The following is a 54,368-nucleotide window of genomic DNA, read 5'->3' as shown; positions in this document are numbered from 1 at the left end:
CCGACAGCAAGCACCAGCAGTCCGGCCAACAGCAGCCATTTCGATTTCATCCAAGCCAACATAGACACCTCCGTTCGACCTATGATGCCCCTGCCGTTTGACAGGCGCAAGCATGCCCTGGCCAGAGCACTGCCGGCTGGCCGATAAAGATAAATTGCTGACCGGCAAAGCCAAACAAAAGAGCATGCCGTCCCCTGTTCTATACAAACCCCCTGCCTGCGGTTTATTGTAGGCACGGGGCAAAGGCCTCGCCCGTTCGGAAATCGAATGGCGCACCCAATAACAAACCATAATTCGCAACACGACCTTTTGGAGAGGAACATGAAAAAACTCGGCGCGGAATTTTTCGGCACCTTCTGGCTGGTGCTCGGTGGCTGCGGCAGTGCCGTACTGGCTGCGGCATTTCCGGATGTCGGCATCGGCTTGGCCGGCGTATCCTTGGCCTTCGGTCTGACCGTACTGACCATGGCCTATGCCATCGGCCACATTTCGGGCTGTCATCTCAACCCAGCGGTTTCCATCGGCCTGTGGGCCGGCGGTCGCTTCCCGGCCAAGGATCTCGGACCCTACATCGTCGCGCAGGTACTCGGCGCCATCGCCGCAGGCGGCGTGCTGTATCTGATTGCTTCAGGCAAGTCGGATTTCGCCGGTGCCGGCGGCTTTGCCTCGAACGGCTTCGGCGAACATTCGCCGGGCGGCTTCTCGATGCAGGCGGCAGTGATCACCGAAGTGGTGATGACGGCCTTCTTCCTGATCGTGATTCTCGGTGCCACTGACAAACGCGCTCCTGCCGGTTTCGCGCCGATTGCCATCGGCCTGTGTCTGACCTTGATCCATCTGATCTCTATTCCGGTCACCAACACCTCGGTCAACCCGGCGCGCAGCACCGGCGTGGCCCTGTTCGCGGATGCCTGGGCCATCCAGCAACTGTGGGTGTTCTGGGCTGCGCCGATTGTCGGTGCTCTGCTCGGTGCCACCATCTACAAGTTCATCGGCAAGGAAGACTGAGTCTTCGGACTTCCCGGAAAAAGGCGCTTAGGCGCCTTTTTTCTTGCCCGCATCCGGCATACCCCTTACAGTGGATTCTGATGATCAAGAGTCCAACCCGATGGCCGATCGGCAACGTCAATCCGCATTCGCTGATTTCGTGCTTGAACAGATGGCGGATGTGCCGGATGTCACGAAGCGCGCGATGTTCGGCGGCTTCGGCATTTACCAGGGCGGCCTGATGTTCGCCCTGATCGCCGACGAGCAGCTTTACTTCAAGGCCAGCGATTTCCTGGCCGAAGAGTTCATCGCCCTCGGCTTGCTGCCCTTCGTGTATTCCAGCAAAGGCCGCAGCACGTCCCTAAAGTATTACCAGGCCCCGGAATCGGTGTTCGAAGATTCCGAACAGATGGCACTGTGGGCGGAAAAAGCCCATCAATGCGCGTTAAGGGCGGCGCAAGCGAAAGTCGCACCAAAAATAAGGAGAAGCAGGCCATGAATTGGTTATGGGTGGCATTGGGCGGTAGCTTGGGTGCCATGGCGCGTTACGGCCTGTCAGGCTGGCTGCTGCATCACAGCGCACAGCAGAAATTTCCCTGGCCCACCTTCGTGGTGAATGTGTCGGGCTGTCTGATTGCCGGTCTGCTGTTTACACTGGCAGCCAAGCACGATATCCTCTCGCCGAATCTACGCCTGTTCCTGTTCACCGGCGTGCTCGGCGGTTTTACGACGTTTTCGGCCTTCGGCCTGGAAACCGCGCATCTACTCAAGCGTGGCGATGTCCTGACGGCCTGCATCTATGTGCTGGCCAGCGTGGTGTGCGGATTGGCGGCGATTCTATTGGCTTACCGTTTTACCGCCTGAAAGAACACCAGCTGCCACGGCAGCTCAATCCGGCCATCGCTGGTGGTGCGGAAATCCAGATAGTCGCGCAGACCGGCCAGAACTTCGGCATCGGTGGCTTGGTCGATGCCGAACATGTTGCGGCAGTAAAACACCATTGCGGCTTCGTCGGCAAAGTGCCAGGGATAATGACGCACGGTCATCCGCGCCGCATCGAAACCGGCCGACTGCAGGCGCGGCAGAAAGGTCTCATCAAAGAACACGCCGACATGGCCCTGGCTGTTGTGCCGGTGCACGAAATCGTTGAGGAAGGCCCCCACTTTCGAGCCGGCCAACACTTCACCGATCAACAACTGCCCGCCGGAGCGCAACAAGCGCCGGCATTCGGCGAAGAACGCGTTCTGCCGATCCAGCGATACATGATGCAGTCCGGTCAAGGACAGCACCGCATCGAAGGCGGCATCGGGGAACGGCAAAGCCTCCGGGCTTCCCAAGGGAATGCGGCTGCCGGCAAAGCCAATGCTGAAATCGCAGCTTTCCAATCGGCGATCGGCTTCCAGGTAGGCGTTCAAATAACCGCCGCCGGAGGGCACATCAAGCAGATCGACAGCTGTTGCCGACAGGTCTTCCAGCAAGGCCAGAAACTCCCCGTCGCGCGCCCGTGGATCACGCTGCATGGCGGCATGATACTGATGCGCCCGCTGGGCGAAGATTTCACTGTAGTCAGTCATGGTGCTGCCGGAACGGGATTTCCTTCATTCTAACCGCTCCGCAGCATGCGTACATAAAGTGGAATCAGCCGGGTGATGGGCATGCCATTTTGCTGGATCTATCGAACCGGTGCCTGACTCAACGGATCAGGCGGTGCGTGACCAGATGCGCGACCACGGCCGGATCGGCCAGGGTGGAGATGTCGCCCAGGGCCTCCGGTTGGTTTTCGGCGATCTTGCGCAGAATGCGCCGCATGATTTTTCCCGAACGCGTTTTCGGCAGGCCCGGCGCCCATTGCATCCAGTCCGGGCTGGCAATCGGACTCAGATGATGGCGCACGTGTTCAATCAGTTCCCGCCGTAGCGCGTCCGATTCGGTCTGGCCGGCTTTGAGCGTGACATACACATAAATGCCCTGACCTTTGATGTCGTGCGGCGCGCCAACTACCGCTGCTTCCGCTACCGCCGGATGTGAGACCAGCGCACTTTCGATTTCGGCCGTGCCCAGACGATGCCCGGACACATTCAGCACATCGTCGACGCGGCCGGTGATCCAGTAATAGCCGTCGGCATCGCGGCGTGCGCCGTCACCGGTGAAGTAGGTGCCGGGATAGGTGCTGAAATAGGTTTCGAAAAAGCGTGCATGATCGCCGTACACCGTGCGCATCTGGCCCGGCCAGGAATCCAGCAGCACCAGATTGCCTTCGCCGGCGCCCTCGATCGGCACGCCTTCAGCATTGACCAATTGCGGGCGCACGCCGAAAAACGGCAGCGTGGCCGAGCCCGGTTTCAGATCGGTCGCGGCCGGCAACGGCGCAATCAGAATGCCGCCGGTTTCGGTCTGCCACCAGGTGTCCACCACCGGACAGCGGCCGTCGCCGACCACGCGGTGATACCAGCGCCAGGCTTCCGGATTGATCGGCTCGCCGACCGTGCCGAGCAGGCGCAGCGAGGCGCGCGAGCTTTGCTTGACCGGTGCCTCGCCTTCACGCATCAGGGCCCGGATGGCGGTCGGTGCGGTATAGAAAATGCTGACCTGATGCTTGTCCACGACCTGCCAGAAGCGCGAGAAATCCGGCCAGTTCGGCACGCCTTCGAACATCACGGTGGTGGCGGCATTGGTCAGCGGGCCGTACACGCAATAACTGTGGCCGGTAATCCAACCGACATCGGCGGTGCACCAGTACACATCCTCGGGCTTCAGATCGAATACCGCTTCGTGGGTGAAACTGGCATGCAGCAGATAGCCGGCACTGGTGTGGAGCACGCCCTTGGGTTTACCGGTGGAGCCTGAGGTGTAAAGAATGAACAGCGGGTCTTCGGCATTCATGGCCACCGCGGTATGCGTGCGCGCTTGTGGATCAACCACTTCGTCGTACCAGCGGTCACGTGGCATCTGCATCGGCGGCGCGCCCGGGCCGTGACGGACCACCAGCACGGTTTCCACAGAGTAGGTGCCGCGTTGCTGCAGGGCTTCATCGACCTGCGCTTTCAGCGGCAGCCATTTTCCGCCGCGTTGGCTGGCGCCAGCCGTGATGATCAGTTTGCTGGCGCAGTCCTCGATGCGAGAGGCGATGGCATCTGGCGAAAATCCGCCGAACACCACCGAATGTACCGCGCCGATGCGGGCGCAGGCCAGCATGGCGATGGCCGCTTCCGGAATCATCGGCAAATAAATCGTGATGCGATCGCCTTTGACCACCCCGAGATTTTCCAAGGCGTTCGCCAGTTGGCAGACGCGGGCATGCAGCTCGCCGTAGCTGATGCGTTGCGAAGGTATGGCCGGATTGTCGGATTCCCAGATGATGGCGGTTTTTTCGGCATGCGCCGGCAAGTGGCGATCCAGACAATTGACCGCCACATTCAGTTCGCCGTCTTCGAACCAGCGGATGCGAAAGTCTTCTTTGTGGAAGCTGACGTTCTTGACCACGGTAAACGGTTTCGACCACAGCAGGCGGCCGGCCTGTTCGCGCCAGAACGCATCGGAATCCTTGGCAACGGCGTCGTGCAGCGCGTCAACGGCGACTTTGTCCAGAGCGGCCTTGGCGGCGAACGCATCGGATACGGGATACAGGTCTGTCATGGGTCTCCACCGCCTCACGCGGGCATTACCGGTTCTCGTGTATGGTATCCGAAATCGTCCGCCTGCCTGATTGCCATGCCTGAATTGCCCGAAGTCGAAACCACCCGCCGCGGCCTGGAGCCGCACATCCTCGGTAAGCGCATTACCGGCGTGGTGCTGCGCCGCGACAGTCTGCGCTGGCCGATTCCGTTCGAGATTGTCGATCGTCTGCCCGGTGAAAAGATTCTGGCCATCGAGCGCCGTGCCAAATACCTGCTGATGCACACCGCCGCCGGGAGCGCGCTCTGGCATCTGGGCATGTCAGGCAGCATGCGCGTACTGAAGGCCGGCACCCCGGCCGGCAAGCACGACCATGTCGACATCGAACTGACCGGCAAGCGCATTATCCGCTTCACCGATCCGCGCCGCTTCGGTTGTCTGCTCTGGCAGGCGCCGGGTGAAATCCATCCGCTGCTGCAGAAGCTGGGGCCCGAGCCGCTGTCGGAGGCGTTCAACGGCGATTACCTGTTCCGCAAGAGCCGCGGCAAGACCGCCGCGGTCAAATCCTTTCTGATGGATCAGGCAGTAGTCGTCGGGGTGGGTAACATCTACGCCGCCGAGAGCCTGTTCCGCGCCGGTATTTCACCGCTGCGCGAAGCGGGGAGCCTGACCAAGGCGCGCTATGAAAAACTGGCAGAGGCGGCCAAAGAAATCCTGGCCTATGCCATTGAACGCGGCGGCACCACCCTGCGCGATTTCATCAATCCCGACTCCGAGCCCGGTTACTTTGAACAGGAGCTGGATGTGTACGGCCGCGAAGGCGAGCCCTGCAAGAAATGCGGGCGGCCGCTGCGCGACTCGCGCCTGAACAACCGGGCGGGAGCGTGGTGCGGATCTTGCCAAACCTGAAAATATTCATGCAGGCGACTGAATACGCCCTTCACATTCGTACTAAATATGGGTATCATTTTTAATTACTCTCAATTAAGCAGGAGTTCAAGATGACGCTACCAACCATATTCACCCTCACCGCATTCATCGCTTGGGCCCTCTTACTTCTGGTTCTGATGGCAATCATGCGCTCACAGCTGGTACTACGCGGGAAAGTGCCAGCCAACGGCTTCACGCCCGATAACGCCGGCCTATCACCGTTCATGCAGCGTCTGGCGCGAGCACACGCTAACTGCGTGGAGAGTCTGCCCGTATTCGGCGGCCTGCTGCTGGTGGCCATCGTTAGCGACCGCACCGCGATCACCGATCCGCTGGCCTATATGTTTCTGGCGAGCCGCCTAATCCAGTCACTGGTGCATCTAGTCTCGACAAGTCCGACAGCGGTTATGGTCCGTTTCGCAGCCTTCGCCACGCAGATTGGCATCGGTCTGTATTGGGCTTTCCAGCTGTTATCTTCTATGCTTGCACACAGCGCGGCCTGAGCCAAAGGACGCGAGCACGCCGGATTGACAACGGCTTGACCCGACTTCCGCTAGGCTAGGACAATCTCAATGTTTTGGAGCCTGCCATGAAATTTTACCTGTTGGCTTTTCTGCTGACGACAAGCGTGCTTGCCAATGCCAACGAACGCATGGTCAGCATGGATCTGGTCGATGCCACCGGTAAAGCGGCCTGGGTCGGCGAGGTGCGCATCACTGAAACCCCCTACGGTCTGGTGTTCACCCCGCAGATGCGGGCTTTGCCGCCGGGACTGCATGGCTTCCACGTGCATGAAAACCCGAGCTGCGCGCCGAAAGACAAAGACGGCAAACCGGTTGCGGCTTTGGCCGAAGGTTCGGCCACGCAACCCGTGCTGGCGCCACGCCTGAAGCTGAGCGAGCTTCCGGGCCGTTCGCTGATGCTGCATGCCGGCGGCGATAACCACGCCGACCATCCCGCCACGCTCGGCGGCGGCGGTGCGCGCATTGCCTGCGGCGTCATCAACTGACATGGCCACGCTGGCCCTGAAAATTCCACCACCGGTCATTGCGCTGCTCTGCGCCGGCGCGATGTATGCCCTTGCCGAAACCACCATGCCCTATGGGCTGGGTCCGGTCTGGACCTTGCCCGCCGCCATCACGCTAGCAATCATCGGCATTGGTTTCGATTTGGCCGGATTGATTGCATTCCGCCGGCACCACACCACGATCAACCCGCTGCATCCGGAAAAAACAAGCAGTTTGGTCACCAGCGGCATCTACCGCATCAGCCGCAACCCGATGTATGTGGGCATGGCGCTGCTGTTATTGGCCTGGGCGGTGACTCTGGAAAGTCCGGCGGCACTATTGGGTATCGGCGCGTTCATCGCTTACATCACGCATTTCCAGATCATTCCGGAAGAAAGCTTATTGGCGCAGCACTTCGGCGCGGATTTCGAAACTTACCGCCAACGCGTTCGGCGCTGGCTCTGAATCAGTCGTCCTGATCCAGCGGCAATACGCTCTGCTGCAGCTCGATGGCGCTTTCACCGGCCATGATTTTCTTGAACTCGGGACGTGACACCGACACATAGCGTTCGTTGCCGCCGACTTCCACCTGCGGGCCTTCGGTGACCGCGCGTCCGTTTTGATCGACACGCACCACCATGTTGGCTTTCTTGCCGGAATGGCAGATGGTTTTCAACTCAATCAGGTTATCGGCCCAGGCCAGCAGGTACTGACTGCCTTCGAACAGTTCGCCACGGAAATCGGTACGCAGACCATAGGCCAGCACCGGAATCTTCAGGCTATCGACCACATCGGTCAGCTGCCAGACCTGCGCCTTGGACAGAAACTGTGATTCATCGACCAGCACACAGTCAATCTTGCCCTTGGCCGCCAAGGCCTGACGCACAATCGCCGCCAGATCATCGTCGCCGGTGAACGTCACCGCATTGGCTTTGAGTCCGATGCGCGAGGCGACCACGCCCTCGCCGGCGCGGTTGTCGAGCCGCGGGGTCAGGATCAACGTGCGCATGCCGCGCTCGTGATAATTGTAGGCACTCTGCAGCAAGGTGGTGGTCTTGCCGGCGTTCATGGTGGAGTAGTAGAAATACAGCTTGGCCACGGAAATCCTATTCGTCGTCTTTTTTCGGCGCCTCAGCCGGTGCCACCGGCATCAATTCGCTGGCGGTCACGGTGCCGGTCGGCAACGCCTTCCAGGTTCCATTTTGCCATTTCCAGTAGTCTTCGGGTTGCCAGAATTTATCCTGGTAGAACTCATCGCCATTGACCTGGATCGGCATGCCGCCCGGACCGGGGATTTCGATTTTAAGCGTGCCGGCATAGCCGGTACGGCTGCCGGTGATGTTGCGCCGGTTGCGCTCCAAAATGGCTTCAATGCGCTTCTTGGCCACGCTGTCGCCGTAGCGGGCATACAGCGCCGCCCCTTTATCCAGTGCCTGGCGCCGCTCAAGCTCGGTCAACTCGCTCCAGTACTGCTCGCGCTTGGCGACCAGATCGCGGTACAGGCGCTCGGCCGCCAGATCGATCCAGACATAGGCTTCGGCCCGGTCAATCTGCACGCCCTCACCCTTCCACAGCATTTCCGCGACCATGGCTTGTGAGGGCTTATCGGCGTAATAGGCGCCCTTGCGGAACTGGCGCATGGCTTCTTTGTAATCGCCCTTGCTGTAGCTCTTCATGCCCAGCACGCGGCCATACAGGTCCGGATGACTGCTCAGAAAACTACGCGACTGGACGATGAAGGCATCGTCTTTCGGGCCGACATCAGCGGCAGGCAGCGATGCCGAAAAGAGCATCAAGGCAAGAAGCGGCACAATCGTGCGGATTTTCATTTTCGGTTCCATCGGCAAAGGACTGGGTTCAGCATAACGGCTGTTGTAACAGGGCGAATGTGCCGGAAGTCAGCCGGGCGCGGCAACCCCGAGTACAGCCAGCGCTTTACGGAACTCCGCATCCAGCGGCGCGGTGCACGTCAACATTTCACCCGATTCCGGATGAGGAAAGCGTAAACGCCAGGCGTGCAGAAGCATCCGGTGCACACCAAGCATGCGGAACGCCCGGTTGTGGCGGCCGTCGCCATGGCTAGTATCGCCGATCAGATGATGCGAGACGTGCTTGAGATGGCGCCGGATCTGGCGGAAACGGCCAGTCACCGGCGTACACTGCAGCAACGCATAACGCGAGGTCGGATGCTCAGCGCTGGCCATCGGTAATTCGGCAGTCCCCAGACAACGGAATACCGTGACTGCCGGTTTCTTTTCCGGCTTGCCCGGGCCGCCATCCAGATCATGATCAACGGTGAATTCCGCCTCCGGCCAGCCGCGGCAGACGGCCAGATAGTCCTTGCCGACATCGCGGCCCATAAAGGCCTTGCCGAGTACGGACGCCGCCTCGGCATCGAAAGCCACCAGCACGCAGCCGCTGGTGGCGCGATCGAGCCGGTGGATCAGATGCACCTTGGACGCGAGCTGATCACGCAGACGATGCAGCAGAAAATCGTCTTCGCCGCGAGCCAGGCCACTGGCATGCGCCATCAAGCCGGCCGGCTTATTGATGACGGCGCAGCGGGCATCCCGGTACAGGACCTGCAACGGGCCTTCGGTCACAGACGGCGCGGCCAGGCCAGAACGAAGCCGATCAAGCTCACGGCCATCGCGGTGTACAGCAGCGGACCGGGGCCTGCAAGCAGATAAAGCAGACCGGAAGCAAAACCGGCAGTGACGGCGAGCGCGAGCGCGAACAGCTGGCGCTGATTGCGCTGGCTGATTTTCACCAGCTGTGCGATTTCATCCGAACGCATACGGATGCGGGTTTCACCCTCGACCTGTTGGGCCAACGCCGACTGCAGCAACGCCGGCAGACCGGAGGCCTGATGCAGGATTTCCGGCCACTGTTTCTGCATGCGGTCGACGAAGGCTTTCGGGCTGTACCGTTCGCGCAGAATGCCTTCCAGCACCGGGCGCGCCACGGCCCACAAATCAATGTCCGGATCGAGCGTTCGTGCCAGGCCTTCGGTGTTGAGCAGGGTTTTCTGCAGCAGAATCAGCTGCGGCTGCAGGGTCAGCTGGTACTTCTGCGCGGTGCGCAGCAGCTTGGCCACCACTTCGGCAATCGAGAACTCCGACAGCGGGCGCGTGAAATACGGCTCGCAGACCGCACGCACGGCCGCTTCCAATTCATCCAAGCGCAGCGAAGCCGGCATCCATCCGGCCTGCACATGCAGTCGCGCGATCTTGCGGTAATCCTTGTGGAAGATCGCCATGAAATTTTCGGCCAGATAATACTGGTCCTGCTCGCTGAGCTGGCCGACAATGCCGAAATCCAGGGCAATGAACGACCCGCGGCGTTCACCGTCGGTATCGACCCAGATATTTCCGGCATGGGCATCGGCGTGGAAATAATTATCGCGGAACACCTGCTGATACAAAATGCGCACGGCCTTAGCGGCCAGTGCCTTGCGGTCGATACCACGGCGGTCGAGCTCTTCGATGGCATCGGCCGGAATGCCATACACGCGCTGCATGACCAGAACGCTTTCGCCGGTCAGCGGCCAGATCACTTCCGGCACCGACAGCTCGGCACTGTTCTGCCACAGACGGCGCATCAGGCTGGCGTTGGCGGCCTCGCGCTGCAGATCGCATTCGGCCAACAGCGTGCTTTCCAATTCGGCGACCACATCATGCGGCCGGATTTTATCGGCATGCGGATGCAGACGACACAGACCATCGGCCAATAATCGCATCAGCGCGATGTCGGCGCGGATCCGGGCTTCGATGTCGGGCCGCAGCACTTTGACCACGACTTCCCGGCCATCCTTGAGCCACGCCGCATGCACCTGCGCAATCGAGGCCGAGGCCAGCGGTTCGTCGTCGAAGCGCTCGAACACCTCTGTCAGTGGCTGACCGAGGCTGGCCTCAATCAAGGTCCGCGCCTGTGCTGACGGGAACGCCTGCACCTGATCGCGCAGTCCGGCCAGCTCATCGGCGATGTCGGCCGGCAGCAAATCGCGGCGTGTGGACAGGACTTGACCGAGCTTGACGAACAAGGGCCCGAGTTCCTGCAAGGCCATACGCAGACGGGCGCCACGCGGCAAGGCGCGATTGGCAGCCGAGGTCGGAACGAATACTTTGGCAACACGCAGCAAGGGCGTAGCCCGCGATTTTGGCAGCAATTCATCCAGACCGTAACGCGATGCGGTGCCGACAATGGCGATAGCGCGCAGCAGCGGTTTCATTTCATCCGCCCGGCAAGCTGTTCGGCGCGGGCCTGCAGACGATCGGCGCGTTGGCGCAGACGATCGACCTCGCCATGGAAATCGGCGAGCTCGGCCTTGCCGACCACCACCCGCGCTTCTTCGGTCGCGTATTCGGCGCCGGAACGGGCCAGGCCGGCGGCCCCGATACGGGCATGACGGAATCCTTCGCGCAGAATTTTTGCCGCTTGCGGACCAAGCACCGGACCGAAGGCGGTGACGAACGGCGCCTCCCAATCCGGGTCGTAGTTTTTCAGCAGATCCTGCAGCACGCGCGCCAGTTCGACATCGCCATTGATGCGCATGGCGCCGACCACGGTCCGTCCCTGCGCGAACACCGGCAGGCTCTGCAACAGCCCGGACAGCTTGCTCTTGATGCTGACGTCGGCCTCGCGCGCGGCATCCACCGGACCGACCTGCAGCCGGCCCTCGCGGACATCGATGGCCAAGGCGATATCGGGCGATTGCAGATGCGCTTCAATACGGCGGCCTTCCAAAGCCTGCAGTTTTTCACGGCTGGCCGGATCAAGACGGAGCGCACGGTTCAGACCCTCCTGCAGCACACGGCCGGCCAGGGGTTTCATCGAATCCAGGGAAAACGGGGTACTCATCAATCAGCCTTCTGCAGGGAGTCGCGCAGACGACGCAGGCCTTCCGCGAAGGACACCTGCGGCACATAACCGAAATCACGGCGCGCGTTGGAACAATCATACCAATGCTCGGTCGACAATTGTTCGGCCAGAAACCGGGTCATCGGCGGTTCGCCCGGCACCCGGAATGCGCGCCAGAGCAACTCACACACCATCCCGCCCAGATAAGCGACCGCAAACGGCACGCTCGACTGCACTGTCGGGGCATCGGCGGCGCCCAGCAAGCCATTGACGATGTCGCGGATCGGCATCGGCTCGCCGTTGGAAATGAAATAGGCCTTGCCGGCGCAGACTGCGCCCGGCTGCAGGTGTTCCAGCGCCAGCAGATGCGCCTGCACCACATTGTCGATGTAGGTGCAGTCCATCCGGTTGCTGCCATCGCCGATGAAACGCAGACGGCCGGCGCGGGCGCGCTCGGCCAGACGCGGCAACAGCTGCGTATCGCCCGGGCCCCAGATCAAACGGGGTCGCAGTGCGACCGTCGCGAAGTCCGTTGTATTCGCGGACAACACGGCGCGCTCGGCCAGCATCTTGCTGTGCGGATAATGCGCGGAAAAATGCGTGGCATACGGCGTGTTGCTTTCATTGCCGCCACTGACCGGCGTACGGCCGGCGTGCACCACGCTCGGTGTCGAGGTGTACACAAAGCGGTGGATACCGATGGCACGCGATTCGGCCAGAAGTACGGTGGTGCCGGTGATATTGGTACGTTCGAAGTCCTGCCATGCGCCCCAGCCACTGGCCTTGGCGGCATTGTGCAGCACGGCATCCACCCCCTGCAACGCCACACGTACTTTCGCAGCATCATCGAGTGCACCGAGCACCTGGGTCACGCCCAGTGCCGCCAGCGCTTCGGAATGATGCCGTTGCAGGCTGATTACGGTATGGCCTTGTGCAAGCAGGCCGCGGCACAGGCCCTGGCCGAGAAAGCCGCTGCCGCCGGTCACCAGAACCTTCATGCGCGCTTGGCCAGGCGTTTGGCCGCCCACAGGGTGAGCTGCTCGCGGCCGATTTTGGCGTTGTGCCGGATATCGACCGGAAAGCCCGGATGGAACAGTACGATTTGAATCTGCCGCGTGTGCCGATGCTGGCTGGCAATGGTGAGTAATTCGCTGCACAGTACGGAATCGGTAATGGCCGCGCCTGGCTCGCGCTCGATGCACAAGACCGGTTGTTGCGCGCCATAAGTGCCGAGTCCGACCAAGGCCGAACGCCGCACCGCCGGATGCTGATTGAAAATCGGCTCGACGTTTTCGGTACCGAGCAGACCTTGCGCCGTCTGCAGGCGTTGTGATTTTCGACCGCAGAACCACAGACGGCCCTGCGTATCCTGCCAGGCCAGATCACCCATGCGGTGCACGACGCGGGTGCTGCCATCGGTCAGGGTTTCGTGGATTTTTCCGAGAAGATTGGAAGCCTCGCGGCGGTAATAGCTGTCGGTGGCGCTCGGGCCGGCCACGGTGACTTCACCGATTTCGCCCTGCGGCACGCATCGCCCCTCATCCCATTCGGCAATCGGTTCATCGCTGATGGCAATCAGACGCACGGTATTTTCCGGCACAGACATGCCCACGCAGGTGCCGAAGCCCTGCTCGGTGCCGGCGCGGGTCAAGGCCAGCTGCTCGCCGTCGATAACCGCCACCGGCAGGCATTCGGTAGCGCCGTAGGGTGTCCAGAAACGGGCCTGCGGATCACACAGGCTGCGGATTTTTTCCACAGTGTCAGCCGGCACCGGCGCGCCGGCGGAAATGACGCAGCGCAGACCGGGCAAAGATTTGCCGTGCTTGGCCAGCACCGCCATCAGCGCCGGTGAACCGAACAGTTGGGTGACGCTGAAAGTGGTGATGGCATGCCGCAGTTTTTCCGGATTGGCGCTGCCCGGCCGGCGCGGATCCATATCGGGAATGATGCTGGTCAGTCCCAAGGCCGGATCGAACAGCGCGAACGGCGGAAAAGTAGGCAGACTGACGCCGCCGGGTTCAACCGCGAACGCCTGCTGCAACAAACGCACCTGCGCGGTGAAATGCCGGTGTCGGTACAGCACGCCTTTAGGTACGCCGGTGGAACCCGAGGTGAACAGAATCGCGGCCGGATCCTCGCCGTCGACCTGCGGCAATTCTGCCCGGCTGGCACGGCCCAAGGCTTCGATAGCACTCAGCGTTTGGCCGCCGAACAGGGCAAAACGGCCGTCGGTGACTTTCAATCGCACGTCCGGTGCCCAGCCCAGCACCAGCTTCGCGGCTTGCGCCAGAGCAATGCCAATGAAGGCCTGCGGCGCGGCTTCACGCAGGCATTGTTTCAGTACGGAGCGCGCGATGCCCGGATCCACCAGCACCGGCACGGCGCCGGCCTTGAACAGGGCGAACATCACCAGAAAAAATTCAATCGACGGCTTGAGCATGACCACCGCGCGTTGTCCGCGGCCGATGCCGTAGGCTTGGAAACCCAAAGCCAAATGATGACTGCGCCGATCAAGATCGGCGTAGCTGATGAGGTCATCGTAACGCGCGAAACCGTCCGGTCCTTTCGTGCCTGGACAACGGATGGCCGGCCGATCGCCTAACTGTTCGGCACGCAGGGGCAGGATGTCCGCGATGTTGATCAGCTCGGGCATCGCGGTGCCTCCTCAGCCGATGGGGTGACGGTCCAGGAACTGGCGGATGGCCGGAACCAGATCCTCGTGCTTGTCTTCCAGCACATAGTGACCGGCATCGCTGTAGATCTTCTGCGTGGCCGCGGGCAGATCCTTGACGAAATGGGCCAGGAAATCCTGATCGAACACGAAATCCTGCAGCCCCCAGCCGATGAACGCCGGGCGATCGCGGTAACCCGGCAACTGTACTTCGGCCTGCTGCACCAGCGGCCAGGCGGCATCGTCGGGTTTCAACGGAATGTCCTGCACGAAACGGTGCACGGCGCGCCGATTCGTCCAGCTGTCATACGGCGCCAGCAGAGCTTTACGGCTGGCCGGCGGAATGGGACGGAGCACACCGAGATCGGCGGCGCCGCGCGCGAAGAAATTGAAGCCGCGGATCAGCACCGCACCCAGCAACGGAATGCGGCCAAGCGCGATCTGCCACGGCAGTTTCTTGGTCTTCGGCAAGGGAAACGACGCGGTATTGAGAATGACCAGACGCGCAATGCGTTCCGGATTGCGCAGCGCCCAGGCGAAACCGACCATGCCGCCCCAGTCGTGCACGGCCAAGGTGATTTTGCGGGTCAGGCCCAGCGAGTCGACCAGACGGTCGAGATCGTCCACGCGCGATTGCAGCGTGTAGGTGTAGGCGCCGTCGTCGGGCTTGTCGGAAAGACCCATGCCGACATGGTCGGGCACGATGCAGCGATAGCCATCACGCAGGCCGGAAACCAGATGCCGCCAGTAATAACTCCAGGACGGATTGCCGTGCAGCATCAGCACCGGATCGGCCTCGGCCGGACCTTCGTCGAGATAACTCAGGCCGATGCCGTTGCCGCGGTCGAATCGTTTCGGGGTGAACGGATACTCGGGATAGAACGCCAGCTCAGACACGGATTACCACACCACTTCCGCCATCGAGCAGTTCAGACCGGAGCCGATGCCGAGCAGCGCAATACGCTGGCCTTTTTTCAGACGGCCCATTTCCTTGAGCTTGCTGAGCACGATCGGCACCGATGCCGGACCGATGTTGCCGTGCTCGGCGAAGATGGTCATGACTTTCTTGGGGTCGATGCCAAAGGCCTTGATCATGGCATCGGTGTGCACGCGGCTGACCTGATGCACCACGAACTCGTCGATTTCCTCGACCGCCCAGCCCATGGCCAGACGCGCGGCGGCGAAGGTCTTGGCGGCCAGCTTCATGCCTTCAATCAGCAGCATGCGGGTGTCGGTGACCATGCGGTCGAGATTGCCGCGGCACAGGGTGTTCCATTCAGTGGCCGAACGCGAGACGCCGCCGCGGTAGCGCGGGGCATCCGGGGCCAGTTCCACACGCGACAGCACCATGGCCGCAGCGCCGCAGCCCAGGGTCAGCGAGGCCATTTCGTTGCGGAACTGCTCTTCGGTCAGGTCGGGCGCCTTCATGCGCGCCAGGGTTTTTTCATAGACCATGTTGGCGGTTTCGCCGTCAACGATCAGGGCGTAATCGATTTCGCCACGCTCCAGCATACGGCTGGCCACATCCATGCCACTGAGAAATGCGAGGCAGGCATTGGCGATGTCGAAATTGAGGCAGTTGTCACCCAGGCCCAGATTGCCGGACACGATGCTGGCGGTGGAGGGCTCCAGATAGTCGCGGCTGACCGAGGTGTTGACCAGCAGGCCGACACGGCTGCGATCGATACCGGCATCCAGCAGCGCCTTTTCGGCGGCCATGGTGGCGACATCGGAGGCCTGCATATCGCCGTCCCACATGCGACGGGCTTTGATGCCGGCGATGTCCTGCAGGACATCGGTCGTGATGCCCAGGCGGTCCATGGCCGGTTTCAACTCCAGATTGATCTGGTCGGAAGTCAGGGTGACCGGAGCATCGATGTGCGCAAGGCCGGCAATGGCAACGTTTTTGAAGAGCATAGCGATTCCATGAAACGGCCGGCCGGTGTCGGCGGAGGCCCAAGTCGCTTATTTTGCCATATCCGGTGCGGGCGTGCCCCGTTTAGGGGCGCGAGCGGCGGTCACGGTGGCGCTGCTGATCTATGCCAATTTCTTCACCCACCATTACATCGGCGATTACCGCTGGTATTTGGCCGCCTGCGCGCTGGGGCTGTATGCCCGCACGGTGGTGGTGTTCCGGCCTTACGACCGTGACCGGCGCATGCCCTTGCTACTGGCCTTCGTTCTGATCGGCTTTTTCATCTGGCTGGCCGAGAACATCAGCACCTTTTACGGCATCTGGAAGTACCCGAATCAGCTCGGGGCCTGGTCGATAGTGCATGTCGGCAAGTGGAGCTCCTGGTCGCTGCTGGTGATCATGACCTTCACCATCATCGCCGGCCTGAAGCACATCAAGTCGCGCATCCATGTGCCGGAATGACCGGCTGCAACCTTTTTTGGCGACACCGTCTCTATCCCTACAAGCCGCCACTTCCGGCGGCGCTATAAGGAGACTGCCATGGCAGGTGATGTATTCGTAGTACTGATCATTTTCAGCGCGCTGGTGATGATTGTGAAAGCCAGTGTCGACGCCATCGTCCGCGTCAAAGCGCTGAAATCGAGCGATGCCTCGCCCGAGGTTTTGAAGGCGATTGCCCAGGCCGGCACACCGTTCCATCTGACCGCCCTGAAATGGGGTCTGGGTCTGGGCTGTCTGGGGGTGGGCTTCCTTATCATCGACGCGCTCAATCTGCAGCCGGACCAGCCCAGCACCTGGGGCGTCCTGACTCTGTCGATTGCGACCGGTCTGCTGTCGTTTTACGGATTGGCCCGAAAAAACCTGATGTAAGCACCGCGATGCACCACAGAAAAGGGGCCCGAAGGCCCCTTTTCTTTTGGCGGAAATTCCGCGCTTACTTGACCGGCTTGCCGGTGTTGTCGAGCACGGTCAGCGGGCCGATGTTCAGCGCCGCCACTTTGTCGCGGATCTTGGACAAGTCACCGACCACCACCACGGTCAACGCATCCGGCTGGATGGTTTTGGCGGCGGCATTGACCTGGTCCAAATTCAGACCGGTAATCAGAGCAGCACGTTTGGCCTGATAGTCATCCGGACGATCGTAACGCACGATGCCGCCCAGAGCGCCGAGCACGGCATTGGCGGTTTCGAACGAACCCGGCAGACCGCGCACTTCGCTGGCCTGGATCTTGGCCAGCTCTTCCGGTTTAGCCGGGGCTTTGCCAGTCGCATATTCGCTCACTTCCCGCATCATTTCCTGAAGCGATTCGGCAGTTTTATCGATCTGCACGGCCGCGGAAGCGGTCCACAGTCGCTGGCCTTGCGCGCCACCGACACCGGAGTACGAGCCGTAGGCCCAGTGTTTGTTTTCACGCAGGTTCATGTTCAGACGCGAGCTGAACTCACCGCCGAGAATCGAGTTGGCGATTTCGAACTGAGTGGCATTGGCATCGCGGCTGGACGGCACCAGTTGGCCGATCAGGATATTGGCCTGCACGGCGCCCGGTTGATCGATCAGGATCACACGCTTTTGCTTGGGCAGCGCCACCGGAGTGACGGCGACCGTGGGCTTGGCGCCGGACGGGGCTTTCCAGTCGGCGAAAGTGGATTCCAGCTTCGGCAGCACTTCCTTCAAGGTGGTGTCACCGACCACCAGCAGGGTGGCGTTATCCGGACGGATCCAATCACGGTGCCAGGCCATCATGTCGTCCTTGGTCAGCGAAGCGATGCTGTCTTCTTCACCCAGGCCGCTAGAGGCCACGGCATAAGGATGGCCTACACCATAAATGGTCTGACGCAGGGTGCGGCCACCGATGCCGGCAGGACGCGCTTTTTCCTGCTTGATCGAGGCAATCCAGGAAGCGCGAACGCGGTCGATTTCAGCTTGATCAAAGCGTGGGCGCAGGATCATGTCGGAATACAGAGCCAGTGACGGCTCGAGGTTTTCCTTCAGCGCGGAAACAAAAACGCTGCTGCCATCGAGATCGGCACTGGCACCGATGTTGGCACCCAGCGACTCGGCACGATCACCGAAACTAAGCGCATCGTACTGACCGGCACCTTCGTCGAGCATGCCCATGGTGAAGTTGGCGATGCCGGCTTTGCGGCCTTGGTCGGAGGCGAAGCCCGCGCCCTGGAAGGCCATACTGAACTGCACCACCGGCAGACCCGGGCGTTCGGCCAGGATCACGCGGGTACCGTTGCTGAGCGTGGCACGTTGCAGCGCCGGGAATTTCAGATCCGGGAAACTGGTGGTTTTCGGCACGCCGGCTTTGCGGTCAAGATCGGTTGTGACCGTGCGGAATTTTGGATCGGCTTTCGGAATGACCGAAGGGGCCAGATTGGCCACCGCCGGCTCTTCCACCACCGGCGGACGCTCGCCCGGTACGATGCTCAAGGTGTGATCGCCGGAGGACAGCCATTTACCGGCGACTGATTGCAGGGTCTTGGCCGAGGTTTTCTCGATGACGGCCAGGCTTTCGCGGAAGCAGTCGGCCTTGCCGGTGAACACGGCGCATTCGGCCAGCACATCGGCCTTGCCACCGAAACCACCGATGCGCTCGACGCCGCGGATGAAGCCGGACTTGATGACGGTCTTGGCCTGGACCACTTCGGTGTCGGTCGGGCCATCCTTGATCAGGCGGGCCATTTCTTCACTGATGGCGGCTTCGACTTTTGCGGCATCGGCGCCGGCTTTGACATCCGCCTGCACGATGAATAGACCGCCGAGCTCCGAGCCCCAGGCGAATGCGGCGACGTTATCGACCAGCTTGTCTTGGAACAACAGGCGCTTGTCGAGGCGCGAGGATTTACTGCCGCCGAGCACTTGCGCCAGAATCTGCAGCTGGTCGCCAGTGGCGTCGCCCACGCCCGGGACGTTCCAGGCACGGTAGATGCGGGTCTGCGGGACTTTGTCAGTGATGGTTTCACGCGTGGATTGGGTGCGCTTGGCAATCATGGTCGGCATTTTGGCGACCGAAGCCGAGGCCGGGATGTCGCCGAAATAGCGGGTGGCTTTTTCCTTGGCGGTGGCCAGATCGATGTCGCCGGCCAGCACCAGCACGGCATTGTTCGGGCCGTACCAGCTCTTGAACCAGGCTTTGACGTCATCCAGGGTGGCGGCATTGAGATCGTTCATCGAACCGATGACCGAGTGGTGATACGGGTGGCCTTTCGGATAGCTGGCCTTCAGCAGGTGATCGAACACGCGGCCGTACGGCTGGTTTTCGCCCTGGCGTTTTTCGTTCTGTACCACGCCACGCTGCTCATCCAGCCCCGCTTGGTCGATGGCGCCCAGCAGATGGCCCATGCGGTCGGATTCCATGAACAGGGCCATGTCGAGGGCCGTAGTCGGCACGTTCTGGAAATAGTTGGTGCGGTCGGAGTTGGTGGTACCGTTCTGATCGGTGGCGCCGACCAATTCGAAGGGTTCGAAGAATTCGCCCTTGTGATTTTCCGAGCCCTGGAACATCAGGTGTTCGAACAGGTGCGCGAAACCGCTGCGGCCAAGCGGCTCGTCCTTGGATCCGACGTGGTACCAGATATTGACGGCGACGATCGGTGCCTTACGGTCGGTATGCACGATCACACGCAGGCCATTCGGCAGGGTGAATTCCTGATAGGCGATGTCCACGGCCGGGGCGCCGGCGGCATATGCCGACGACACGAGATACGGCGAGGTGCCGAGAAGGGCGAGACCGAGCGCGGCCGACAGAAGGGTTTTGTTTCCGAATCGCATGGGCGGTTATCCTTTGGGGTGAATCGGTAATGGTAATGGAAATTGACGGGACCTACACTAGGCCATATGTCATAGTGACGGCGTGAAATCCGGAGCTCTGCCGTATGCCGCGGTCCGCCATCCTTCTGTTATTGTTGATAATTTCAGGCGCTGCCCAAGGTCTTGAATCGGTTCGGTTCGAGCAGGGTCAGGCTTGGGATCTGCAAAAGAAGCGCTTGCTGTACACCGAATCGCACTGGAGCCGCTTCGAGAACAACCTGCTGTCCGAACGCACCGTGCTGTACCGTTGTGCCGATGGCACGCCCTTTGCCCGCAAAGTCATTTCCTACGCACCCTCGCGCCTGGCACCGGCATTCGACTTCAAGGACGCCCGTCTCGATTACCGGGAAGGACTGCGCTGGAAGAACGGCCGTGCCAGCGTCTGGTTTGATGGTAGCGACGGCTACAAGGAACGGCAGCTGCAGAGTGCTCCGGATTTGGTTGCCGATGCCGGTTTCGACGGCTTCATCCGCAGCCGCTGGCCGCAGTTGCTAGGTGATCGCCGGGAACAACTGCAGTTTGCAGTGCCGTCGCGGTTGGACAGCTATGGCTTCCATCTGCAGCGGGTCGGCCCGGCGGTATACCGCGAGCAAGCGGCGCAGACCTTCCGGCTCGGACTCAACGGTTGGCTTGGCCTGGTGGCTCCGGACATCGAGGTCACCTACGGCAGCGCCTCCAAACGGCTGCTGCGCTTTAAAGGCTTGAGCAACATCCGTGACGATAGGGGCCGCGCCACGCTGCGCGCGCTGATCGAGTTTCCGTTGACCGACCGCGAAGTGCCGGTCGCCGAAAAAAACCGGGCGCAGTCGGTTTTGCTAAAATCCTGCCAACTCAGCTGAATTTGGAACACATCGTGATCGATGTGATTTTGTACGAACCCGAGATTCCCCAGAACACCGGAAACATCATCCGCCTGTGTGCCAACACCGGTGCCCGCCTGCATCTGGTCGAACCGCTCGGCTTCGTCTGGGATGACGCCCGGGTCAAGCGCGCCGGTCTGGATTACCACGAATTCGCCGAGGTCCGCCGGCATGCTAACTATGCGACCTGTCTGGCCCATCTCGGCCAGCCACGCGTGTTCGCATTCAGCTCGAAAGCCGAAACGCGTTTCGATACACCGCATTACGCAGCCGGCGACGCCCTGCTGTTCGGCCCGGAAACCCGCGGCCTGCCGGCAGAAGTTTTGGCCGGACTGCCCGAGGCGCACAAACTGCACTTGCCGATGCGCCCCGGTCAGCGCAGTCTGAATCTGTCGAACGCCGTTGCCGTAGCGGTGTTCGAAGTGTGGCGGCAAATCGATTACGCTTGAAACGCGTAAAGGGAAATTCCAGCAAATTCAATTGGCAGGCGCCGATTACGTTATGAAAGATAAAGGTTTTTCTATTTACTTTTAACGGAAAATTAATTACACCGATTTTGGACTCCTAGGTAGCGGCTTCGGCGCTTCTGTTGGTGCCGTATATTATGTCAATGAAAGCTTTGGCATAACTGCAGATTACGAATACCATCCAGATAATGAAATCGGCATTTGGGGCATTGGCGCCCGCTTCAGCTTCTAATCGCGTAATACGTACACAAGAGAAACCCCGCTTCGCGGGGTTTTTTGCATCATTCGAACAAACCTTGCGGATATTCGGGTTTCTGTTCGCGCGACAACAATAGCTTGAGGCCCTCCTGCGGGGTGATTTCTTCATGCAGCACGCGTCGCACCAGCGCGGAAATCGGCAGGTCGATGCCGAAGCGCTCGGCCAGGCGCATCACTTCATCACAGGTCTGGATCGATTCGACCACCTGCCCAATCGAAGCAACGGCCTCGCGGATCGATTGGCCTTTGCCCAAGGCCAGACCGAGACGGCGGTTGCGCGACAGATCGCCGGTGCAGGTCAGCACCAGGTCGCCCAACCCAGCCAGACCCATCAGGGTTTCGGCGCGGCCACCGAGCGCGTGATTGAGGCGCAGCATTTCATTCAAACCTCGGGTAATCAAGCCGGCGCGCGCGTTCAAGCCCAGACTCATGCCATCGGCAACACCGGTGGCCACGGCCAGAACATTCTTCATCGCACCGCCGAGTTCGGCACCGAGCATATCGTTGCCGGTGTAAGCGCGGAAGGTCGCGCCATGAAGCGCCTCGGCTACGGTCTGGGCGAATTCGGGATCTTCGGAGTGCACGGTCACCGCGGTCGGCAGGCCCTGCGTGACTTCCTTGGCGAAGGACGGACCGGTGACCACGGCCAAGGCGACGTCGGCGCCGAGAATATCGGCCGCCACTTCATGCAGGAATCGGCCGGAGCCGGGCTCGAAGCCCTTGGTGGCCCACGACACACCGACACCGGCTTTACGGTGCGGCGTCAGCGCCTGCACGGTTTCGGTGAAGGCGTGGCTAGGCGTCACTACCAGAATGAAATCGGCATCGCGCACGGTGGCCGCCAGATCGGTGCTGGCCTGCAGACTTGCGGGCAAAACAATACCCGGCAGATACCGGGTATTTTCATGCAGGGTGTTGATGGCGTCGACTTGGCCGGCATTACGGCCCCAGACCGTGGTCCGGTGGCCGTTGCGGGCCAGAAGCGCCGCAAGGGCCGTGCCCCACGAGCCGGCACCCAAGACCGCCACCTTCATCGGCGCGTCCATGGCGGTCGCGCTTAGGCGTTGCCGCCTTCGGATACGACGGTGCTGCCTTCGCTGGCGGCGGCGACTTGTTCGGCGCGACGACGCAGACCTTCAGCGTAGATGCCTTCGAAGTTGATCGGCTGCAGATAGAACGGCGGGAAGCCACCCTGGTTGATCAGATCGGACACGGCCTGACGGGCGTACGGGAACAGCACGGTCGGGCAATGGATGCCGAGCATGGCGTCCAGAGTCGGCTCGTCGAAACCGGAAAGACCGAAGATGCCGGCCTGCGCGACTTCCGCCAGATAGATGGTTTTTTCACCGATGGTGCAGGTCAGGGTCACGCCCAGCACCACTTCATAGACGTCATCGGCGAGCTTGCCGACTTTCTGGTTCAAATTCATGTTGAGCTCGGGCTGACCCTGCTCGTTGAACACCAACGGGGCATTCGGGGCTTCGAAGGAGACGTCCTTCACATAGATTTTTTGCACGTTGAAAGCGGCTTGTGCACCGTCTTGAACGGCGCCTTCGGTCAGATTGGCAGACATGGTAAAACTCCGGAAAATGCGTAAACGCAGCTAAGAATCAATGAGGGTACTACAGGGTTATGGGGTCTGGCCCCATGATATCAAGTCACCGGCCCTTGGTCAGGGGCAGATCGGCCTGGATCCAGGCGTTCAGGCCGTCATTGAGCCAATACACCCGGGTGAAGCCGGCTTTATGCAGGCGCTTGGCGGCCTCGCTGGAGGATTGTCCGGTCCGGCAGACCACCGCCACCGGCAGCTCTTTGGCCTTAGCCAACAGTTTGTTTTCCGGGTCGAACTGGCTCATGGCGACATGCTTCGCGCCCAGGATATGGCCTTTGTCGAATTCGGCGATGGCGCTGACATCCACCATGAGTGCGGATTCGCGGTTGATCAGCTCGGTGAGCTGGGCCGGGCTCACGGTTTTGTAACCGACGAACAGGCGGGCCACTTCGGTGTACACCAGGGCCACGGTCAAGACCACGAAAATCGAAGAAAGGATCGGGCTCTGGGCGGCAAAGGCAATCAGGGCGTCAAATGACATGCGGCGTCCAACAGGGGGTAAACACCTATTATCGCCCGTGGCGGGGCTGAATGCCAGTCAATCCAGCTTGGGAAGCCCCGAAGTCAGCCACCAGCGCTTGGCCACCGGATCGTAACGCCAGGTCTGCCGGTCGGTCTGGGTGCGTTCGGTCTGCGAGGCCACATCGATGATGCGCAGTTCGACCCGTTGGCTGTAGGTCTGGGGATCGGGTCGTTCGGCCGATTTCAACAGATAGCCACTGACCTGGAACTGTTTGTAATAGGTTTCATCAGCATCGCTGAAGCCGCCGGGCGGACGCAGCAGCGGATCGACCGACTCACGCGCCTTCTCGAAATCATTCCAGCGCACGGCACTGGCATAGATCTTCAGGGCCGCTTCCAGGGCTTTGTCGTTCTTGTTGGATCCACCCGCCAGCGCAGGCGCCGGCAGAAAAACCAGCATCAGGGCGACAAACAACGCTTTGGTGAACATGGTTTCTTTCCGGAGGGCCTCAGTTACACTAGATTCTGCCACAAATGGCCGCTACCCACGACGACGCATGCCTCGCGCTTCCGACCTACACGGATGGACTCTGATTTCGCTGCGCCCGCGTCACCGGCACGGTGCGGTAAGGCGCGCGGCCAGCGCCCAGGGGGCCAGGGTGCTGGCGATTTCGCCCTATGAATTGCGTGCACTGGATGCCGGCGCAGCCTTGCAGGCCGCCCTGCGCTGCCCGATCCGGATCGCCAGCTCACCGGCTGCAGTGGCTTTCGCTGCGGCACAGAGCCCCCTTCACGGTGACTGGCTGGCCATCGGCGAAGCCACCGCCAAGGCCTTACGGCGTGCAGGCGCGGCAGACGTGCAGAGCGCGGAACCGCAGAATGCCGACGGGCTGTTGGCCCTGCCGATCCTGTCCGACTGCCGCGGCCAAGACATCGGGTTGATTACGGCGCCCGACGGCCGTGGACTCTTGGAGAGTGCTTTGCCGGCGCGCGGCGCGCACCTGCATATCGCCCATGTCTATTGCCGACACCCCTTGAAGCTGCCAGTCGGCGTGCATCGCCGTCTGCAGGCACTTGGTCAGAATACGGCGGTATTGGTCAGCAGCCGGGCGGCCTTTGCCGAATTCTGGCGTCAGCTTGATGACGGCGAACGCGATAAAATCAGACGAACGCTTTGCATCGCCAGCAGCGCCCGCTTGCTAGAATATCTCCACGGGCTCGGCATCCGGCATCTCCGGCTCGCCCCCGGAACGCAACCGGCCAGTATGCTGGCTGCCCTGCGCGAGGCCATTGCCGCCAATGAAGGTAAAGGATGATGTGATGAGTGATACGCCGGCTCCTGTTGCTAAAACACATTCCCGCATCGGCGTGGTCATTCTTTCGGCCGTTCTGATCATCGCCCTGGCAATATTCGCCTGGATCCGCTTTCGTGTGGACTCCGGTGAAGCCCTGATTCCGACCGCCGACCTCAGTACTGAGGCACTGGACCGACGTCTGCTGATCGCTGAACAGCAGGTCGCCCGACTTGAGCAGGAACGCGCGGCTTTGCAGCAGCGCCTGGGCGAATCGGCCAACCGCACCAATCTGCTGCGCGATGAAGTGCTCGGTGTCAGCGAGCGTGCAGCGCTGATTGAAGACAGTGTGCAGCAGCTTAGCCGCAGCGATCGCAGCGCCATGGACAGCCTGCGCTTGAACGAAGCCGAACTACTGCTCATCATCGCGCAGGAACGCTGGCAGCTGTCGGGCGATCTGGCCGGCACCCTGCAGGCCACCGAATTGGCATCCACCGCCATCAACGGCCTGAAAGATCCGCAATGGCTGACGCTTCGACAGACGGTGACCCGCGAATTGGCGGCCTACCGCGGCATCGAAGCCGATCCACGCGCGATTGCCCGCGGTGAACTGGATGCCCTGGAAGCGCTGCTGCCGCAGTTGCCGGCCGCAAACAGTGGCGACATCGAGGGCACTCCGGAGCCTTACGGTTTCGAGCGTCTGCTCAAGGCGCTCATCCGCATCCAACCGACCGGGCAACAGACCTTGATTGCCCCGGCCGAACGGCAAGCGGCGCAGACCGCACTGGCCCTGGAAATCACCAACGCGCGGACCGCACTGCAGTTGCGGCAGAGCGCCGAATTCAAGAACAGCGCGCGCCGGATTGATCAGTGGCTGCTGCGTCTGTATACCGATGGCAAAGCGCTGCAGGAGCGCCGGCAACGTCTGCAACAGGCTGCCAATGCGCCGCTCAGCATCGCATTACCGGAAGCCGGCAGCACGCTCAGTGAACTGCAGCGGCTGAAACAGAGCGTCACGCCATGAGCCTTTACCGCAGCTTCCTGTGGTGGTTGTTGCTGGCGGCACTCGGCGCGCTGGCCTGGGATCTGCTGCAACCGGATTTCGGCGAAGTGGTCATCCGCTGGCACGGCACCACCGTCACCACCACGGTCGCGTTCTTTCTGTTCGCCTGCATCCTGTTGCTGTTTGCGCTCTGGTTGCTGTGGACCGTGTTGCGTTTTCCCTACAACGCCTGGCAGGCCTACGCCCACAAACAGGCGCGCAGTCGCTTGAACAGCGGACTGACCGCGTTTTACGAAGGCCGCTACGGACGGGCGCAGAGCCTGCTGTTGAAGGCCGCCGAAGACAAACAGGTGCGCGATCTGGCATTGCTGGGCGCACGTCAAGCCGCGTTGGCGCAGGAAGATTTCGTCGCAGCCGCCGGTCTGCTGGAGCAATTGAACCAATCGAATCCGACCTTGGCCGCATCCAATAATGCACGCCTGTTGTTGAAGCAAGGCAAAGCCCAGCAGGCCCTGGATGTGATGCTGACGCGGCCGGCCACGGAGTGGTCACCGGTGGCACGCGGCATCGCCATCGAAGCGGCGATCAGCCTGCAGCAATTTGATCTGGCCCGCAATTGGATGCAGGCGCGCGGTCACGGCATGAGTAGTAAACAGCAGGCGCAACTGCAGGCGCTGTACCAAGGCCGCTATCTGGCCGGTGCCGATTCCGCCGACACGCTCTGGCAGCGCTGGCAGGAACTCGATGTCCAAGGCCCGCCCGGTGAGGCCATGGCCGAAGCTTTCGCAAAACGCGCCGGTGCGCTCGGCATGCAACATTCCGCTGCAAGTGCATTATTGGATTCGGCCGAAGCCCATTACGCCAGCGCATCAGTGAAAGCACTGTCGGCCTTGGCGCAGAACGACGCCGCACTCTTTGAACGCCTGCGTGCATTGTTGGCCGCGCATCCGGACGATGCCGATTTACTGCATTCACTCGGCAGCTGGAGCCGTGCCGCCGGCAACAACGATAACGCCATCGGCTATTGGCAGCGCGCGATTGCGCAAGGCGGCGGCGCGGAAAGCTGGAATCAACTCGGCCAGGTCCATGCCGGCCTGGGCCAGTTCGAGCAGGCCTATATCGCCGAAAACAATGCGCGGCGTATGTTGAACGGCGAAGCACCTCTGCCGATGACCGGTATCACGCTGCAGCAGCGCATCGCTGCCGAAGCGGTTTCCGAACAGCGCAACGAACACGGGATTCCGTGGTTGCCGCAATAAGTGGAAATAAAAAAAGCGGCCGCAAGGCCGCTTTTTTTGGACGATGTTCTGAGGCTCAGCGCTCGACAATCGCCGCCACGCCCATGCCGCCGGCGGTGCAGATCGAAATCAACACACGGCCCTGGCCCTTTTCCTTCAGCAGTTTCGCGGCGGTGGCCACAATACGCGCACCGGTGGCTGCGAACGGATGGCCAAGTGCGAGCGAGGAACCGACCACATTGAGTTTGCTGCGGTCGATCGATCCCAGCGCGCCGTCCATGCCGAGTTTGGTTTTGCAGAATTCCTCGGACTCCCAGGCTTTCAGGGTGCACAGCACCTGCGCGGCGAAGGCTTCGTGGATTTCATAAAAATCGAAATCCTGCAGTTTCAGGTTGTTGCGTTTCAGCAACTGCGCCACGGCCCAGGCCGGCGCCATCAGCAGGCCTTCACCGCCGACGAAATCAATGGCGGCCACCTGTGCATCGGCCAAATAGGCCTGAATCTCTTTGCCGTTGGCCTTGGCCCAGTCTTCGGAAGCCAACAACGTGGCGGAGGCGCCGTCGCTCAGGTTGGTGGAGTTGCCGGCGGTCAGCGTACCTTTGCCGGAGCGCTTGTCGAAGGCCGGTTTCAGCGTGGCCAGTTTTTCCAAGCTGGTGTCCGGGCGCAGGATGTTGTCGCGCTCCAGACCGCGGAACGGCATCACCAGATCGCTGAAAAAACCGCGCGCATACGCGGCGGACGCTTTCTGGTGCGATTCATAAGCAAGCTGGTCCTGGTCTTCGCGGGCGATGCCCCAGGTCTTGGCCATGTCTTCGCAGCTTTCGCCCATGCTCTTGCCGGTGCGCGGTTCGGCCACGCCGGGAAATTCGGGTTTGAATTCACCGAAGGAAAAACCTTTCAGCGCGGCCTTGATGCGTTCGCCGAGCGTGCGCGCACGGTTGAGGTCGAGCAAACGGCGGCGCATTTTTTTACTGACTGCAATCGGCACATCCGAGGTGGTGTCGGAACCGCCGCCGATGCCGGCCTCTATCTGGCCGACCGCGATTTTATTGGCGACGGTAATCAGCGCATCCAAGCCTGTGCCGCAGGCGCGGGTAATGGTGATGCCGGGCGTATGCGGCGACAGCCCGGACGACAGCGTGGCTTCGCGCGCCAGATTGAAATCGGAGGAATGCTTGAGCACGGCGCCCATGGCGACTTCACCCAGAATCTGGCCCTGCAGTTGGAATTTTTCAACCAGACCGCCGAGTACCACGGTGGACAGGCCGAGATTGCCGACATCGAAGTAGGCGGTGTTGTTGCGGCAGAACGGAATCCGGACGCCGCCGAGAATGGCGACACGACGCGTGGACGACATGGAATGGCTCCTGAAAAGCGAAAATGGGGGAGGACAGGGCATAATAAGTGGCCGTGCCCCGCGCATGGATTTCTCCAAACTCCCGAGTATGGTAGCGCATGATTGAGCCCGTTTACAGCTTCGGCCTGTTGGCCCTGGAACTCTGCCCCGGCCAACACCTGCCCGCCGCGCAGCTCACGGTGGCCCAGTCCGAACGACTCGGCAGTCTGCTGGCCGAGGATCTGCGGCCCTGGATTGGCCCGCTCACGGCCATCGACATCAGTCTGGCCGGCGCCGCCTTCGATCCGGTCGAGATTCTGCGTCCGGGTTGGCCGGTGCACGCCGAAATCGCCCGATTGACCCATCTGGCCCCGAAATCAGCCGACGCGCGCTTGCTGTGTTTCGGTGCCGCCGAGGACCGCATGCCCGAGGGTCTGCAACCCGATCCGGTACATGCCCAGGGGCCGCTGCGCTGGCTGCCGTTCGTGCTGTCCGGTCCGGCCGAACAGATCCATGCCGTACAGGACAGCATGGAAGCCGAACTGATGGAGCGCGGCATGGCCGGCGCCGCCACCGCCCTGTGTGCGCAGGAGGCATTCGCCGCCGACATTGAACATGCGCGCTACATGACCCTGCACGACGGTGTGGCAATGATGGCCATGCAATACGGTCACAGCGGCCTGGAGCCGGTCTGGCCCTTGATTGAAACCGCGCTGTTCGCGCCGCAGCAGGCGGCGTGGCTGGATGCGCCGCCTGAACCGCTGGTGTATGTCAATTCGGGCACTGCACATATCGCCTTATTGGATGAGCATGCGTGGGTGAAGCTGCAGAGTGGTCTGGAGGGCAAAAACGGCGAGCAGCTGGAAACCCTGTTCCAGATGTTCCAGATGCGACAGCGCCAGATCGCGGCACTGCTTGAGGCGCATGGCCTGAGCGTGGAATTCGATTTCTGCGCGGATGCCGAGAGCGCCCGCGACACCCTGCAGCGTTAATCCGGAATACGGTTCACCAAGGGCGCGCCTTTTTCGTAGGCGGTGAAGCTGTCGATGGTGGTCTGACAAATGGTGCTGAAAGCTTCACGGGTGAAAAACCCCTGATGCCCGGTAATCAGCACGTTCGGCAGCTGTTGCAGTTCGGCCAACAGCGGATCGGCCAGTTCCGATTGCGAATGGTCTTCGAAAAACAGACCGGCCTCGAATTCATAGACATCCAAAGCAAGGCCGCCGAGGTGGCCGCTACGCAATGCTGCCAGGGCCGCTGCGGTGTCCAGCACCGGGCCGCGGCTGGTGTTGACCAACAATACGCCGGGCTTGCACGCCGCGAAGAAATCGGCGCCGAGCAGGTGCTTGGTGCCTGTAGTCAGCGGGCAATGCAGGGAGATGGCATCGGATTGCGCGGCCAGTTCGGCGAGTGAAACAAAACGCGCGCCGGCGCGTTCGAACTCCGGACCCGGAAAGGCATCGTACGCGATGATGGTGCAGCCGAAACCACGCATGATGCCGGCAAACACCGCACCGATGCGGCCAGCACCGATGATACCGATGGTTTTGCCATACAGATCGAAACCCATCAGACCATCCAGATGGAAATCGTTGGCCAGCACGCGCTCGTGCGCGATTGGAATATTCCGGTTCAAGGCCAGAAGCAGTGCAACCGCGTGTTCGGCCACCGAATGCGGGGAATAATCGCCGACGCGCGTGACGGAGATGCCCAGACGCTTGGCTTCGGCGGCATCGACATTGTTGAAGCCCGCACAGCGCAGCGCCAACAGATGTACGCCGTCTTCGGCCAGAATGCGCAAGGCCTCGGCATCGGCATGGTCGTTGACGAAAATGCAGGCACCGCCGCAGCCGGCGGCCTGGCGGGCGGTGGCGGCGGAAAGCGGCGCCTTGATGAACAGCAGGTCATGGCCGGCGTTCGCATTGGCGGCAGTCAGGCCATCGCGGTCGTAATCGTGGGCGCTGTACACGGCAATCTTCATGCGTTCGGTACTCCTGTCGGACGGGTGTCCTGTTCGTAGATGCGGTAATGCGCATCCTGCATGCCGAGCGCTTCGTAGGTGCTGCGCGCGTTGCGGTTGTCTTTCTCCACATACAAGCGGATGCCGCAGACGCCGGCATCGGCTTCGGCCAAGGCGCGAACATGGGCATACAGCGCCCGGTACACGCCACGGCGGCGGAATTCCGGCGGCACATACACGCTCTGGATCCACCACCACAGACCGTTGCGCCAATCGCTCCACTCAAAGGTGAACATCAGCGTACCGGCCGGCACACCGTCCTGCTCCGCCACGAAATACCGCGTCAGCGCCGGTTCGGCAATGCCACGTGCGATGCCGGGCAGTACCTCGGCGTCCGGCAATACTTTGTTTTCGGTTTCCAATGCCATGGCCTGCGCCCAGCGTGCGAGCAAGCTCGCATCCTCGGCACGGGCCGGTCGGATCTGCAGTGTCATATCTCATCCTTGCGTGTGTGTTTGACGCCGAGTTTACGGGTGAGCGTGTTGCGGCCAAGGCCGAGCAATTGCGCGGCCTGCTGACGGTGGCCGTGCGTGTGTTGCAGGGCGACATCGAGCAGGCTCTGTTCGAAGCGCGCTTTCAGTTCGGCATGCACGTTCGGATGCGATTGTTGCAACAGCGCACGGGTTTCCTGCGCCAATTGCATCTCCCAGCCCACAGGGTTTTCGGATTGCGGCATCGGCACGGCATCACCCTGCCAATCGGCCAGACCCAGGCGTTCATGCGAGGTGCCGGAAGCCATGCGCCAGCAGGCGTTTTCCAATTCGCGCACATTGCCCGGCCAGGCATACGCCTGCATCGCGTCAAGCAAGGCCTTATCGGCGCTTTTGGTTTTGGTCTGCAACTGCGCGGCGGCGGCTGCGAAGAAATGCGCCGCCAACAGCGGAATATCGGCGCTGCGTTCGCGCAACGCCGGCAAACGGATGCGCAGCACATTGAGCCGATGCAGCAGATCTTCGCGGAAGCGTTTGGAACTGACCAGCGCTTCCAGCGGTTGATGGGTCGCGGCAATCACGCGCACATCGACCTTGATCAGCTCACGGCCACCAACGCGGTAGAACTCGCCTTCGGCCAGTACGCGCAATAGACGCGTCTGCAGTTCCAGCGGCATGTCGCCGATTTCATCGAGGAACAAGGTGCCGCCCTGCGCCTGCTCGAAACGACCGATGCGGCGCGTGGTGGCGCCGGTAAAGGCGCCGGCTTCATGTCCGAACAATTCCGATTCGAGCAGCTCGCTCGGAATGGCGGCGGTATTCAGCGCCACGAACGGGCGCGCCGCGCGCGGCGATTCCTGATGCAGGGCGCGCGCCACCAGTTCCTTGCCGGTACCGGTTTCGCCGGTAATCAGCACACTCAAAGGCAGCTGCGCCAGACGTCCGATCTGCCGGAACAGTTCGCGCATGGCCGGGGTCTTGCCGAGCAGGGCCGTTTCCAACACCGGTGCCGCATCGATGGTCGCGACCGGCGCCTGCGGTTTCGGCAGCGCTTTTTCCACCAGCGCCAGCACCTCGTCCAGATCGAAAGGTTTGGCCACATATTCGAACGCGCCGCCGCGATACGCGCTGGCGGTGTTGCGGATATCGGTGAATGCCGACATCACAATCATCGGCAGCCCCGGATGCGCCTGCTTGACCGTTTCCAGAAAATCGATGCCGCTGCCGCCGGGCATGCGGATGTCGGTGAACATCAGCGCCGGCGGCGCGCCGGTGCGCAGCGCGTCCATGGCGGCGGCGCTGGACTCGAATCCACGCGCGCGGTAGCCGGCATCCTGCAGCGCTTCGCTGAGCACGAAGCGGATGCTGGCATCATCATCAACCAACCAGATTTCGGCGGTGTTCATGCGCTCTCCTCAGGCACCGGCAACAGCAGGGTGAATACGGTGTGGCCCGGCCGCGAACGGAAACTGAGCGAGCCCTGGTGTTCACGCGCAATCTGCAAGGCCAGCGGCAATCCCAGACCGGTGCCTTCGGCACGGCCGGACACCAAGGGCAGAAAAATCTGTTCCTGCAGGTCTTCCGGCACGCCGCGGCCGTTGTCGGCGATTTCCACACGGATGGCCAGACGTGACAGCCGGTCGGCAATCTGTACCTGATGATCGGCACGCGTGCGCAGCACCACTTCGCCGGCGCCGGACTGCAACGCGTTGCGTACCAGATTGAGTACGGCCTGGGTCAGGCGATCGGCATCGCCGATCACTTCCGGCAAACTCGGATCGTAATCGCGCACCAGCTTCACCGACCAGCCGGCTTCGGCATCGGCCAGCTGACGCACGGTTTCCAGCACGCCATGGATGTTGAGCGGCGCCTGTGCTTTCGGCGGTGCCGGATGCATGAACTGATCAATCAGCTGGGTCAGCCGCACCACTTCGTTTTCGATCAGCTTCACCAAGGCCTGGGCCTGCGGCTGCTCCTGGGTTTTTTTCTGCAGCAATTGCGCTGCGCCTTTCAATCCGGCCAGGGGATTGCGCAATTCGTGCGCCAGACCTTTCAGCGCCACTGACAGCGCGGCAGGCAGAGCCAGCGCCGGATCGCTGCCGTCGAACTCGGCACGCGGATGCCATTCAATACGCCAACCGTCAGCTTCACGCACCACGATGGCATCGGCAAAACGCTCCCGCTGTTCGGCGAAGCGCAGTTGCAGACGCAGGGCCTGCATGCGTTCTTCCGGCAGCAGGCATTGCGCGCACAAATCACGGATGCGCGGACGTTCCTGATCGAGCTGATCGATGTCCTGGCCAAGCAAGCGGCGCTTACCGACTGAAAGCCAGGTGCTGAACGCGGCATTGCAGTCTCTGACAGCGCCCTGCCCGTCCAACCACAGAATCGGGGTGGCGAGCTGATCGAGGGCGGCGGCATCGGCGGGATTCATTGCACCATCTTAGTGCAAGGCACGGCGTTTGTCCCAATTCCTAAACCCAAGCTGAATAAAAATTTATCCATTTCAATGACATGACTTACGGCACATGGCCTAGGCGAGCAGGTGTTATACATTGATACCACACCAACCAACCAAGGACTTGCCATGTACCATTTAAACACTGCCACCGCCCCCAAATCGGACAATACCCCGGTGCAACTCAACAATCGCTACCGCCCGCGTGCCGCCGGCATCGGCTACGGCAAAAGCAGCGGCTACGCCGCCAACCGCCAGTACGCCAATACCGCCGCCGTCAGCCTGGTGCGGGTGCGCTGAAAACCAACGGCCCCGAAGGGCCGTTGGCAAGACACGCGTTGCAATAGACTCAGAGCTCGTAGGCCGACTCGCCATGCGAGCTGATGTCCAGCCCTTCGCGCTCGGCTTCTTCGTTCACGCGCAGACCGACGGTGTGTTTGACGATCAGAAAGGCCATCAGGGCAACCACGCCGGACAGCGCGATGGTGACCAGCACGCCCTGGGTCTGGATCCAGACCTGCGATGTGATTGAATACTCCGGCAGCGCGGTTTCGGTCACGTAATCCCACAGTCCGGCGCCACCCAATTGCGGCGCGGCGAACACACCGGTCAACAGCGCGCCGGTGATGCCGCCCACACCATGCACGCCGAACACATCCAGACTGTCGTCGGCACGCAGTATTTTTTTCAAGCCGGTCACACCCCACAGGCAAACCACACCGGCGATCGCGCCGATGGCCAAGGCGCCAGAAAGGCCGACCAAACCGGCAGCCGGCGTAATGGCCACCAATCCCGCCACCGCGCCGGAGGCACCGCCCAGCATCGAGGGCTTGCCCTTGCCCAGCCACTCGGCCAGACTCCAGCTCAGCACCGCAGCGGCCGTGGCCAGAAAAGTATTCACGAAAGCCAGCGCCGCAACACCATTGGCTTCCAGCGCCGAACCGGCATTGAAGCCGAACCAGCCGAACCACAGGATGCAGGCACCGACCATGGTCTGGGTCAGGTTGTGCGGTTTCAGTGCTTCGCGCCGATAACCCACGCGCGGGCCGATCACATAGGCACCGACCAAGCCAGCCACTGCGGCGTTGATGTGCACCACGGTGCCGCCGGCAAAATCGAGCGCGCCTTTCGCCCACAGCCAACCCGAACGCGCCAGCACGCCATCCACGGCGGCGGTATCGGTGAAGGCATCCGGGCCCGGGAAGAACCAGACCATGTGCGCCATCGGCAAATACGCGAAGGTGAACCAGAGCACGGTGAACAGCAACACGCCGGCGAACTTCACGCGCTCGGCGAAGGCGCCGATGATCAGCGCGCAGGTGATGCAGGCGAACGCGCCCTGGAACACGAAGAACACCAGTTCGGGAATGTACACGCCTTTGGTAAACGTCGCCGCGGCCGTGCCGTTGATGTCCTGCGCGAACAGGCGATCGACGCCGCCGATGAACGCATTGCCTTCGGTGAACGCGAAACTGTAACCGTACAGCGCCCACAGCACCGCCACCAGCGAGAACACCGCCAGCGTCTGCATCAGCACCGACAACACATTCTTGCTGCGCACCAGCCCGCCGTAAAACAAGGCGAGTCCGGGCAGGGCCATGAAGATCACCAAGGCCGCGCACAGCATCATCCAAGCGGTATCGCCCTTGTCGATGGCTGGAGCCGTGGTTTGCGCCAACGCACTGCTGGCGGCGCCGAGCGCCGTGGCGGACAGCGCCAGCCAGGCGCCCCAGGAACGGATGAACGGTCGTTGCATGCTTGATCCTCTAGGCGGGTTAAAGGGCGTCGGCGTCGAGTTCGCCGGTGCGGATGCGGATAACCTGCTCGATGTTGGACACGAAGATCTTGCCGTCGCCGAGCTTGCCGGTAGCGGCGGCCTGCTGCAGGGCTTCCAGCACGGCCTCGAGGCGGTCGTCGGCGATCACCGTTTCGATTTTTATTTTCGGCAGAAAGTCGACCACATACTCGGCGCCGCGGTACAGCTCGGTATGGCCTTTCTGGCGACCGAAGCCTTTCACTTCAGTGACGGTGATGCCGGACACGCCGGCTTCGGACAGGGCCTCGCGGACTTCATCGAGTTTGAACGGCCGGATGATGGCGGTGATCAGTTTCATGGGCGCTCCGTTCGTTTTTTTGCAGGCGGAAAAAGCGACGCCGGGAATTCCCGGCGTCGTGGTCAAGCATCAGAGCTGGTAGTACATCGAGTATTCCAGCGGGTGCGTGGCCGCCCGGAACTTGGTGACCTCGCCCATCTTCAGGGCGATGTAACTGTCGATGAAATCGTCGGTGAACACGCCACCGGCTTTCAGGAAGTCGCGGTCGCCGTCCAGTGCATCCAAAGCCTGATCCAGGCTGTGGCACACGGTCGGGATGTTCTTTTCCTCTTCCGGCGGCAGATCGTACAGGTCCTTGTCGCTCGGCTCGCCCGGATCGATCTGGTTCTTGATGCCGTCCAGACCGGCCATCATCAGTGCGGCGAAGATCAGGTAACCGGAGTTCATCGGATCCGGGAAGCGGATTTCGATGCGGCGGGCTTTCGGATTGGCGACGTACGGAATGCGGCAGGAGGCGGAACGGTTGCGGGCCGAATAGGCCAGCATCACCGGTGCTTCATAACCCGGCACCAGACGCTTATAGCTGTTGGTGGTGGAGTTGGCGAAGGCGTTGATGGCACGCGCGTGCTTGAAGATGCCGCCGATATACCACAGCGCCATCTGGCTCAGGCCGCCGTAGCCATCGCCGGAGAACAGGTTGACGCCGCCCTTGGACAGCGACTGGTGCACGTGCATGCCCGAACCGTTGTCACCAACCAGCGGCTTCGGCATGAAGGTGGCGGTTTTGCCGTTGCGGTGCGCGACGTTCTTGATGATGTATTTCATCATCAGCAGTTCGTCGGCCTTGGCCACCAGCGAATTGAACTTGGTACCGATTTCGCACTGGCCGGCATTGGCCACTTCGTGATGGTGCACTTCCACTTCCTGGCCGGCGGCCATCAGTTCCTTGCACATCTCGGCGCGGATGTCGTGCAGCGAGTCGGTCGGCGCCACCGGGAAGTAGCCGCCCTTCAGGCCCGGACGGTAACCGGTGTTGCCGCCTTCGTATTTCTTCTTGCTGTTCCAGTGCGCTTCCTCGGATTCGACTTCGAAGAAGGTGTTGCCCATTTCATTGGCCCAACGCACGGAATCGAAGATGAAGAATTCCGGTTCCGGACCGAAGAAGGCCTGGTCGGCGATGCCGCTGGCTTTCAGATAGGCTTCGGCGCGTTTGGCAACACCGCGCGGATCGCGCGAGTAGGCCTGCATGGTGGCCGGGTCGAGAATGTCGCAGACCAGGATCAGGGTCGGATCGGCGGTGAACGGATCGAGCACGGCGGTCGAAGCGTCGGGCAACAGGATCATGTCAGATTCGTTGATGCCTTTCCAGCCGGAGATGGAGGAGCCGTCGAACATCTTGCCGTCTTCAAACAGCGCCGGCTCGATGATGGAGGCCGGGAAGGTGACGTGATGCTGCACGCCGCGCATATCGGCAAAACGCAGATCGATGAATTCGATCGCGTTGTCTTTGACCAGTTTCAGAACGTTTTCGTAGGACATGGCTTCAACTCAAAAGGTAGGGAAGGTACCTAGACTCTTGCAAGAAGCGTGCCAACTTTTGAATACAGGATAAGTGCTTGATCCGTTTCAGATCGGGTGTCGGTTTAGATGCACGACAATGCACCGTATTGGTGCGAATCGGGAAAATGCGCTTTTTTGGTGCTTAAAGCGGTCGCGTTCCGCTGCGGGCCCGAATCAGCAGGAACACCAGTGCCGCGGCCAAAGCCAACAGCAGCACCAGCAGCCGGTTGCCGAAGGGAAGTTTGCGATGTGGAAGCATGCCAGCCTGCCTGTGGGGTTCGGGGCGGTGGAAATACGGCGCTGGAAAGAGCACGTCATGGTGGCTGTCCATAGCCCCGGCCCGAAGACCGCCATGACGTACTTGCAGTGTATGTCCGGATTCCGTCGCCTGACTACGAGAATTTTTCTTAGTGTCGCCTGCGTCCATGACAGCCGCATGACAGTGTCCTCGCACCTGCCCGTATAATGGTCGAAACGACTCTGCGACCGGCCATGTACGATCTGATCAACGCGCTCATTCTGGGTATCATCGAAGGCATCACCGAATTCCTGCCGATTTCCAGTACCGGGCATCTGTTGATTGCCCAGCACTGGCTGGGCCCGAAATCCGATCTGTTCAATATCGCCATCCAAGCCGGCGCCATTTTAGCCATCACCCTGGTGTATCGGGCCCGATTGCTGGCCATGGCCGGCGGCTGGCGGGAGCCGGAGCAACGTGACTTTCTGCTGAAAATCCTGGCCGCTTTCGCGGTCACCGCCATCGTCGGCCTGCCGGTGCGCTGGCTGGGCTGGGAGCTGCCGGAAACCGTCAGCCCGGTGGCTTGGGCGCTGATTCTGGGTGGCATCGCCATGCTGGCGGTAGAGCGCGTATCCGAACGCGGGCCGGCATCAACCACAATCACCTGGCAGATCGCGATCGCGGTGGGCCTGGCACAGGTATTGGCCGGCGTGTTCCCCGGCACCTCACGCTCGGCGGCGGCGATCTTCGTCGCGATGCTGCTGGGACTTAACCGCAAGCCGGCCGCGGCGGAATTTGCCTTTCTGGTCGGCATTCCGACCATGTTCGCGGCCAGTGGCTATGCCCTGCTGGAATCCCTGCAGGACGGCACGGCTGCTGAAGAAAACTGGGCAGCCCTGGCCGTAGCATTCACCGCCGCCACCGTCACCGGTTTTGCCACAGTGCGATGGCTGCTGGCTTACATCGCCAACCACCGGTTCACCGGCTTCGCCATTTACCGAATCCTCTTGGGCATCGGCCTGCTGTTGTTGCTACCGTCGAATTAATCCCGCGGATAACCCATCGTCACCGCAACCGGCGTGAGCAGATCGAAGGCCGCACCGAAACTATCGCGGTAATGGCGCCAGTGCCCGGATGGAAATTGACGCGGCAATCCACCCAGTGCCATCGGTGCATGTGCCAACATCGCGGCATCCGGCACGGCATCCAGTGCCAGCCCTTGTTTCAGCGACTCAGCCGTCGCCGCCGCGTCGGTATCCAAGGCGTCAATGGCAAGCAGATGGACGCTTTGCGGATTGTGCGCCCTGCTGTCGAGCACGGCCTGATAGGCCGCTGCCAGCCATTGTGCGGAAAGCAGGATCTTGGGATGGAATACATAGGATTGTTCGCATCCGAACACCATCCAGTTCAACAAGGCGTCGCGCGGATCGATCACGATGGCAGTCAATACCGTGCCATCCAAAGCCGCGGCGGTACCGGCATCCCAATGCGGCAGCCAATCCACCACATCCTCGGGCGACAGACCATTGGCTTGAATGCCCACTTTCCAGGACAGCGCCGATCCAGCCGACGCGGTGACTGCCGTTTCGAAACCGAAGCCGTCTTCACGGGCCGGGCCGGGTTGGTGACGGTCCAGTAACAAACGCTCGCCGAGCACCGGCTGCAGCGCCATGAACACGCGGTCGATGCGCACACCGGGGGGAGCCCACAGCACGCGGCCGGCCGTGTCGGCATCGGGCTCGCCACGGGTGGCGGTGAACGCCGCCGGACCGCGGTCACGGTCGGGAATTTCGGCCATCGCCAGAAATGATTTTCCGGCAGCAGCGTAGTTGCCCAAGCGATCATGCGCCAGACCTGTCCAGGCCGAGACCATGCGCTTTGCGGCGGCGGCTTGCGCGCGTTCCTGCAGTTGTGCCAGACGCTGCAGCGCGGCTTCCGGCGTGTCGCGCACTTCCTGACGCAGCTTGACGAACTGCGCCATGGTCAGCGCATCGTTCAATGCCAAAGCACGTTCGGCGGCCTGCGCAGCACCGGCCAGATCACCGATTTGTTCACGATGGACCGCCAAGGACTCATGTGCCAAGGCACTGTCAGGCACCTGCACGAGCCAGTCGGCAATGATGGCGGCGCTGTCGCCACCGAAGGCCGATTCCAGATTGAGTTTCAGTTGCCACAAGGCATCGCGCGTCGGCTGGGCGGCGATGGCGCTGGCAATCAGGGCGCGCGGAGCGTCCAGATCACCGCTGCGTCCGTACAGCATGCACAGGTGGGTCATCGCTTCCAGATCCGTCGGTGCTGCCGCAACCAAAGCCTCGGCATCGGCGATGGCTGCAATCAGCTCGCCGCGGTCGGCGCGCAATTGGGAACGCAGTGCGCGCGCTCCGAAATCGTCCGGACGCAGCGCAAGCAACTCATCCACGACTGCCTCGGCCTCGGTGAACTGATCCTGCAAAAGATGGCACTGGGTCAAGGCCCGCAGCAGTGCCGGGCTTGCCGGAGCAAGCGTTTTGGCGCGCTGCAGGGCCTGTTGCGCAAACGCCGGCAGGCGTTTCTGCAAATAGGCGAAGCCCAGGCTGGTCATCGCCAACACGCTGTCCGGGTTGCGTTCACCGGCTTGGGTGAATTTGGCCAGTGCGCCGTCGGCATCGCCCTGGGCCTGCAGCAATGAACCGTGCGCAATCAGTACATCGGCATCTTCAGAATCGACACGCTCAGCCAAACGCAGCAATCGGCCGGCTTCGGCAAAATTCTTCTGACCCACCGCGATGTGGATCAGGCCGACATAGGCCGGCAGATAATTGGGATTCAGCGCTAGCGCATCCATCAGTCCGGATTGCGCCTGGCTTGAATCGCCACTACCAAGCAGCATCACCGATCGGGTCATCGGAAAATCACCGCGTTCCGGTGCCAGGGCAATGGCGGCATCGATGGCAAGCAGGGCTTCGTCCTTTCGGCCGAGACTCTGCAGCGCGAGCGCTTTCCAATAGTGGTTTTCGGCCGACTCCGGCTGTTCGGCGAGTTGTGCTTCGGCCAGACTCAGCGCTTCGGCGGCTTGGCCGCTGCGCAGGGCGGCAAGGATGTGATCGGACATAGAAACCCTAGAATCGCGTGCAAACCGCTATTGTACCCCGTCCAGCACCGCGATCAGGCCGGTTTTCAGCCAATGTTCGGCAAATCCGTGCTGTTGCCAATCACGGATGAAGCCACAGTGGCCGCCGTGATCGCTGATTTCCAAGGTCGCGGCGTCCGAGAGCTGAAGCGCGCGCAAGCTGGCAATCGGAATCACCGGATCGTCGGCCGCGGCCAGAATGCGGGTGGGTACCCGCAGCGCGGCCAGGCGCGCGCCGGCCACCGAATAGCCGCCGAAATAGGCTTCTTCATCGTCCCAGTCGGTGTGCTGGCCGACCAGCCACTGGGTCAGTCCGCGCATATCGCGGTGCAGGATGTCGTCACCGAAGGCATGCGCATGCGGAAACAAGGCGCGCTTGCGGCGCAGCGAGGCGCGCCACTTGCGCATGAAATACCAGTGGTAGAACGGCGGACCGGTTTCCAATTCGCGCAACACCGCCGAAGGGTCGACCGGCGGACAAACCGCGAATGCGGCATCGATCGGCAGGCCTTCGGCCTCGGCCGCCAGCGCCAAGCGTAAGGCAAAATTGCCGCCCAGCGAATAGCCGGCCACGGCGAAGCGGCTTGGGCGGTAATGGCCCTGTACGGCTTTGGCGGCATCGATCACTTCCTGCAAACGACAGGAGTGGAACAGGCCTTCGTTGAGATCATGGGTCTGGCCGTGATCACGGAAGTTGAGCGCGAACACCGACACGCCGGCCGCCAGCAATTCGGCGGCGCTGTGCTGGATATAACTGGATTCGGCACTGCCTTCCCACCCGTGCAGCAGCAGGGCCAGCGCACCATCGGCGCGCGGGGTGGGCGCTGCGGTGTACAGACCGGCCAGACGGATGCCGTCCGCAAGGTCCAGCACATGCACCTGACTGCTGGCGCCGAGCGCGGCCAGACGCACCGCGCCGGCACGGCGGCGCCACGGACTGGAGCTGAGCACCGACTGCACATGCGGATTCTTCAGCAGGCCTTCGGCCCGGTATTCCGACGCCCTTGAACGCATCAGCCTGCCATCACATCGACAATGCGCTGCCGGCACAGGTCGGCCATCTTGCGGCGGCCGTCTTCATGCGCGGCAACCGGTTCGAGGAAATGCACTTCGCAGGGCCGTGACGGTTCACCGAGCACGCGCCAGAGATTGCTGAAGAAGTTTTCCCTGGGTCCGAACGCCATCAGCACCTGGGCATCGCCTTTGTCGCCGTACTTGATGGCGACCGGCTGGGCCGGGGTACCGGCAATCACCGCCGGCTGGAAGATGCGGGCATGGAACACGCCGATGGCATGGCCGGAATGGGTGCGGCCTTCGGGAAACACGCCGACCGCGAAGCCGGTCTGCAGGCGTTCGAGCATCTGGTGCATGACGCCATGCAGCGAAGCATTATCACCGCGGCGATGGTAGATGGTGCCGGCGCGGCTGACCACGGTGCCGATCAGCGGCCAGCTTTCGATTTCGGCCTTGGCCACGAACGCCATCCAGCGCTGGCTGTGCAGCACGCAGATATCGATCCAGCTGATATGGTTGGCCACGAACAGCACCGCGCCCGGCAAGGGCGTGCCGAAGCGACGCATGCGCAGACCGAAGATGCGCACCAGAATGCGCGACCAGAAGCCGGCCACCCACTGATCGACACGCTCGCCGTAGATACTGAAGCGGCCGAACACCGGGCTGAGCAGCACCAGCACCAGCGGCAGGCCGATCAGGGCATGCAGCAGCAGCAGCGGAACGCGGTAGAGGTAACGGAACAATCGGGGCATGGCGGGAATTCGATGACGTTCCTGCATTTTAGCGCGAAGCACCGGCCAAAACGAAAAAAGCGCGGACTCGCCGCGCTTTCTGCCGGAAACGGGCGCGGCTCAACGCACGCGCATCGGGCCCGGACGCCAGGCGTTGCTGACGTAACTGCTGCTGCCGCCATAGCCGGAGCTGGAGCCGTAGCTGCCGCCCTGCTCACGGTTGCGGCGGCGGTGCATGCGGTTGACCAGTTCGTCGCGACGGACCGACAGCCAGTCGGCACGGCCGACGTTGGCCGGATCCAAACCGCGGTCGGCGGCCTGCTCTTCGCGGAAGTTGCAGAATTCGTCGTAGGCGGCCAGCTCGTGCACCAGATCCGCGGCGCTGAGTTCGATGGCGATGGCGTCGTCGAAGAAACCGAGCACCGGAATCGTATCGGGAATCAGGTCTTCGCTTTCGGAAAAATACGCCATGGCGGCCTTGACCCGGGCGCGGTCCTCGTCCGGCAGGGCCCAGGCTTCATCGACCAGCATGGCGATCATGGCATCAAGCTTGTTCAGCCGGCTGGAAATGAAATCGGGCAGGGTCAGGTTGGCGGCGTTGACCAGCAACTGGCGGGCGGCGCCGGTCACTTCGGCATCGGTTTTGCCCACGGCCGCGGCCTTGGCCTTGGCGATGGCTTCGTTGAAATGCGCGATATCCGCGTCGGAAAGTTCGATGGTAAAGGACATCGTCATGCGGGTTCCCCTGATGCTTTTTGACTGAGCGCTAAGAGTACCGCCAGCCCCAGACAGCGTCAACCCGAGGAATTCTTGGATTCCGGAATTACAGGATCGGCTCCAGGCCGGCACCGAACACGGTGATGATGCGGGTGTAGATGCCCTTCAGGCTCATGTTCACCTCCGGAAAGTCGCCGACCGCTTCGCTGCACTCGGCAAATTTCGGGCTGGTGTAGTCGAGCAGACCGCAGTCGGTACGGACCTGATAGCTGGTGGCATAGGGCCAGGGCCAGACATCGAACACCGGCATCTGCTCGGAGACCTTGCCCATGGTGTAGTTGAAATCGGCCAAGGCCGGCAGGGTCTCGCGCGGTGCAACGGACCAGGCGTTCTCCGGCAGCATGTCGTTGCGGATGCTGCCGGACAGCAAGGCGGCGAACTCCGGATCCTCGATCAGCAGCATGCTCTCGGTGTTGTAGTCGTCGGAACGCGGATCGAAATTGTGGCTGCCGATGACTGCGATGCGGTCGTCGATGACCATCGACTTGGCGTGCAGACCGGCGCGCTGGCCTTCCTTGCTCAACGGCACCGGTGACTGCATGCCGGAGCCGGTGTAGCCGAACAGACCCGGGGCCTCACCGGCTTCGGTTTCCTCCTTATCCAACCAGCCCGGCTCGCGACCGACCCGCATGTAAGCCGAGACCGGAAACGGTTTGAATTCGTGGATGCGAAAGCCGAGCTCGCGCAGGTACAGGCGCTTATATTTGTGCGACAGCGCGTACACCGGGAAGGCGTCGGTGGCGGCCAGCGAATTGGTCGAGACCCAGACCTGCACCGGCCGGTCGCGCCGCTGCAGACCGCGGAAGGTCTGCCGGGCCAGGCGCGACATCACCAGGTACGGGGTTTGCAACAGCACATTGTCCTGCGCCTGCGAAATGATCTGGTACACCGCATTGGAGGCGCGCGCCCGGCTGCTGGCTTCATCGGCGTGCTTTTCCGGAAGGTCGGCGTAGAACACGGCGTTACCCACCGCGCGCCGGTAAGGCGCCAGCGTGGTCATCAGACGCGGGCCATCCTGCGCCATCGCGGCCATGACATTCATGCGTGCCGAATAATCGCGCTTCGGCATCTGCAGGCGCTTTGGATCGGCTTGCGCATCCAGCAGTACGCGCGCCACATCATCGAGCTTCGGTGCGGGAACACTGCGCTCGCTGTCCCAGAACGCATTGAAGTTGTCGCGCATGCCCAACACCGACGGGCCGGCCACCCACAGGTCGCGGTCGCGGTAGTTGTAGCTGGCGCCCCAATCGAAATAGCGGTCCTGGATATTGCGGCCACCGACCACCGCCATGCGGTCGTCGACCAGCAACAACTTGGTGTGCATGCGCTGGTTCAGGCTCTGGAAACGGAACAGGATGCCGGCGAAGAATTCGGCCTTGTCGGTTTTGGCCTGGTTGAACATCGGGCTGTAAAGACGCAGTTCGAAATTGCGGTGCAGGGCCGAGAGCTTGGCCTGCAGCTGCGGCCGGCTCAGCCCGTAAAGCTGATCAAGCAGCAGACGCACCTTGACCCCGCGTTGGGCGGCACGCACCATCGCATCCAGCATCAGCGTACCGGATTCGTCGAGGTCGTAGATGAACACCTGCAATTCGATGCTGTGGCGCGCGCTTTCGATCATGTGCAGACGGGTCAGCAGCGCATCATTGCCCTGATCGAGCAGGATGACCTCATGTTTGCCGCCGCCGCCCGCGGCGGTGGTGTCGGCCAGATCACGCAGGGGCGAATCCAAGCCGCAGCCGGACGCGACTTGGCAGGCATTGGCGGTGCCCTGCAAGGATCCGGCAAAGGCACCGGCTTCGCGATGTTTGCTTTCGGGCAGGTTGGCGCAGGCGCCCAGCGCCAGCAGCACCACGGCCGCGGCCAGTCTAGTGATCATCGGCGAATTTTAGCTGAAATCCGACCACCACCTCGTCGCGCAGACTCCAACGGTAGGCCTGCATGCCGAAGTCGTGGCGGTTGAGCGTGCCGCTGGCCGCAATCGGGCAGGTCCAGCCCGGCTGCCGGCATTGCGTGGGCAACAGGGTGAAGCTAACCGGCTTGCTGACGTCACGCAGACTCAGCGTGCCGCTGATGATGCCGCCGGACACCAGCACCTGACTGGAGAACGGCTGCGATTGGAAGCGAATGTCGGGATGCTTGGCGCTGTCGAGAAAGTCTTTGGAATGGGTGGATTTCTGGATCCAGGCCGGCCCGCCCATCACCAATTCACGGGCATCGAGCTGCACGCGCACGCTCAGCTTTTGATCGGGCAGCGGCTGAATCTCCCCTTGAATGCTTTTGAAGCGGCCCTCGGCCGGAATCCCCATGCGCAGGTGCACGCGGAACTGCGCCTGCGAAGCCAGCGGATCGAAGCGCCAGAGCGCCGGCGCGTCAGCGGCCGCGACGGGCAGCGCCAGCAGAAGCCACAGGCTGGCCGCGGCGACGCGCACTCATGGCCACCAGAAGTGTTCCAGGGTGGCGATGCCGGGCTCGAACTCGGCGTCGGCCGGAATGTGCAGCACCACCAAGCCGGCGGCCGGCAGGCCGCGGAAATCGCCGGATTGGCCGGAGGTGAGCAGCGCCACCAGATGTTCCATGCCCGGATTGTGACCGATCAGCATCAGGCTGGCGCATTCGCGGTGATCATCGGCAATCTGCATCAGGGTGCCGGGCGTGGCATCGTAGATGCGCGCGTCCTGGCGTTGTTCGACGAATCCGGTGACCCGCAGCACCTGCTCCAGGGTTTCGCGGGTGCGCCGCGCCGGCGAACACAGGATGCGGTCGGGGTGCAGGTCGTGGGCTTTCAGCCAGGCCCCGGCCGCTTCGGCTTCCGCCAGGCCTTGGCGCGACAGGGCGCGGTCGATGTCGTCCTGGCCGAGGCCGGCCGGTTCGGCATGGGCGTGCCGCAGCAATATCAGTTCACGCATCAGCTCACCTTCCTGATCCATTTGAAAATCGGCGCCCAGTCGGCCTGATGGCTACGGATCTGTTCGGAGTGGTAATCGAATACCGATTTGCCCAGCGCCACCATCAGCACGTAGGCCTGGGTGTCGCGCAGCTCGCCGGCCACCGGATACGGCCAGGCCTTGATCTGATCCACCGCCTGCTGCGAGGCGCCGGTCCAGGGTTTCAGCCGGTTGGCGACCAAAGCCACCGGCAGCTTGCCTTTCTTGATGCGGGCAATGGCGGCCAGTGAATTGAGGAAGGGTACGGTCGCTTCCAGATCAATGGTGGACGGCAGCACCGGCACCAGCACCACGCTGGCGATGGCGAGGAATTCCTCGAGGTCGTCGCCCATGGCGCCGGCCGGGGCATCCACAATCACCACCTCGGTCTGCGCCGGCAGGTTCTTGGCCCAATTGCGTTTGCTGCCGTCAATCGGCAACACCGCGGTTTCCAGCGCGGCGCGCTTTTCGCACCAGTGCGTGGCCGATTTCTGCCGGTCGGCGTCGATCAGCGCGGTGCGCTTGCCCTGCAGGGCGTAATGCGCGGCCAGGTTGGTGGACAGGGTGCTCTTGCCGGCACCGCCTTTGGAACTTGCGACCACAATCACGTGCATACGCCCCTCCTGTGTATGGGCCTACTCTACATCGACTTGGGGGGAAGGGCTAGTTAGCACAATTCTGGACCGGATAAGAAAAAATTTGGTTGATGGTCATGCCGTGCTTCTGTGCAATGACTGGATTATAAATGCATATCGCTATCCATAGCAGTTGGTTTGTTGAATCCAGTCAATGGAAAATAATTAAGAACTTAACTAAATTCATGCGAATAGCCGCCCCGAAATTTGAGTAAACTGATGTTGTCGCGGCCGGCTGCCGCTTAATTCAATCGTTAGAAGCCGAATTTGACAGTATGCATATCATATGTATAATTGTCCTGTGACTATTGAATTCGACCCCGTTAAGGCTAAGGCCAATTTTCGCAAGCACCGTATTCACCTCTCGGATGCGGAGCAGGTTCTACATGACCCAAATGCCTTAACTTTCGATGATCCTGACGCAGAAGCTGAACGCAGATTTATTACTCTCGGAATGGATGCGCTCGGCAGAATTCTAGTTGTCGTACATTCACCTCGCGGCAAGAAGATACGTCTTATTTCCGCACGAAAAGCCAGTCCAGGCGAAATGGAGAAATATTATGCGTAAAGAATATGATTTTTCTAAAGCCAAGCGCGGAGCTTATGTTCCCACCTCTGGTAAAACCCGCATTACGATTATGTTAGACGATGATATTCTTCAGTATTTTCGGAGCCGCGCTGAAAGTGAGGGTGTTGGTTATCAAACTATGATAAATATCGCTCTCAAAGCTGCGTCCGCTAAGCAACCTAAAGACAAGGAACCATTAACCGTTGCCAAGTTACGCGAAGTTCTACGCCAAGAACTTAATGCTGCTTGAATCGGCCTCTAACTACTCATTCAAGCGGACAGCCGCCCCGAAATTTGAGTAAACTGATGTTATCGCGGCCGGCACGCATCCATGGATTTCTGCTCGGTTTTGCGGACAGTGCCTTGAAACATTACGCCGAGCTTCTCGTGCGCCTGCTTGTCGGTAGTTCGCTACTGCTGGTTGCGCGTGAGTCCGCATACTCCAGCGTGCTTTCGGCATTCGGCTGGCTGCTCATCATCACTACCGCTCTCATGGCGCTCATACCATGGCGCGTTCATCATCGCTTTACGCAGTCTGCCGTACCCAAAGCCCTGCGATTCCTGCCTTTGATAGGCATTGCCTCGCTGACAGTGGCTGCTTTTCTGTTACAGACCATCGTTACCGGCAGCTCCTCTTAACCATTCATTGAAGCGGACTGCAGTCCTGAACTTGGTTAAACTGGAATTACCTGCAATGCCGGTTACCGCTTCATTCAATCGTTAGAAGCCTCATTAAGGGCAGCATATATGTCTGGATTATATCGGTTCGAGATGTCGGTTCGTATAACCCGCTCATCGCATGAAATGCACATTTGCGGTGCCACGCCGAGTCTCGCCAACCATGTTTGCCGAAGCAGGGCGTTTGGGGTTGAAAATGACTGAAAAACTGCCATTAATCTGGCACAGCACTCATGACGAGTCCGTGCTTGAAAACCTGAATTCCGCCATCGACGGTCTGAATCAGCACGACGCCACGAATCGTCTTGAAAAGCATGGATACAACCGTTTGCCGGAAGCACGAAAACGATGTGCGTTGTTTTCTTTCCTGCTGCATTTCCACAATATCCTTATCTATGTCCTGCTCGGGGCCGCACTGATTACGGCAATACTGGGGCACTGGATAGATACCGGCGTCATTGTGGCAGTGGTGGTGGCTAACGCCATCATCGGCTTTGTACAGGAGGGCAAGGCGGAAAAGTCGATGGAGGCCATTCGGCAAATGCTTGCGCCCCACGCCCACGTAATCCGTGACGGACTGCGCTTTTCCATCGACGCGGCCGAATTGGTACCTGGTGACATTGTGTTGCTTGAAGCAGGAGACAAAGTGCCGGCTGACTTGCGTCTACTGACCGCACATGGCCTGTCGTTACAGGAAGCAATCCTTACCGGCGAATCCGTGCCCGTTGAGAAGCAGATTAAGGCAGTAGCCGCAGATGCGGCGCTGGGCGATCGTTTCTGCATGGCCTTCTCCGGCACTCTGGTAACCTCCGGTCAGGGCAAAGGCGTTGTTGTGGCTACCGGCAGCGATACCGAAATAGGCCGGATCAGCCGCCTGCTCGCCGGCGTGGAAACACTCACGACCCCGCTGGTTAAACAAATGGATGTTTTTGCCAGAAGACTGACGGCCGTCGTTCTGATGATGGCCGTCCTGTTGCTGGTGTATGGATATTCTGTCGGTCATCACGATTTCGCGGAAACATTCATGTCGGTCGTCGGGCTTTCCGTTGCCGCCATTCCCGAAGGCTTGCCCGCCGTACTCACCATCACTCTGGCCATTGGCGTACAGGCAATGGCGAAGCGCCATGCGATTGTAAGGCGACTGCCGGCCATCGAAACGCTTGGCTCGGTATCTGTTATCTGTACGGACAAAACCGGAACACTCACGCGCAATGAAATGATGGTGGCGTCGGTGCTGACGTCGCAGTATCTGTTCAGACTGGAAGGAGAGGGGTACGCGCCCAAAGGCGAACTGAGCCTTGATGATATCCATATCAATCCAACAGAGCACCATGCCCTTGAAGAGCTCGCGCGTGCGGCGACGCTTTGCAACGACGCCGCCCTGCATGAACGGAACGGTGTTTGGCACGCGGAAGGCGACCCGATGGAAGCGGCCCTGCTTTCCTTCGCCGGGAAAATGGGCCTGGATGCCGGCAGGGAAAAGGCAGTTTGGTCGCGTACCGATGCCATTGCATTTGATGCCCGGCACCGATTCATGGCAACCCTGAATCACAACCATGATCAGCATGCTTTCATTTTTGTCAAAGGTGCGCCGGAAAACATCCTGCTCATGTGTCAAAACCAGCGCACGGCGGACGGAAGCCTCGAAGCACTGGATGCCGGCTACTGGAAGGAACAGGCTGAGGCCATTGCCGCGCAGGGACAGCGCGTGCTGGCCTTTGCGGTAAGGCCGCTTCCACCGGAGCATACCGTGCTTGAGCATGATGATGTACAGGGAAAACTCTGCCTGTTGGGCCTGGTGGGAATGATTGACCCGCCACGATCCGAAGCCATAGCTGCCGTAGCTGAATGCCGAATGGCGGGCATTCAGGTGAAGATGATTACCGGCGATCATGCGAAGACAGCGGTTGCCATCGGCAAGCAGATTGGCTTGGATAATGCCGGCATGGTGCTCACCGGCGCTGACCTGGACGGCATCAGCGATCAGCAACTGAAAGATATCGTGGTTGAATGCAATATTTTTGCACGCACCAGCCCTGAACATAAGCTGCGTCTCGTCACTGCTTTACAGGCACACAACATGACCGTTGCAATGACCGGCGACGGCGTCAATGACGCCCCGGCACTGAAGCGTGCCGATGTAGGAATAGCCATGGGCCTCAAGGGCTCTGATGCCACCAAAGAAGCCGCGGAACTGGTTCTTGCCGATGATAATTTTTCATCCATTGTCGCCGCTGTTCGGGAAGGCCGTACCGTGTATGACAATCTGAAGAAGGTCATCAGCTGGACATTGCCGACCAATGCCGGCGAGGCTATGACCATCATAGTGGCGCTGCTTTTCGGCATGACCCTGCCCGTCACGCCGGTCCAGATCCTTTGGGTCAATCTCATTACCGCCACCACGCTGGGTGTTGCGCTGGCTTTTGAGCCTACGGAAGCCAACACCATGCGTCATCCGCCGCGCTCACGGAGCGAAGCACTGTTGAGCAGCGGGCTGCTGTGGCATATCGCCTTCGTTTCCCTGCTTTTCCTGTGCGGCGTTTATGGAATTTATTCCCATGCCATTGAGCGCGGCTATTCCGTGGAGCTGGCGCGCACGCTTGCGCTAAACACTCTGGTGGTGATGGAAATATTCCATCTTTTCTTCATTCGCAACATCTACGGAACTTCCTTGACGTGGAAAGCCGTGCGGGGCACGAAAGTGGTATGGCTGGTCGTGATAATCATTACAGCTGCCCAGTTCGCCATCACCTATCTGCCGCCCTTGCAGAAAATACTGGCTACTGAATCCATTCCGCTTCTGGATGGCGTATCGATATTCGCGATTGGCGTTCTATTGTTTATCATTCTAGAAGTGGAAAAGCAGGTCCGTCTTTTTTTCCGTCGTGAGCGGGGCAACAAACCGATGCATTGAAACGATTTTCAGGCCATGGCCAAGAAAGCCCTCATCGCCCTCTCTGCATTTGTCTCCGGAATGATGGTCGTGCTCACGCTGATCAAAATTGCGTCCGGCGGTTACCCGTTCGGGGAATATCCTGCGTAGCCCAAAACACAATCATCAGCGCTGCGCTCTTGGCAGGTTTTGGCATGCATTTCAGCGGATGGCTGTCCCGAAACTTGTTTAAACTAAGTTTGCCCGCGGCATCTTCCGCCTGACTCGGTGTTCTGCATGACCAATCCAACGACCGACTGGAACACCTTCCTGGCCGCACTGGCCGCCGTCAGCCCCTTGCCCTTTGCCCTGCACAGCCGGCCCTGCTGCCGACTGGACCTGAGCGCGGGCAACCCGGCGCTGCAGGGTTTCGATCCGAGCGTGACCGCCGACTTCAGTGCGTTCATTACACAGCAGATCGCCGCCGCCGGTGCTGACTATGCGGCCGGCGGTTATGGCGAAAACCGCACCCTGTATGCCATGAGCCCGGTATTCTCGGCGCAGGGCGATGGCAACGAACCGCGCACCCTGCACCTGGGTGTGGATCTGTGGCTGCGTGCCGGCACCGGCGTACATGCGGTACTGCCCGGCCACGTGCATTCCTGCCAGGACAACGCCGCCTTCGGCGATTACGGCCCGACCCTGATTCTGCAACACAGTCTCGGCGACCGAATGTTCTACACGCTATACGGACATCTCGCGCGTGAAAGCATGGACGCCTCGCCGGTGGGCCGCGTTGTTGAAGCCGGCGATGTACTGGGCTGGCTGGGCGCACCGGAGGTGAACGTGGGCTGGCCGCCGCATCTGCATTTCCAGATCATCACCGATCTGCTGGATTACGTCGGCGACTATCCCGGCGTGTGCCGGCCTTCCGAAGCGGCGCAGTGGCTGGCGCGCTGCCCGGATCCGAATCTACTGCTGCGCCTGCCGGCCTTGGCTGATTGCGCCTAAGGTGCCCCGGATTTGGGTACACTGAGCGGAGCGCGGCATGTTGGCCGCGCATGTATTCTGACCCCATCGGAGCTGATCATGGACAAAGCAACAAGAGCATCGGAAACCCCCATTGCCGTTGACGTGGAAGCCGGCAAGGATTACTGGTGGTGTGCCTGCGGCCTCAGTAAAAACCAGCCGTTCTGCGATGGCTCGCACAAAGGCAGCAGCTTCAGCCCGATGAAGCATCACGCCGAAAAAACCGGCACCGTGTATTTCTGCGGCTGCAAGGCGACGAATAACGCCCCCCTGTGCGACGGCAGCCACAAGCAGACCTGATACGACTGCCATGTCTGCGCTACCCAAACTGCTGCATTTTCCCGCTCTTGCCCTCACCCTGTTGGTTACGGCCTGCGCCACGCAGGGCCCGGAACCGCTGCGCGTGGATCTGGACGGCGACGGCACACCCGAACGCGCGCAACTTAATCAAGCGAATGCGCAGGTGACGATAACCGTCGAAAGCAAGACGCTTGCCGATGGCGCACAGACTTTAACTTTCGGTGTCGATTCGGCCAGGCAGGACGCAGTGTGCGCGTTGCCGGTAACGCTGACGCCGGACGGGCCCGACTGTGCCCCGGAAGCACTCGGCGCGCAGACTTTGCCGGGCTGCATCAATAAACCCGCGGCCCGCAGCCTGACCCTGAGCGACGGGCAGTGCGATGCCATCCATCTGTACTGGAACCACGACACGCGCCGCCTTGCCTGGTGGAGGATGTAATCCAAGCGCTGGCCGCATCATTCCCGGTCCGGCGAATGCCAGTGGACACGCTCGACCAAGGCCATATGCGGCACGGTCAAGGCCGCCAGTCCGACGAAAACGATTTGGACAATCTTGGCCGTCAGCCCGGATTCCGCCAGACCCTGCCAGCCCCAGTAGCCCAGCACGAGCGTGCCGATTACCGGCCCCGCAGCAATCCACACCAGGCTCGACCAGGAGGCCTGTGCGAATTGCTTGGTCCGCAATACATGACGGGCACTGTGCATCAGGCAGAAGTAGAGCGTGAAGCCGAGGATGGGCGGCAGGAGTGTCAGTGCTGCCGCAACGCCGAGTGTTTCCCATGCGGCGACCGGATGGCGCTTCAGGTTCCAGACCACGACGGCGGCGGTGAGCACGAGCCAGGGCCACGCCAGGGCATGCAGCGCATCCGCCATCGGCTGCCCCTGCGGGCCGCCGATCAACATTGAAAACAACTGGCCGAGCGCCTGCGCATGCAACACGGCGGGAAACAGAATGATGCCGCCGCCATACAGAAGGCGCAGTGGAAGGGGTGCCCGGCCTTTGAGGTCGCCCGAAAAATGGAATACGGACAGGGCCAGAAAGCCGAGCAGGAAAGCCCATGGAAAACGCCACCAGACCAGCACCACCAGCACGGCCAATCCCAGATAGGCGATCAGGAAAACCGACCAGCCCGTACGCGTGTGCAGGGCCAGCAGGCGCTTGGCGAAAATGAGATCCAGGGCGCCATGGGGAACGCCCAGAACAATCACCAGGATCAGCATGATCAGCAACTGGATTTCCAGAGCCGGAAACGGAACGAACAGCGACACCACCAGACTGAGCATGACCGCAGCGATGAATCCCTTCCCTTGGGTATCGATGGCGTTCATGCCGACGGCTTCCGGCTGAACAGCTGTTTGAGGAACGGACCGGCAGGTAATGCGGCGATGACCGCGGCATGATCGTGCAGAGTGCCTTCATCGCTCAGGAAACGAATCAGACGACGGCTGTCGACATCGGCAAACATGGCTGTGAACAGTGTTGGCGCAAGCGCGGGCTGCGTGCGCAGGACCTGCAGGAACAGCCGATCCATCGCTCTCGCTATGAGCCGATCCGGCGTCTGCGGAACCGGCGTCCCGGTCGTGACCAGGGCCTGCGCGCACTGCGCGCCCCAGCGCTGTAGACGTTGGAAGGCATAGCCGGTGGCGGGACGTGCCGCACCGGCCGACAGCCCGGCATGGACACGGGAAGGATTTGCACGTCCGGCAGCCGGTGCCGCCTCGTTGCCGCCCATGGGAATGCATCCGTATTCGCTGCGCAGCGTCCTGTATGCCGATCCGCGGGTACGGTTTTCGAGAGCCGCATCCAGACCCTTCTGCAAGGCCGGTGCCGGCAAGGGAGATTCGGCGAAGACCGTGTACTCGACCAAGGCCCGTGTTGCGGTCTGGGGCAGCACGTAGATGAACGCAATCCGGTGGTCACCGCTTTCCGGAAAATCCATCAGGTCGGCGATGAACGGATCGAACACGGGATCCGATGTTTCGATTTCATGACCGAAAAACGATTGCCAGAGCAAGGCCGGGCTCTGTTCGGATGCCGGCTTCGGGCGGGTGTCCACCAGCGACACGGCACTGACCCTGCCCTGACTCGTTTCGATGCGCCAGACGCCATCGACATATTCGGGCTCGGACAGCACGCCGTGGCCCAGATGCAGCGACAGCTGCGGATTGGCATGGATGGCCTGCAGGGCAGTTGCATAGTAGGCATCGGCGGCAAGCATGCGGTAGGGTGTTTTTCCGCAATCGAAATCGATGCATCGGCCGCCGCCGGCAACGCGCAAATGTCGCCACTGATGGCCGGCGAGCCGGGCATACGGCGCGGCGGCATCGCCCCAGAAGCACCAGGTTCGGTCATTCCGGTATTCATTCCTCTGCTCGAGGATGACCGTGCGCGGTGCGCGGCCGCCGTATTGGCTGAGATTGCAGGCCAGACCCAGACCGGCGCAGCCGCCGCCCAGAATGATCACGTCGGCATCAGTCGACATGGCGCGTGTTCAAGGTCGTCATGCGCACGCTTGTCCGGCGCAGCGGTTCATGCAAAGCGGCATCATGCGCTGCCGGAACCTGCCGGTAACGGCGGTGCAGAACGAATTCAGCAAGTGTCTGCAGCGTAATGAGGGATTTTCGTCCGGTGCCCACGAC

Annotated in this window: 60 protein-coding genes (2 of these 60 only partly in view); 24 read left to right on the top strand and 36 right to left on the bottom strand. The window is 61.3% G+C overall.

All coding sequences use genetic code 11. The features are described 5' to 3' along the window. Positions 1-62: part of a DUF748 domain-containing protein coding region (locus ACIQ1A_RS04275; protein WP_395769828.1), annotated on the bottom strand (this coding region is incomplete at its 3' end). 2,793 nt of the annotated region lie to the left of the window's left edge; the window shows 62 of its 2,855 annotated nt. A gap of 259 nt (positions 63-321) precedes the next feature. On the opposite strand from ACIQ1A_RS04275, the gene aqpZ reads away from it, so the two are divergent. The 3 genes from aqpZ to crcB all read left to right on the top strand — a co-directional run bounded on the left by aqpZ (position 322) and on the right by crcB (position 1,851). Beyond that, positions 322-1,008 carry an aquaporin Z gene (gene aqpZ / locus ACIQ1A_RS04270; RefSeq protein WP_395769827.1) on the top strand — a complete coding sequence of 229 codons (687 nt, stop codon included), beginning with the start codon at positions 322-324 and terminating at the stop codon, positions 1,006-1,008. Positions 1,009-1,078: 70 nt separating this feature from the next. Continuing rightward, on the top strand, positions 1,079-1,486 hold the full coding sequence (locus ACIQ1A_RS04265; protein WP_395769826.1) for a TfoX/Sxy family protein: 408 nt from the start codon (positions 1,079-1,081) through the stop codon (positions 1,484-1,486). Beyond that, on the top strand, positions 1,483-1,851 hold the full coding sequence (gene crcB, locus ACIQ1A_RS04260) for a fluoride efflux transporter CrcB (RefSeq protein ID WP_395769825.1): 369 nt from the start codon (positions 1,483-1,485) through the stop codon (positions 1,849-1,851). Before ACIQ1A_RS04265 ends, crcB begins: the two co-directional genes overlap by 4 nt. Here crcB and ACIQ1A_RS04255 read toward each other — a convergent pair. Next, positions 1,833-2,561 carry a class I SAM-dependent methyltransferase gene (locus ACIQ1A_RS04255; protein ID WP_395769824.1) on the bottom strand — a complete coding sequence of 243 codons (729 nt, stop codon included), beginning with the start codon at positions 2,559-2,561 and terminating at the stop codon, positions 1,833-1,835. The two genes, crcB and ACIQ1A_RS04255, sit on opposite strands and share 19 nt — an antisense overlap. Positions 2,562-2,679: 118 nt before the next feature. Beyond that, positions 2,680-4,623, bottom strand: coding sequence for an acetate--CoA ligase (acs, locus tag ACIQ1A_RS04250; RefSeq protein WP_395769823.1), 1,944 nt, complete (start codon positions 4,621-4,623; stop codon positions 2,680-2,682). A 75-nt stretch (positions 4,624-4,698) separates the two neighbouring features. On the opposite strand from acs, the gene mutM reads away from it, so the two are divergent. From mutM to ACIQ1A_RS04230, 4 genes are all read left to right on the top strand, one after another. Continuing rightward, positions 4,699-5,511 carry a bifunctional DNA-formamidopyrimidine glycosylase/DNA-(apurinic or apyrimidinic site) lyase gene (mutM, locus tag ACIQ1A_RS04245; protein WP_395769822.1) on the top strand — a complete coding sequence of 271 codons (813 nt, stop codon included), beginning with the start codon at positions 4,699-4,701 and terminating at the stop codon, positions 5,509-5,511. A 92-nt stretch (positions 5,512-5,603) separates the two neighbouring features. Beyond that, positions 5,604-6,035 carry an MAPEG family protein gene (locus ACIQ1A_RS04240; RefSeq protein WP_395769821.1) on the top strand — a complete coding sequence of 144 codons (432 nt, stop codon included), beginning with the start codon at positions 5,604-5,606 and terminating at the stop codon, positions 6,033-6,035. An 86-nt stretch (positions 6,036-6,121) separates the two neighbouring features. Beyond that, positions 6,122-6,541: a superoxide dismutase family protein gene (locus ACIQ1A_RS04235; RefSeq protein ID WP_395769820.1), complete on the top strand. Its 420-nt coding sequence runs from the start codon at positions 6,122-6,124 to the stop codon at positions 6,539-6,541. Between the two features lies 1 nt (position 6,542). Then, on the top strand, positions 6,543-7,004 hold the full coding sequence (locus tag ACIQ1A_RS04230) for a methyltransferase family protein (RefSeq protein WP_395769819.1): 462 nt from the start codon (positions 6,543-6,545) through the stop codon (positions 7,002-7,004). A gap of 1 nt (position 7,005) precedes the next feature. Here ACIQ1A_RS04230 and ACIQ1A_RS04225 read toward each other — a convergent pair whose 3' ends face one another. From ACIQ1A_RS04225 to ACIQ1A_RS04185, 9 genes are all read right to left on the bottom strand, one after another. Next, the gene (locus ACIQ1A_RS04225) at positions 7,006-7,638 is read right to left on the bottom strand and encodes a thymidine kinase (protein ID WP_395769818.1); all 633 of its coding nucleotides are present in this window, start codon (positions 7,636-7,638) and stop codon (positions 7,006-7,008) included. A gap of 7 nt (positions 7,639-7,645) precedes the next feature. Further along, positions 7,646-8,368 (bottom strand): hypothetical protein, encoded by a 723-nt coding sequence (locus ACIQ1A_RS04220; RefSeq protein WP_395769817.1) that lies wholly within the window; start codon positions 8,366-8,368, stop codon positions 7,646-7,648. Positions 8,369-8,437: 69 nt separating this feature from the next. Continuing rightward, positions 8,438-9,157 (bottom strand): pseudouridine synthase, encoded by a 720-nt coding sequence (locus ACIQ1A_RS04215; protein WP_395769834.1) that lies wholly within the window; start codon positions 9,155-9,157, stop codon positions 8,438-8,440. Continuing rightward, positions 9,139-10,770, bottom strand: coding sequence for a ubiquinone biosynthesis regulatory protein kinase UbiB (ubiB, locus tag ACIQ1A_RS04210; RefSeq protein ID WP_395769816.1), 1,632 nt, complete (start codon positions 10,768-10,770; stop codon positions 9,139-9,141). The genes ACIQ1A_RS04215 and ubiB overlap by 19 nt, the downstream gene beginning before the upstream one ends. Beyond that, positions 10,767-11,399, bottom strand: coding sequence for an SCP2 domain-containing protein (locus tag ACIQ1A_RS04205; protein WP_395769815.1), 633 nt, complete (start codon positions 11,397-11,399; stop codon positions 10,767-10,769). The genes ubiB and ACIQ1A_RS04205 overlap by 4 nt, the downstream gene beginning before the upstream one ends. Next, positions 11,399-12,397: an NAD-dependent epimerase/dehydratase family protein gene (locus ACIQ1A_RS04200; RefSeq protein ID WP_395769814.1), complete on the bottom strand. Its 999-nt coding sequence runs from the start codon at positions 12,395-12,397 to the stop codon at positions 11,399-11,401. Before ACIQ1A_RS04200 ends, ACIQ1A_RS04205 begins: the two co-directional genes overlap by 1 nt. Beyond that, positions 12,394-14,052, bottom strand: coding sequence for a fatty acid CoA ligase family protein (locus tag ACIQ1A_RS04195; protein ID WP_395769813.1), 1,659 nt, complete (start codon positions 14,050-14,052; stop codon positions 12,394-12,396). The genes ACIQ1A_RS04200 and ACIQ1A_RS04195 overlap by 4 nt, the downstream gene beginning before the upstream one ends. A gap of 12 nt (positions 14,053-14,064) precedes the next feature. Then, positions 14,065-14,958, bottom strand: a complete 894-nt coding sequence (locus tag ACIQ1A_RS04190; RefSeq protein ID WP_395769833.1) for an alpha/beta fold hydrolase — start codon at positions 14,956-14,958, stop codon at positions 14,065-14,067. Positions 14,959-14,970: 12 nt separating this feature from the next. Next, positions 14,971-15,987 carry a 3-oxoacyl-ACP synthase III gene (locus ACIQ1A_RS04185; RefSeq protein ID WP_395769812.1) on the bottom strand — a complete coding sequence of 339 codons (1,017 nt, stop codon included), beginning with the start codon at positions 15,985-15,987 and terminating at the stop codon, positions 14,971-14,973. Between the two features lie 73 nt (positions 15,988-16,060). Here ACIQ1A_RS04185 and ACIQ1A_RS04180 point away from each other — a divergent pair, with 73 nt between their 5' ends. Both ACIQ1A_RS04180 and ACIQ1A_RS04175 read left to right on the top strand, forming a co-directional pair. Then, positions 16,061-16,447 carry a DUF817 family protein gene (locus tag ACIQ1A_RS04180; RefSeq protein ID WP_395769811.1) on the top strand — a complete coding sequence of 129 codons (387 nt, stop codon included), beginning with the start codon at positions 16,061-16,063 and terminating at the stop codon, positions 16,445-16,447. Between the two features lie 78 nt (positions 16,448-16,525). Beyond that, a complete protein-coding gene (locus ACIQ1A_RS04175) occupies positions 16,526-16,855 on the top strand; it encodes a hypothetical protein (protein WP_395769810.1) in 330 nt (109 codons plus the stop codon). Positions 16,856-16,919: 64 nt separating this feature from the next. On the opposite strand, the gene ACIQ1A_RS04170 is transcribed toward ACIQ1A_RS04175, so the two are convergent. Further along, complete coding sequence (locus tag ACIQ1A_RS04170) at positions 16,920-19,763, bottom strand: M16 family metallopeptidase (RefSeq protein ID WP_395769809.1); 2,844 nt, start codon at positions 19,761-19,763, stop codon at positions 16,920-16,922. A 104-nt stretch (positions 19,764-19,867) separates the two neighbouring features. Here ACIQ1A_RS04170 and ACIQ1A_RS04165 point away from each other — a divergent pair, with 104 nt between their 5' ends. Together ACIQ1A_RS04165 and ACIQ1A_RS04160 are read left to right on the top strand one after the other, a co-directional pair. Next, on the top strand, positions 19,868-20,641 hold the full coding sequence (locus tag ACIQ1A_RS04165; RefSeq protein ID WP_395769808.1) for a hypothetical protein: 774 nt from the start codon (positions 19,868-19,870) through the stop codon (positions 20,639-20,641). A 14-nt stretch (positions 20,642-20,655) separates the two neighbouring features. Continuing rightward, on the top strand, positions 20,656-21,111 hold the full coding sequence (locus ACIQ1A_RS04160; RefSeq protein ID WP_395769807.1) for a tRNA (cytidine(34)-2'-O)-methyltransferase: 456 nt from the start codon (positions 20,656-20,658) through the stop codon (positions 21,109-21,111). 299 nt (positions 21,112-21,410) lie between these two features. On the opposite strand, the gene ACIQ1A_RS04155 is transcribed toward ACIQ1A_RS04160, so the two are convergent. The 4 genes from ACIQ1A_RS04155 to ACIQ1A_RS04140 all read right to left on the bottom strand — a co-directional run bounded on the left by ACIQ1A_RS04155 (position 21,411) and on the right by ACIQ1A_RS04140 (position 23,951). Next, on the bottom strand, positions 21,411-22,433 hold the full coding sequence (locus tag ACIQ1A_RS04155; protein ID WP_395769806.1) for an NAD(P)H-dependent glycerol-3-phosphate dehydrogenase: 1,023 nt from the start codon (positions 22,431-22,433) through the stop codon (positions 21,411-21,413). Positions 22,434-22,444: 11 nt separating this feature from the next. Beyond that, complete coding sequence (gene secB / locus ACIQ1A_RS04150; RefSeq protein ID WP_395769805.1) at positions 22,445-22,960, bottom strand: protein-export chaperone SecB; 516 nt, start codon at positions 22,958-22,960, stop codon at positions 22,445-22,447. An 85-nt stretch (positions 22,961-23,045) separates the two neighbouring features. Then, entirely contained in the window at positions 23,046-23,480 is a 435-nt protein-coding gene (locus tag ACIQ1A_RS04145; RefSeq protein ID WP_395769804.1) for a rhodanese-like domain-containing protein, read from the bottom strand. Positions 23,481-23,537: 57 nt separating this feature from the next. Further along, positions 23,538-23,951 carry a hypothetical protein gene (locus ACIQ1A_RS04140; protein ID WP_395769803.1) on the bottom strand — a complete coding sequence of 138 codons (414 nt, stop codon included), beginning with the start codon at positions 23,949-23,951 and terminating at the stop codon, positions 23,538-23,540. 67 nt (positions 23,952-24,018) lie between these two features. On the opposite strand from ACIQ1A_RS04140, the gene ACIQ1A_RS04135 reads away from it, so the two are divergent. The 3 genes from ACIQ1A_RS04135 to ACIQ1A_RS04125 are packed head-to-tail and all read left to right on the top strand — an operon-like array spanning position 24,019 to position 27,015. Continuing rightward, positions 24,019-24,777: a uroporphyrinogen-III synthase gene (locus ACIQ1A_RS04135; RefSeq protein ID WP_395769802.1), complete on the top strand. Its 759-nt coding sequence runs from the start codon at positions 24,019-24,021 to the stop codon at positions 24,775-24,777. Between the two features lie 4 nt (positions 24,778-24,781). Further along, on the top strand, positions 24,782-25,777 hold the full coding sequence (locus tag ACIQ1A_RS04130) for a hypothetical protein (RefSeq protein ID WP_395769801.1): 996 nt from the start codon (positions 24,782-24,784) through the stop codon (positions 25,775-25,777). Then, positions 25,774-27,015, top strand: coding sequence for a heme biosynthesis protein HemY (locus ACIQ1A_RS04125; protein WP_395769800.1), 1,242 nt, complete (start codon positions 25,774-25,776; stop codon positions 27,013-27,015). The genes ACIQ1A_RS04130 and ACIQ1A_RS04125 overlap by 4 nt, the downstream gene beginning before the upstream one ends. Before the next feature lie 55 nt (positions 27,016-27,070). Here ACIQ1A_RS04125 and ACIQ1A_RS04120 read toward each other — a convergent pair whose 3' ends face one another. Then, complete coding sequence (locus tag ACIQ1A_RS04120) at positions 27,071-28,351, bottom strand: acetyl-CoA C-acetyltransferase (RefSeq protein WP_395769799.1); 1,281 nt, start codon at positions 28,349-28,351, stop codon at positions 27,071-27,073. 98 nt (positions 28,352-28,449) lie between these two features. Here ACIQ1A_RS04120 and ACIQ1A_RS04115 point away from each other — a divergent pair, with 98 nt between their 5' ends. Continuing rightward, a complete protein-coding gene (locus ACIQ1A_RS04115) occupies positions 28,450-29,322 on the top strand; it encodes a hypothetical protein (RefSeq protein ID WP_395769798.1) in 873 nt (290 codons plus the stop codon). Here ACIQ1A_RS04115 and ACIQ1A_RS04110 read toward each other — a convergent pair. The 4 genes from ACIQ1A_RS04110 to ACIQ1A_RS04095 are packed head-to-tail and all read right to left on the bottom strand — an operon-like array spanning position 29,319 to position 33,215. Beyond that, positions 29,319-30,311, bottom strand: a complete 993-nt coding sequence (locus ACIQ1A_RS04110; protein ID WP_395769797.1) for a 2-hydroxyacid dehydrogenase — start codon at positions 30,309-30,311, stop codon at positions 29,319-29,321. The genes ACIQ1A_RS04115 and ACIQ1A_RS04110 overlap by 4 nt on opposite strands. After that, positions 30,308-30,784: a GNAT family N-acetyltransferase gene (locus tag ACIQ1A_RS04105; protein ID WP_395769796.1), complete on the bottom strand. Its 477-nt coding sequence runs from the start codon at positions 30,782-30,784 to the stop codon at positions 30,308-30,310. The genes ACIQ1A_RS04110 and ACIQ1A_RS04105 overlap by 4 nt, the downstream gene beginning before the upstream one ends. After that, positions 30,781-32,187 carry a nitrogen regulation protein NR(I) gene (gene ntrC / locus ACIQ1A_RS04100; protein ID WP_395769795.1) on the bottom strand — a complete coding sequence of 469 codons (1,407 nt, stop codon included), beginning with the start codon at positions 32,185-32,187 and terminating at the stop codon, positions 30,781-30,783. The genes ACIQ1A_RS04105 and ntrC overlap by 4 nt, the downstream gene beginning before the upstream one ends. Continuing rightward, positions 32,184-33,215, bottom strand: a complete 1,032-nt coding sequence (locus tag ACIQ1A_RS04095; RefSeq protein WP_395769794.1) for a nitrogen regulation protein NR(II) — start codon at positions 33,213-33,215, stop codon at positions 32,184-32,186. Before ACIQ1A_RS04095 ends, ntrC begins: the two co-directional genes overlap by 4 nt. 153 nt (positions 33,216-33,368) lie before the next feature. On the opposite strand from ACIQ1A_RS04095, the gene ACIQ1A_RS04090 reads away from it, so the two are divergent. Further along, positions 33,369-33,539, top strand: a complete 171-nt coding sequence (locus ACIQ1A_RS04090; RefSeq protein ID WP_395769793.1) for a hypothetical protein — start codon at positions 33,369-33,371, stop codon at positions 33,537-33,539. A gap of 49 nt (positions 33,540-33,588) precedes the next feature. Here ACIQ1A_RS04090 and ACIQ1A_RS04085 read toward each other — a convergent pair whose 3' ends face one another. From ACIQ1A_RS04085 to glnA, 3 genes are all read right to left on the bottom strand, one after another. After that, a complete protein-coding gene (locus tag ACIQ1A_RS04085; RefSeq protein WP_395769792.1) occupies positions 33,589-34,995 on the bottom strand; it encodes an ammonium transporter in 1,407 nt (468 codons plus the stop codon). A gap of 19 nt (positions 34,996-35,014) precedes the next feature. After that, a complete protein-coding gene (locus ACIQ1A_RS04080) occupies positions 35,015-35,353 on the bottom strand; it encodes a P-II family nitrogen regulator (protein WP_395769791.1) in 339 nt (112 codons plus the stop codon). Between the two features lie 69 nt (positions 35,354-35,422). Next, on the bottom strand, positions 35,423-36,832 hold the full coding sequence (gene glnA / locus ACIQ1A_RS04075) for a type I glutamate--ammonia ligase (protein WP_395769790.1): 1,410 nt from the start codon (positions 36,830-36,832) through the stop codon (positions 35,423-35,425). A 513-nt stretch (positions 36,833-37,345) separates the two neighbouring features. Between glnA and ACIQ1A_RS04070 the strand changes: the two genes are divergently transcribed. After that, entirely contained in the window at positions 37,346-38,137 is a 792-nt protein-coding gene (locus ACIQ1A_RS04070) for an undecaprenyl-diphosphate phosphatase (RefSeq protein ID WP_395769832.1), read from the top strand. Here the strand turns inward: ACIQ1A_RS04070 and ACIQ1A_RS04065 are convergent. The 8 genes from ACIQ1A_RS04065 to ACIQ1A_RS04030 all read right to left on the bottom strand — a co-directional run bounded on the left by ACIQ1A_RS04065 (position 38,134) and on the right by ACIQ1A_RS04030 (position 46,260). Further along, positions 38,134-40,182 (bottom strand): tetratricopeptide repeat protein, encoded by a 2,049-nt coding sequence (locus tag ACIQ1A_RS04065; protein ID WP_395769789.1) that lies wholly within the window; start codon positions 40,180-40,182, stop codon positions 38,134-38,136. The two genes, ACIQ1A_RS04070 and ACIQ1A_RS04065, sit on opposite strands and share 4 nt — an antisense overlap. A 27-nt stretch (positions 40,183-40,209) precedes the next feature. Further along, positions 40,210-41,214: a YheT family hydrolase gene (locus tag ACIQ1A_RS04060; protein ID WP_395769788.1), complete on the bottom strand. Its 1,005-nt coding sequence runs from the start codon at positions 41,212-41,214 to the stop codon at positions 40,210-40,212. Next, the gene (locus ACIQ1A_RS04055) at positions 41,214-41,966 is read right to left on the bottom strand and encodes a lysophospholipid acyltransferase family protein (protein ID WP_395769787.1); all 753 of its coding nucleotides are present in this window, start codon (positions 41,964-41,966) and stop codon (positions 41,214-41,216) included. Before ACIQ1A_RS04055 ends, ACIQ1A_RS04060 begins: the two co-directional genes overlap by 1 nt. 99 nt (positions 41,967-42,065) lie before the next feature. Then, a complete protein-coding gene (locus ACIQ1A_RS04050; RefSeq protein ID WP_395769786.1) occupies positions 42,066-42,680 on the bottom strand; it encodes a YkvA family protein in 615 nt (204 codons plus the stop codon). Between the two features lie 88 nt (positions 42,681-42,768). Continuing rightward, a complete protein-coding gene (locus tag ACIQ1A_RS04045; RefSeq protein WP_395769785.1) occupies positions 42,769-44,598 on the bottom strand; it encodes a phosphatidylserine/phosphatidylglycerophosphate/cardiolipin synthase family protein in 1,830 nt (609 codons plus the stop codon). Next, entirely contained in the window at positions 44,588-45,151 is a 564-nt protein-coding gene (locus ACIQ1A_RS04040; RefSeq protein WP_395769784.1) for a YceI family protein, read from the bottom strand. The genes ACIQ1A_RS04045 and ACIQ1A_RS04040 overlap by 11 nt, the downstream gene beginning before the upstream one ends. Beyond that, positions 45,152-45,628: a SixA phosphatase family protein gene (locus tag ACIQ1A_RS04035; protein ID WP_395769783.1), complete on the bottom strand. Its 477-nt coding sequence runs from the start codon at positions 45,626-45,628 to the stop codon at positions 45,152-45,154. Next, positions 45,628-46,260 (bottom strand): ParA family protein, encoded by a 633-nt coding sequence (locus ACIQ1A_RS04030; RefSeq protein ID WP_395769782.1) that lies wholly within the window; start codon positions 46,258-46,260, stop codon positions 45,628-45,630. Before ACIQ1A_RS04030 ends, ACIQ1A_RS04035 begins: the two co-directional genes overlap by 1 nt. Before the next feature lie 307 nt (positions 46,261-46,567). On the opposite strand from ACIQ1A_RS04030, the gene ACIQ1A_RS04025 reads away from it, so the two are divergent. From ACIQ1A_RS04025 to ACIQ1A_RS03995, 7 genes are all read left to right on the top strand, one after another. After that, positions 46,568-46,849, top strand: coding sequence for a BrnT family toxin (locus ACIQ1A_RS04025; protein WP_395769781.1), 282 nt, complete (start codon positions 46,568-46,570; stop codon positions 46,847-46,849). Continuing rightward, positions 46,842-47,099 carry a BrnA antitoxin family protein gene (locus ACIQ1A_RS04020; RefSeq protein WP_395769780.1) on the top strand — a complete coding sequence of 86 codons (258 nt, stop codon included), beginning with the start codon at positions 46,842-46,844 and terminating at the stop codon, positions 47,097-47,099. The genes ACIQ1A_RS04025 and ACIQ1A_RS04020 overlap by 8 nt, the downstream gene beginning before the upstream one ends. A gap of 56 nt (positions 47,100-47,155) precedes the next feature. Next, positions 47,156-47,488 carry a hypothetical protein gene (locus ACIQ1A_RS04015; RefSeq protein ID WP_395769779.1) on the top strand — a complete coding sequence of 111 codons (333 nt, stop codon included), beginning with the start codon at positions 47,156-47,158 and terminating at the stop codon, positions 47,486-47,488. Between the two features lie 235 nt (positions 47,489-47,723). Further along, complete coding sequence (locus tag ACIQ1A_RS04010) at positions 47,724-50,441, top strand: cation-transporting P-type ATPase (protein ID WP_395769778.1); 2,718 nt, start codon at positions 47,724-47,726, stop codon at positions 50,439-50,441. A 255-nt stretch (positions 50,442-50,696) separates the two neighbouring features. After that, positions 50,697-51,410, top strand: coding sequence for a peptidoglycan DD-metalloendopeptidase family protein (locus ACIQ1A_RS04005; protein WP_395769777.1), 714 nt, complete (start codon positions 50,697-50,699; stop codon positions 51,408-51,410). Positions 51,411-51,488: 78 nt separating this feature from the next. Then, positions 51,489-51,728: a CDGSH iron-sulfur domain-containing protein gene (locus tag ACIQ1A_RS04000; protein ID WP_395769776.1), complete on the top strand. Its 240-nt coding sequence runs from the start codon at positions 51,489-51,491 to the stop codon at positions 51,726-51,728. Positions 51,729-51,738: 10 nt separating this feature from the next. Further along, entirely contained in the window at positions 51,739-52,167 is a 429-nt protein-coding gene (locus ACIQ1A_RS03995) for a hypothetical protein (RefSeq protein ID WP_395769775.1), read from the top strand. 17 nt (positions 52,168-52,184) lie between these two features. Here ACIQ1A_RS03995 and ACIQ1A_RS03990 read toward each other — a convergent pair whose 3' ends face one another. The 3 genes in view from ACIQ1A_RS03990 to ACIQ1A_RS03980 are tightly spaced (each overlapping or abutting the next) and all read right to left on the bottom strand, a layout consistent with a single transcriptional unit that may run on beyond the window. After that, positions 52,185-53,057, bottom strand: a complete 873-nt coding sequence (locus tag ACIQ1A_RS03990; RefSeq protein WP_395769774.1) for a Brp/Blh family beta-carotene 15,15'-dioxygenase — start codon at positions 53,055-53,057, stop codon at positions 52,185-52,187. Beyond that, the gene (locus ACIQ1A_RS03985; protein WP_395769773.1) at positions 53,054-54,211 is read right to left on the bottom strand and encodes a lycopene cyclase family protein; all 1,158 of its coding nucleotides are present in this window, start codon (positions 54,209-54,211) and stop codon (positions 53,054-53,056) included. Before ACIQ1A_RS03985 ends, ACIQ1A_RS03990 begins: the two co-directional genes overlap by 4 nt. Next, on the bottom strand, positions 54,201-54,368 hold the end of the coding sequence (locus tag ACIQ1A_RS03980; protein ID WP_395769772.1) for a phytoene/squalene synthase family protein. The gene runs 774 nt beyond the window's last position; the window shows 168 of its 942 coding nt (coding positions 775-942); its start codon lies beyond the right edge, outside the window — the gene reads right to left on this strand; it ends in the stop codon at positions 54,201-54,203. The genes ACIQ1A_RS03985 and ACIQ1A_RS03980 overlap by 11 nt, the downstream gene beginning before the upstream one ends.

Origin of the sequence: Arenimonas sp. (genome assembly GCF_044353605.1) — a bacterium.
Lineage (GTDB): Bacteria > Pseudomonadota > Gammaproteobacteria > Xanthomonadales > Xanthomonadaceae > Arenimonas.
The sequence above is the reverse complement of the archived record's forward strand: the minus strand, read 5'-3'. Positions and strand labels throughout refer to the sequence as shown.

What these genes read in the sequence shown, in the direction of transcription:
- ACIQ1A_RS04080 (WP_395769791.1), bottom strand. Translation starts at nt 35,353, where the DNA reads ATGAAACTGATCACCGCCATCATCCGGCCGTTCAAACTCGATGAAGTC.
- ACIQ1A_RS04175 (WP_395769810.1), top strand. Translation starts at nt 16,526, where the DNA reads ATGGCAGGTGATGTATTCGTAGTACTGATCATTTTCAGCGCGCTGGTG.
- ACIQ1A_RS04005 (WP_395769777.1), top strand. Translation starts at nt 50,697, where the DNA reads ATGACCAATCCAACGACCGACTGGAACACCTTCCTGGCCGCACTGGCC.
- ACIQ1A_RS04050 (WP_395769786.1), bottom strand. Translation starts at nt 42,680, where the DNA reads ATGACGATGTCCTTTACCATCGAACTTTCCGACGCGGATATCGCGCAT.
- ACIQ1A_RS04020 (WP_395769780.1), top strand. Translation starts at nt 46,842, where the DNA reads ATGCGTAAAGAATATGATTTTTCTAAAGCCAAGCGCGGAGCTTATGTT.
- ACIQ1A_RS04185 (WP_395769812.1), bottom strand. Translation starts at nt 15,987, where the DNA reads ATGCTCTTCAAAAACGTTGCCATTGCCGGCCTTGCGCACATCGATGCT.
- mutM (WP_395769822.1), top strand. Translation starts at nt 4,699, where the DNA reads ATGCCTGAATTGCCCGAAGTCGAAACCACCCGCCGCGGCCTGGAGCCG.
- ACIQ1A_RS04220 (WP_395769817.1), bottom strand. Translation starts at nt 8,368, where the DNA reads ATGAAAATCCGCACGATTGTGCCGCTTCTTGCCTTGATGCTCTTTTCG.
- ACIQ1A_RS04240 (WP_395769821.1), top strand. Translation starts at nt 5,604, where the DNA reads ATGACGCTACCAACCATATTCACCCTCACCGCATTCATCGCTTGGGCC.
- ACIQ1A_RS04115 (WP_395769798.1), top strand. Translation starts at nt 28,450, where the DNA reads ATGATTGAGCCCGTTTACAGCTTCGGCCTGTTGGCCCTGGAACTCTGC.
- ntrC (WP_395769795.1), bottom strand. Translation starts at nt 32,187, where the DNA reads ATGAACACCGCCGAAATCTGGTTGGTTGATGATGATGCCAGCATCCGC.
- ACIQ1A_RS04230 (WP_395769819.1), top strand. Translation starts at nt 6,543, where the DNA reads ATGGCCACGCTGGCCCTGAAAATTCCACCACCGGTCATTGCGCTGCTC.
- ACIQ1A_RS04155 (WP_395769806.1), bottom strand. Translation starts at nt 22,433, where the DNA reads ATGGACGCGCCGATGAAGGTGGCGGTCTTGGGTGCCGGCTCGTGGGGC.
- ACIQ1A_RS03985 (WP_395769773.1), bottom strand. Translation starts at nt 54,211, where the DNA reads ATGTCGACTGATGCCGACGTGATCATTCTGGGCGGCGGCTGCGCCGGT.
- ACIQ1A_RS04035 (WP_395769783.1), bottom strand. Translation starts at nt 45,628, where the DNA reads ATGCGTGAACTGATATTGCTGCGGCACGCCCATGCCGAACCGGCCGGC.
- ACIQ1A_RS04165 (WP_395769808.1), top strand. Translation starts at nt 19,868, where the DNA reads ATGCCGCGGTCCGCCATCCTTCTGTTATTGTTGATAATTTCAGGCGCT.
- ACIQ1A_RS04090 (WP_395769793.1), top strand. Translation starts at nt 33,369, where the DNA reads ATGTACCATTTAAACACTGCCACCGCCCCCAAATCGGACAATACCCCG.
- ACIQ1A_RS04195 (WP_395769813.1), bottom strand. Translation starts at nt 14,052, where the DNA reads ATGCCCGAGCTGATCAACATCGCGGACATCCTGCCCCTGCGTGCCGAA.
- ACIQ1A_RS04125 (WP_395769800.1), top strand. Translation starts at nt 25,774, where the DNA reads ATGAGCCTTTACCGCAGCTTCCTGTGGTGGTTGTTGCTGGCGGCACTC.
- glnA (WP_395769790.1), bottom strand. Translation starts at nt 36,832, where the DNA reads ATGTCCTACGAAAACGTTCTGAAACTGGTCAAAGACAACGCGATCGAA.
- ACIQ1A_RS04205 (WP_395769815.1), bottom strand. Translation starts at nt 11,399, where the DNA reads ATGAGTACCCCGTTTTCCCTGGATTCGATGAAACCCCTGGCCGGCCGT.
- ACIQ1A_RS04010 (WP_395769778.1), top strand. Translation starts at nt 47,724, where the DNA reads ATGACTGAAAAACTGCCATTAATCTGGCACAGCACTCATGACGAGTCC.
- ACIQ1A_RS04135 (WP_395769802.1), top strand. Translation starts at nt 24,019, where the DNA reads ATGCCTCGCGCTTCCGACCTACACGGATGGACTCTGATTTCGCTGCGC.
- ACIQ1A_RS03990 (WP_395769774.1), bottom strand. Translation starts at nt 53,057, where the DNA reads ATGAACGCCATCGATACCCAAGGGAAGGGATTCATCGCTGCGGTCATG.
- ACIQ1A_RS04030 (WP_395769782.1), bottom strand. Translation starts at nt 46,260, where the DNA reads ATGCACGTGATTGTGGTCGCAAGTTCCAAAGGCGGTGCCGGCAAGAGC.
- ACIQ1A_RS04065 (WP_395769789.1), bottom strand. Translation starts at nt 40,182, where the DNA reads ATGTCCGATCACATCCTTGCCGCCCTGCGCAGCGGCCAAGCCGCCGAA.
- ubiB (WP_395769816.1), bottom strand. Translation starts at nt 10,770, where the DNA reads ATGAAACCGCTGCTGCGCGCTATCGCCATTGTCGGCACCGCATCGCGT.
- crcB (WP_395769825.1), top strand. Translation starts at nt 1,483, where the DNA reads ATGAATTGGTTATGGGTGGCATTGGGCGGTAGCTTGGGTGCCATGGCG.
- acs (WP_395769823.1), bottom strand. Translation starts at nt 4,623, where the DNA reads ATGACAGACCTGTATCCCGTATCCGATGCGTTCGCCGCCAAGGCCGCT.
- ACIQ1A_RS04130 (WP_395769801.1), top strand. Translation starts at nt 24,782, where the DNA reads ATGAGTGATACGCCGGCTCCTGTTGCTAAAACACATTCCCGCATCGGC.
- ACIQ1A_RS04105 (WP_395769796.1), bottom strand. Translation starts at nt 30,784, where the DNA reads ATGACACTGCAGATCCGACCGGCCCGTGCCGAGGATGCGAGCTTGCTC.
- ACIQ1A_RS04085 (WP_395769792.1), bottom strand. Translation starts at nt 34,995, where the DNA reads ATGCAACGACCGTTCATCCGTTCCTGGGGCGCCTGGCTGGCGCTGTCC.
- secB (WP_395769805.1), bottom strand. Translation starts at nt 22,960, where the DNA reads ATGTCTGCCAATCTGACCGAAGGCGCCGTTCAAGACGGTGCACAAGCC.
- ACIQ1A_RS04145 (WP_395769804.1), bottom strand. Translation starts at nt 23,480, where the DNA reads ATGTCATTTGACGCCCTGATTGCCTTTGCCGCCCAGAGCCCGATCCTT.
- ACIQ1A_RS04140 (WP_395769803.1), bottom strand. Translation starts at nt 23,951, where the DNA reads ATGTTCACCAAAGCGTTGTTTGTCGCCCTGATGCTGGTTTTTCTGCCG.
- ACIQ1A_RS04000 (WP_395769776.1), top strand. Translation starts at nt 51,489, where the DNA reads ATGGACAAAGCAACAAGAGCATCGGAAACCCCCATTGCCGTTGACGTG.
- ACIQ1A_RS04060 (WP_395769788.1), bottom strand. Translation starts at nt 41,214, where the DNA reads ATGCGTTCAAGGGCGTCGGAATACCGGGCCGAAGGCCTGCTGAAGAAT.
- ACIQ1A_RS04095 (WP_395769794.1), bottom strand. Translation starts at nt 33,215, where the DNA reads ATGAATCCCGCCGATGCCGCCGCCCTCGATCAGCTCGCCACCCCGATT.
- ACIQ1A_RS04170 (WP_395769809.1), bottom strand. Translation starts at nt 19,763, where the DNA reads ATGCGATTCGGAAACAAAACCCTTCTGTCGGCCGCGCTCGGTCTCGCC.
- ACIQ1A_RS04120 (WP_395769799.1), bottom strand. Translation starts at nt 28,351, where the DNA reads ATGTCGTCCACGCGTCGTGTCGCCATTCTCGGCGGCGTCCGGATTCCG.
- ACIQ1A_RS04200 (WP_395769814.1), bottom strand. Translation starts at nt 12,397, where the DNA reads ATGAAGGTTCTGGTGACCGGCGGCAGCGGCTTTCTCGGCCAGGGCCTG.
- ACIQ1A_RS04055 (WP_395769787.1), bottom strand. Translation starts at nt 41,966, where the DNA reads ATGCCCCGATTGTTCCGTTACCTCTACCGCGTTCCGCTGCTGCTGCTG.
- ACIQ1A_RS03995 (WP_395769775.1), top strand. Translation starts at nt 51,739, where the DNA reads ATGTCTGCGCTACCCAAACTGCTGCATTTTCCCGCTCTTGCCCTCACC.
- ACIQ1A_RS04045 (WP_395769785.1), bottom strand. Translation starts at nt 44,598, where the DNA reads ATGATCACTAGACTGGCCGCGGCCGTGGTGCTGCTGGCGCTGGGCGCC.
- ACIQ1A_RS04255 (WP_395769824.1), bottom strand. Translation starts at nt 2,561, where the DNA reads ATGACTGACTACAGTGAAATCTTCGCCCAGCGGGCGCATCAGTATCAT.
- aqpZ (WP_395769827.1), top strand. Translation starts at nt 322, where the DNA reads ATGAAAAAACTCGGCGCGGAATTTTTCGGCACCTTCTGGCTGGTGCTC.
- ACIQ1A_RS04235 (WP_395769820.1), top strand. Translation starts at nt 6,122, where the DNA reads ATGAAATTTTACCTGTTGGCTTTTCTGCTGACGACAAGCGTGCTTGCC.
- ACIQ1A_RS04025 (WP_395769781.1), top strand. Translation starts at nt 46,568, where the DNA reads ATGTATAATTGTCCTGTGACTATTGAATTCGACCCCGTTAAGGCTAAG.
- ACIQ1A_RS04015 (WP_395769779.1), top strand. Translation starts at nt 47,156, where the DNA reads ATGTTATCGCGGCCGGCACGCATCCATGGATTTCTGCTCGGTTTTGCG.
- ACIQ1A_RS04070 (WP_395769832.1), top strand. Translation starts at nt 37,346, where the DNA reads ATGTACGATCTGATCAACGCGCTCATTCTGGGTATCATCGAAGGCATC.
- ACIQ1A_RS04110 (WP_395769797.1), bottom strand. Translation starts at nt 30,311, where the DNA reads ATGAAGATTGCCGTGTACAGCGCCCACGATTACGACCGCGATGGCCTG.